The following is a 54825-nucleotide window of genomic DNA, read 5'->3' on the forward strand; positions in this document are numbered from 1 at the left end:
ATAAATTCCCTTAAGTAAGACAGCGTTGCACTCGGGACTTTAGAAAAGCAAAAACCCTTGATCACGCGAGCCATTCCGATCCAGTTATCCCCATCCCATGCTGGGTGAGCAATCGCTTGCCAAGCGGCAAGTGATCCAGAGCGACCAACCCAAAACTGCGCATCAAAGCCAAAGGTTTTAAAGGAGGAGTAAAGCACCGGATCAGTCCATGGCTGAACCCTATGACCCGATCGTGATCGGGAAAACGCATTTTGGCATAACGTTCGAGTAAAGTAAACGCCCCAGGATCGTATCCTCGAGGCAAATACTCTTCCATTAATTTAGTCAACACCACAACGTCCCGCAAACCAAGATTGAAACCCTGGCCAGCGACCGGATGGAGCTGATGAGCAGCGTTTCCCACCAAGACAACCCGTTCCGCAAACAGACACTTTGCCCGGATCAAACAGAGGGGAAAGCTGCAAAGCGGTGATACCAGCTTTAAACGCCCAAGCCTCCAGCCAAATGCTTTCTGCAAACACAGCGCAAACTGGTCTGCAGGCAAAGTTTGCACGATTTTTGCTTCTTCTAAAAAGTGACTCCAAATCAGGGCGCTGTTTCCTCCTTGCAAAGGCAGAAGCGCCAATGGCCCAGAATCTGTAAATCTTTCATAAGCGGCGTACTGATGAGGCTTTTCCGAATAAACTCTGCCAACTACGGCGGTTTGATAGTAATCATGCACCGTTTGGCCAATGCCCACCCATTGACGGATTTTAGATTTTCCCCCATCGGCCGCTACGACCAAACGCGCACGGCAACTAAATGCTCGCCTGTCTTGGAGCAAGCACACTTCCGCCGCTTTAGGTTCTATCCGAAGTCCTGTAACTTGAGCAGGGCAGAGTACGTCGATCTCTGCTTCTCCGCAAGCACTGGCTACCGCTTGTTCCAAATCCCTAGCCAGCACCACCTGACCAAAGGCATCTATGCCCATTTCCGAGGCATCAAAGCGGGTTTTGCCAAAATGCCCGCGGTCGGATACGTGGATATACCGAATCGGCGTAGCCAGCTTGGCTACTTTTGTCCAAATTCCAAGAGCATCGAAGATTTCCACTGACCCTTTAGCCAAAGCCAAAGCTCGTTCCCCAGCCGGGGAATGCCAACGCCGCTCAGGATCGACCGCTTCCACTAAAGCGATCGCAAGTCCTAAGCGCGAAAGCATCAATGCCAGACTGCTGCCGGTCAATCCCCCCCCGACGATTAGCACGTCATAGGTTTTCACGCTTGGCTCCCATCCATGCCTCAATTGCCTCAACAGTTTTAGGAACCGCCTCTGTAAGCACCTCGCAGCCAGACTCGGTCACGAGCACATCGTCCTCGATGCGCACGCCGATTCCTCGCCATTTCTTAGGAACGTGCTTGCAATTTGGTCTAATATAAAGACCGGGTTCTACCGTCAACACCATCCCTGGACGCAACTCTCGCCACTCGTCGTCAACTTTATAACTTCCTACGTCGTGAACATCCATGCCCAGCCAATGACCGGTGCGATGCATGTAAAAGTCTTTGTATGCCTCGCTTTTGATCAGACGCGCCGGGCTCCCGTCCAGCAAGCCTAGTTTCACTAACCCCTTGACCAAAACCCGAACTGCGGCTTCATGCGGCTCGTTCCACCGATTGCCGGGACGCACTTTGTCTATAGCTGCCAGCTGGGCTTCCAACACCAACTCGTAAATAGCCCGCTGGGGCGAGGTAAACCGGCCATCCACCGGAAAGGTCCGGGTAACATCAGCGGCATAATAATCGTATTCTGCGCCGGCATCGATCAACAGCAGTTCGCCGGCCGCAAGTCGTTTATTATTACTCGTGTAGTGAAGCACGCAGGCATTGGCACCGCTCGCAACGATACTGGGATAAGCCGGCGAGCGCGCACCGTTTTGCATGAACTGATGGATGATCTCCGCTTCGATCTGATATTCATACAGCCCAGGGCGACAGACTTGCATCGCCCGAAGATGGGCTTGGGCAGAAATTTCTGCGGCTCGGCGTATGGCAGCCACTTCCTCAGGGAATTTGATCAGGCGCATCTCGTGCAGCACCCGACCGATGTCGATGAATTCCTCGGGAGCTCCCACCCCAGCCCGCGCCTGGCGTTTGACCGCACCTACCCAGAGGAAAACTTTTTGCTCAAATTGCAGGTCTTTGCCCAAACTGCAATAAAGGCGCTTGCGGCCAACCAAAAGCTTAGGGATCACCGCATCGATTTCATTAATAGAGTAGGCCTCTTCGGCACCGTAAAGCTTACGGGCACCTTTTAATCCAGCATGATCCCCCTCCCAGATCGCTTTCTGCGCGTCGTATTCTTGGCAAAACAGAACATATTGACCGCGCTTGCGTCCAGGCAAAAACACAGCCACAGCGTTGGGTTCAGGGAAGCCGGTCAAATAGTAAAAATCGCTGTCCTGACGATAAGGAAATTCTACATCGCGGTTGCGCAGTCTAGGTGGTGCGGCGGCCAAAATCGCCGCCGCTTCCTCACCGAGGCGGGTCAGAAAATCTGCGCGGCGGTGGGCAAAGACTTCAGCTTTCATCGTACCTCTCTTATAACGGCGACTGCATCAGCTACCTTGCACGTAAGGAGATCGCTTATGCTACCATTTTTAATTTCTTAAATGGCTTGAGCAATATGGCCATTTCCCCGGATCTGGAACAAGAATTGAAAACACTGACCGAAAAAATCGAGCGTCTAGCAGCCTTGTGCGAGAAACTCTGCATCGAAAACCAACAGTTAAAGGAACAGCTAAGTCTTTTAACTGCCGAACGCGATCGATATTTAAGCTGTGCTCAATCCGCCCGCAAGCGAGTCAAACAAATGCTTGAACGCATGCAGTCGCTGAGCTAATGGAAGCCATCACTGTTCAGATCTTGGGACGGGAATACAAGTTGCGCTGCCGACCGGAAGAGCAGTCGCGGTTGGTTGCTGCCGCACACCGGTTAGATGCCGAGATGCGTGCAGTTCGTGCTGCAGGGATGACGAGCAGCTCCGACCGGATTGCCATCGTAGCCGCTTTAAACCTCGTTTACGAACTAATGCAATTGCAGGCGCAACACTTGGAATTACAGAGTCGGATAAGCCAACGAATTGCCAAGCTCAACGCGCTGGTGGACGAAGCCCTAACTCAAAGAAGTAGCTCCTAGATAACTTTTTAAATTGGTGATATATTTGTTTTTGGTATCCCCTGCAGCGTTCGAAACACTCTGGGTTACTTCTTGAGCCTAATTCAAAACCCAGGAGGCGGGGGTGTAGCGATGTGTGCATGTCCGCCAGCGAGCGGAAAGCCTAATTCGCTACCAGAAGCCTCCACTTGAACCGTTCGGTTCAAGAGCGAAAGGGTGTTACGGCGCAGGCGGGGGATGCTATTCTTGACCTGTCAAAGTGAACGCTTTTTTCCCAAATTACTGGCTTTTCAAATCCGAGCTTTCGGTTTTTAGTATCGACGACCTAGCCGAATGCCCCAATCAAGCTACACGCTGGGACGGGGTGCGCAATTACCAAGCTCGCAATTTCTTACGGGATCGAATCCGTAAAGGGGATCAGGCTTTTTTCTACCACTCCAGCTGCAGGCAACCCGGAATTTCAGGAATCGTTCAAATAATCCGCGGAGCTTATCCCGATCCCACCGCCTGGGATCCAGCGAGCCTTTACTTTGATCCCAAAAGCACGCCCGATCGACCGCGCTGGTTTGCAGTAGACGTCAAGCTGGTGCGCAAATTTGCTCATCCGGTCACCTTAGCCGAGCTAAAACGCCACCCTGAGCTTTCAGGACTATTACTCCTCGAGCCAGGCAATCGCTTATCGGTCATGCCGGTAAACTCAGAGCACTGGCGTCTCATTCTTTCTTTGGCCGATCCTGCTCAATAGCCGCCAAACGGCACGCACCGGATTGTCAATGGTATTAGAGGGTCGCTATTATTTAAATTTTCACTCAGCCAGGAGGAACTCGTGAGCTTACAAGATGCATTCAAGCGCAAGGCTGCTGAAGCAGCGTTAAATTATATCGATGATACCCCTATTTTAGGGATTGGCACCGGTTCCACCGTCAACCATTTCATTGAGCTTCTTGCCAACTTCAAGTCCAAGGTTGAAGGGGCCGTATCCAGCTCTGAGGGAACCACACAGCGTTTGAAAAAACTCGGTATCCCGGTGCTGGATCTGAACGCCGTAGGGGAACTGGAGATCTACATCGACGGCGCCGACGAAATTAACCCCAGACTACAACTCATCAAAGGGGGAGGCGGTGCCTTGACGCGCGAGAAGATCATCGCTGCCGCTAGCCGCAAGTTCGTCTGTATCGCCGACGAGAGCAAATACGTCGATTACTTGGGCAGGTTCCCGCTGCCTATCGAGGTTATTCCCATGGCTAGGAGTTTCGTCGCCCGCCAAATGGTGAAACTTGGGGGAAGGCCAGAGTGGCGGGAAGGCTATATCACCGACAACGGCAATCAGATTATCGACGTCCACAACTTAGAGATTCTCAATCCGATCGAGCTGGAGCAAACCATTAACGATATCCCTGGGGTAGTGACCGTAGGGATCTTTGCTTTGCGGCCGGCCGATGTTGTCCTTCTAGGAACAGAAAGCGGAGTCAAAACGCTCACTGCCCGATAGGATCGACCTACCCGAGCAGCCGTCCCTCCTGGCGGGTCTTTTCTTCCAGCAACCGGCGCAGCTTGTCAAAGCTTTCCTTTAAGGTGCGCTCCATCACTACGACTCCACCCATGGAGACGATGACGCGCATTAACTGAGGAATCTTAGTTTGCCCTGCTGAGATAAGATAAACCGGCTGAACGTACAGCACCGAGTGGCCGATCGGCAGGACGATGATCCTGCCCCGCCGCACCTCGGAACCCAGCTGGCCCCACAAAGTAAAAGAAGCAGAAATCTCTGGATTTTGGTCAATCAAGGCCGTGATCTGCGCTGGCCCTTCTACCTGAAATTCCTTGCCAAACTGGTAAACCACAAGTTCCGGGCGGTAAGGGCCTTCCTTTAAATCCCGCACTCCGGCCAGCGCCAAAGCGCTCAAATTATCTCGCCCGATTGGAGTCAGAGGGCAAATTTGCACGAAAGGCTGCAGATTGGGGTGCTCCCGTTCCACTAGCTTGACGGTCAAATAATAAGGTCTTTTGGGGGCATCCCCGGTACGGGCGAGGCTCCAGGTTTCCGATTGTTGATAAAACAATTCCGGTTGGCGCTGGTGGTATTTGGCATAGATCCGCATCTGCAGATAAAAGATATCCCTTGGGTAACGTAACTGGGCCTGCAATTCCAAAGGCATCGCGGCGATCGGCTTGAATACTCCGGGATAAGCCCGAGAATAAGCGCGGATGATGGGATCCTCGGGATCGGCGATATAAAAATCGACGTGGCCGTCGTAAGCATCCACCACGATCTTAACCGAATTGCGGATGTAATTGATCTCGCTTACTCCATCCAACCAGTCGTCGGCTAAGACCGTGGTTTTCGAAACCGGATACCAACGCGAGACAGTATAAGCATCTACCAGCCAATACAAACGCTCACGGGTTACGACGATGTAAGGATCGCTGTCCAAAATCAAATACGGGGCAAGCTCCTTGATTCGCTCGCGGATGTTACGCCGAATCCTGAGCCGGCTTTCGTCGGTGACATTGATGGAGAAGAAAATCTTGGGTTCCTGAAAATAGATCGCCGCAATCAATTTGCGAAACAAAGACTTGATTTCTATCCCTCCTCCGCCGTGGTATTTCGCCGGAGTCTGCGGAGTCCCGGCGATTTCCGCGATCTCTAGCTTATTGGGCACGATGGCGTAGGGGAGATTTTCCTGGCCGTAGTAAATGTCTGGATCGTCGATGTGGAATCCGACCGGAGACTCCAAGGTAAGATCGTAGATATACCACGTCATCGGCCGTTCTCCTTCTTGAGCGGCCGGGGTCATCACCACTCCATAACCGTGAGTGTAACGCAAGTGCTTGTTTTCCCAAGTCTCTGCCGCCTCGCGCGGGAGCTGGGCGAGGTTGACTTCACGCGCAGCTAAGTTAACCTGCTGAACTTGGCCCTGGATCGAATAGCGCGCCACGTCTACCGGGGAAAATTGATAATAAGGCCGAAGTCCCTGAAGCTGCTGGTAGACATCGGACAAAAAGGCCTCATCCCACACCGGAATATTGGCAATGTAATCCTCTATCTCTCGACCGGTGATGTCGTTTTCCGGCTGCCGGCTGAGTTTAAAATCCACCGTGGTGACCTTGGTCAGGCCATAAGCGGCCAAAGTCGCCTCGATGTTATTGCGCATGTAGCGACCTTCAGTAGTCACCGGATTGGCCCGGACGATGTACTGTTCCAGTAAAGCGGGGATCAATTCGAGTTTGCGCAGACCCAAAACTAACAACAAACAGATGCCTGACGCTACCCCGACTGCTAAACCTTGGCGGCGATGGGCATAGACGATCGCCGCGCCAGAAACACTGAGAAAAAAGAAGACCGACAACCAGATAAGGGGAAGTTGGTAGCGCATCTCCACAAAGCCTGGACCATAAAAGACCGGTTCGTGGGAGCTTACGTAGAGCAGTGAAAACCGCTCGAGCATGAATCCCCATCCTTGGATCAGGGCCACCAAAATCGCCAGCAGTGTCAGATGAATTTTGGCGCCTGTCGGAAAAGGAACTTTTTCCTCCCCGGCTACGCGATGTTCGATCCAGTATAAAACGAAGCTAGCGAGCAGCAATATCAAAAAGGTGATCAGCAGCTCGCGCTGGAGCATCAAAAAGATAGGCAGCCGAAACAGGTAGAAGCCGACGTCATTGCCATAAACGGGATCTTGAACCCCAGCGGCAGGGCCGAAGAAAAACAATAACCCGGCTTCCCACTCGCGGTAGAAGGGAAGCGCCAAAACAACGGCCAGAACCAAAGACAACGGAGTATAAACCTCCATTGCTCCGGTCTGAAAACGATGCAGCAGCCTTAACTTTCCCTTCGCTTGCGGTCGGACATAAACCCCAAGGTAGCGGGAAGCCACCCAGAAGTTGGCAAAGAACAGAACAAAAAACCCAAGCGTCACTCCCCCTGAGAGGATGTATCGATAAAGCAGGCGTAACCAGAAATAGCCGCCAAAGTCTAGAGAGAGGAACCACCACAGATCGATAAGGAAATGGCTAAGCAACGCCCCAACGATCAGCGCCAAAAGCGCCAGAAGCAAAACGCCGGCGCCAAGCATCAGCGCAAGTCGCTTCCAATTCCGCATAATTTCTCCCTGAAGGATTGCCGCTTTAAGATAATACGGCGTCGCTAGGGAAACAAGGCTAGCAAGAGAGCCGATCCTTGCTCGAAGCGAAGGATCGGCTTAAGTTCAGATCTGAGTGCTGGACAGTCGGTTAGTGGGCGTGGCCATGAGCTAGCTCTTCCTCGGTGGCCTCGCGAACTTCGGTGATTTCAACTGAGAAGTGTAAGGTTTCACCGGCCAGGGGATGGTTGCCATCGATCACTACTTCATCCTCATAAACCTCCACGACCGTTAAAATCTGTCTGCCGGCTGGCGTTTGGGCCTGAAACTGCATGCCCGGCTCAATTTCTTCTATGCCCTCAAAGGCGCTTTTCGGAACGACTTGGATCAAGGCTTCGTCGCGCTGCCCATAGGCTTCCTCTGGAGCGAGGCTAACATCGATGTGATCCCCACAAGCCTTGCCCTCTAGGGCCTTCTCCAAACCCGGAATCAGGTTGCCGGCGCCGTGTAAGTAACTCAAGGGAGCGCGCCCCACGGACGTGTCAATCACTTCGCCGGCATCGTTCGTAAGCGTGTAATGGATTGAAACAACTTTATTTTCAGAGACTTGCATGATGAATGGCTATGCTGGGGTTGGTGAACGAGGCTAAATCATAGCCTGCATGAGCACAAAGGCCAAGCTTTTTCTTCGCAAGTCCCTGTGGATAACTTTGTGGATAAGTCTGTGGAAAACCTGTGGATAAGTTGTGGATAAGTGCTCATTTTCGCTTTTATCCACAAATAATCCACAGGGTTATGCACAGACTTATCCACAGGCTTCTTCAATATAAGTAGATGAAACATAAAGGGTTTTTTCATGACTTTGGACAAAAAAGGCAAAAAAATCGGCCCTATTATTATTAATTTATTAATATTTATTAGTAGTAATAGTAATAAGCCAACGACTTTCCCAAAACTTGGCCTCGAAGCACCCGCACAGAGCCCCGATCTGTATAATATGCACGCAACCAGACACGAAGCCGACTTGAGCGATGGACTTCACCCAACCGTTTGACGTGATCGTGGTCGGTGGTGGCCACGCGGGAACCGAAGCGGCCCTAGCCGCAGCCCGCTGTGGAGCCAAGACTTTGCTTCTGACCCAGAACATCGAAACCCTAGGACAAATGAGCTGCAACCCCGCCATCGGCGGCATCGGCAAAGGGCATCTGGTCAAGGAAATCGATGCCCTAGGTGGACTTATGGCCCGTGCCGCCGATCTCGCCGGGATTCATTTTCGGATCTTGAACGCATCCAAGGGACCAGCGGTGCGGGCGACCCGTGCCCAAACTGACCGAGTTCTGTATAAACGAGTCGTGCGCCACGCATTGGAAAGCCAGCCCAACCTCTGGCTATTTCAGCAGACAGTCTCGGATCTGATCGTCGAAAACCACCGCGCCGCCGGCGTCGTCACTCAAATGGGACTGCGATTCAAAGCCCGCTGCGTGGTGCTGACGGTGGGAACTTTCCTAGGCGGGGTAATCCATATCGGCCTAACAAATTACCCAGGCGGACGCGCCGGCGACAGCCCCGCCAACGCCCTCGCTTCTAGGTTGCGAGAAATGGCGTTTTGCGTGGGCCGCCTCAAAACCGGTACGCCGCCGCGCCTAGACGGGCGGAGCCTAAACTACCAGGTGATGGAAGCCCAGCCGGGCGACACCCCAACCCCAGTGTTTTCTTTCCTCGGCAAACCCGAGGATCACCCGCCCCAGGTGCTGTGCCACATTACCCGCACGAATCCAAAAACCCACGAAATCATCCGCGCCAGCTTAGATCGCTCACCGATGTTTACAGGAGTCATCGAAGGAGTGGGTCCGCGTTACTGTCCTTCCATCGAGGACAAAGTAGTGCGTTTTGCCGAGCGCGATTCCCACCAGATTTTCGTAGAGCCGGAGGGACTCAATACCCATGAAGTCTATCCTAACGGGGTCTCGACCAGCTTGCCGTTCGACGTCCAGTTGACTTTTATCCGTTCCATTCGAGGGTTCGAGAACGCCCACATTACCCGTCCAGGGTACGCCATCGAATACGATTTTTTCGACCCGCGCGGGCTTCACCCAAGCCTAGAGACCAAAGCGATGGAAAATTTGTTCTTCGCCGGCCAGATCAACGGCACCACCGGTTACGAAGAAGCCGCCGCCCAAGGGTTAATCGCCGGCCTCAACGCTGCGCGCAAGGCGCAGGGCAAGGAACCTTGGTGGCCGCGGCGCGATGAAGCTTATATCGGCGTGCTGATCGACGATTTGATCACCCGCGGCACCGAAGAGCCTTACCGGATGTTTACCAGCCGTGCCGAATATCGGCTGCTGCTGCGCGAGGACAACGCCGACTTGCGCTTGACCGAAAAGGGCCGAGAATTGGGACTGGTGGACGATGCCCGCTGGAAAGCTTTTCAACGCAAACGCGAAGCCATTGCGCGCTTGCAAGAGGATTTGGCCAGCACCTGGGTGCAGCCCGACCAACCCGAAGCAACAAAGCTGGCTCAAATCCTGCCGACTCCCCTCCAGCGCGAGACCAATCTGCTGGAGCTTTTGCGGCGCCCAGAGGTAAGCGTTCACCGCCTTGCGGAGTTGGAATTGCTCAAGTTAGCCGATTTGGATCCCGCGGTGCTCGAGCAAGTAGAAATCCAAGCCAAATACGCGGGCTATATCGAGCGCCAACAAACCGAAATCGAACGCACTCGCCGTTACGAGGACCTGGTTTTACCAAAGACCCTGGACTATCACGCAGTGACTGGATTGTCCAACGAAGTGCGCGAGAAACTGGCGTCTCACAAGCCAGCCACCCTAGGGCAGGCAGCGCGGATCCCAGGCGTGACCCCGGCAGCGATTTCCTTGCTTTTGGTGCATCTGAAAAAGAAAAGCGCCTGATGGAAAAGCTGCTTTCAGGTTTAAACGAACTGGGGCTTGTGCCGACCCCCGAGCGAATCGGCAAAATCGCAAAACTTCATCAGGGTTTGCAGCGCTGGAACCGCGTGTTCAATCTCACCGCAGTGGACGACGAAGCCGGGTTCGTTTGCACGCATGTGCTCGATAGCCTAGCGATTTACCCGTACCTACACGGCCAAAGGATTTTGGATGTAGGGACCGGCGCCGGTTTCCCGGGCTTGCCTCTGGCAATTTTTTTTCCACAGCTTCGCTTCGTGCTGCTCGACGCAGTAGCGAAAAAGGTTCGCTTTGTGCTGCAGATGGCGCTAGAACTTGGGCTAGACAACGTGGAGGCGGTTCACGCCCGTGTCGAGCGCTATTCCAATGCCCATCGATTCGACACCATCGTTACTCGAGCGTTTGCTGAGGTTAGCCGCAGCTTTGCGCTGTGCCGCCACCTTCTGGCCCAGGGAGGAAAATTTTTGGCGATGAAAGGGCGTTATCCTGAGGCTGAACTCTCGGCAGTGGCTGTTTTTAACCCTCGGGTTTTTCCGCTGCGGGTGCCAGGCCTTAAGGCAGATCGCCACTTGATCGAAATCCGCCCGACTTAACGTCTTATGACGAGGATCATCGCAATTGCGAATCAAAAAGGCGGCGTCGGCAAAACGACCACCAGCATCAACTTAGCGGCTTCTCTGGCTTTGACCAAGCGCAAAGTGCTGTTGGTCGACATCGATCCTCAGGGCAACGCCACCATGGGGTGCGGTGTGGATAAAAACGCGTTGGAGAAAACTTGTTACGACTTGCTGCTAGGTCGATCCGATCCCAGTCAGATCATCGTAACTCTATCGAAACTGCAATTTGACCTCGTTCCCGCCAACGCGGACCTGACTGCGGCGGAAGTAGAGTTGCTTCAGGTTCCGCGCCGCGAACGCCGTCTCCGTGAAGCGCTTGCAAACTGCTTAGAGGGCTATCAATACGTCCTCATCGATTGCCCCCCTTCGCTCAACATGCTGACTTTGAACGCTATGGTGGCAGCCGATTCGGTACTAATTCCAATGCAGTGCGAATATTACGCCCTGGAAGGCCTCTCGGCACTGCTGGAAACGGTGGCCAACCTCCGCAAAACAGTCAATCCGCGTCTCGAGATCGAAGGGCTGCTGCGCACGATGTACGATCCGCGAAGCCGGCTGACCAAGGATGTCTCAGAGCAGCTTCAGGCTCATTTCGGAGTCAAGCTGCTGCGCACCTGCATCCCCCGCAACATCCGCTTGGCCGAGTCGCCAAGCCACGGTTTGCCGGTAATCCACTACGATCGCACTTCCCGCGGGGCTCTCGCGTATTTAGCGCTGGCGGGCGAAATTGTCGGCAAGCACGGCAAGGTAAGCAATGGCGGTTAAGAAGCGTGGTCTAGGACGAGGACTGGATGCGCTGCTAGGCGATGCGGTTTTTGCCAATCCAGAATCTTCACCCCAGACCTTACCCCTGGACCGAATCGAACCGAGCCGCTTTCAGCCGCGCAAGACCATCGATCTTGAACGATTGCAGGAGTTGGCCGAGTCCATCAAAACGCATGGGCTGGTGCAACCGATCGTCGTTCGGCCAAACGCCAATGACCGCTACGAACTGATCGCCGGCGAACGCCGCTGGCGGGCAGCGCGTCTTGCGGGACTGAGCGAAGTTCCTGTAGTGGTGCGCAAGCTCGATGACCGCGCCGCGTTGGCCTTGGCCCTGATCGAAAATATCCAGCGCGAAGACCTCAATCCGGTCGAGCAAGCGGAGGCCATGCAACGCTTGGCGGAAGAGTTTGCCATGACCCATCAGCAACTGGCGGAGGCAATTGGCAAATCTCGCGCCACCGTTACCAATCTGCTTCGGCTTTTGGAGCTTCATCCTGAAGTCAAAAAGCTATTAGCCGAAGGTAGGATCGAAATGGGTCATGCCCGGGCTTTGCTTGGCTTGGCAAGAGACCAGCAAATCGAAACGGCGCAGAAGGTGGCTAACAGCAAGCTGACCGTAAGAGCGACCGAGCAATTGGTAAAAAGGCTCCAAAGCGGCGTTGCTTCTTCCGGTTTCGCTCGGGTTGATCCAGACGTTAAGCGCTTACAGGACGAACTGATCGCCCGGTGGGGCATTCGGGTAACTATCCGCCATAGCAAGCAAGGTAAGGGACAGCTAATAATCCACTACAGCGACTTAGAGGAGCTGGAGGGATTCCTAGAAAGACTGCGCTGAAGCGTTTGCAAGCCGCGAAAAGCGGGAACTTTGCTTGATTTCATTTGGGTCGGCCGATAGAATTCTAGATTTGTGCGCGCATGGAGAGATACATGAGCGTGAACGTCGCTGCCGAACTTGGCAAAATTCTCTACATGCAAGCGGCGGCGCTGATTGTGGTCTGTTTGGGGGGGCTGGCAGGCTTTGGCTGGCAGGTAGCTAAGTCGGCAGGGCTTGGAGGGTTGATCGCCTTTCTGCCGAACGCCTACTTCGCCTTAAAGGTCAGCCAGAGTCAGGGTAAAACACCGCAGCAGATCGTGCGCGGATTTTACTTGGGCGAAGCGGTCAAGCTAGGGTTAGTTGGGGTTTTGTTTTTCTTGGCACTGCGTACCCCAGGAGTCCGCTTCGTAGCATTACTGATAGGATTTATAGCGGTTTTGAGCGTGTTTTGGGTAGCGCTTTTATTGAGCGAACAAACTTGAGCTGAAGGAATTAGAGCAAACATGCGGGCGACTGAGTATATCGTTCACCATCTGACGCCGTTGCATATCGGCCAAGGCTTTTGGACCTTGCATCTGGATACGTTGTTTTTCTCCGGCATTCTGGGTTTGATTTTCGCTTTGACTTTCAAATACGCTGCCGAGCGTGCGACTTCTGGCGTCCCAGGGCCAATCCAGAATTTCGCTGAGATGTTGGTCGAGTTTGTCGATGCGCAAGTCAAGGATGCTTTTCACGGTCGCAATCCGCTTATCGCTCCGCTGGCCTTGACGGTTTTTTGCTGGGTGTTCTTGATGAACGCCATGGATCTTTTGCCGGTGGATCTTTTGCCCACTATCGCCGCCTTAGAAGGGACGCCCTACCTTAGGGTGGTCCCGAGCACCGATCTCAACGCGACCTTCGCAATGTCGATCACGGTGTTCTTCCTGATCTTGTATTACAGTCTCAAAGTCAAAGGACCGGGGGAGTTCATCAAAGAGATCTTGGTTCACCCTTTTGGCGTGTGGTTTATGCCCTTTAATTTGATCCTTAGGTTGGTAGAAGAGCTTGCGCGACCGGTATCCTTGGCTTTGCGACTGTTTGGCAATATGTACGCCGGGGAGTTGATCTTCATCTTGATCGCTCTTTTGCCTTGGTATATTCAACCCGTGTTGAGTTTTCCGTGGGCGGTGTTTCATATTCTGATCATCACCTTGCAGGCGTTTATCTTCATGGTCTTGACCATCGTTTACTTGAGCATGGCGCATGCATCGCATTGAATCTAGTTAATTAACTTTTAGACGGAGGAAATGATGGAGAATCTGGCTTTGGTTGCTGATATTCAAGGGTTGACTGCGGTAGCGGTCGGTCTGGTGTTGGGCATGGGTGCCTTGGGGACGGCGATTGGCTTTGGCTTGCTCGGAGGTAAGTTCCTCGAAGGGGCCGCGCGCCAGCCGGAAATGGTGCCAATGCTGCAGGTTAAGATGTTCATCGTTGCCGGCCTTTTGGACGCAGTGACCATGATCGGCGTAGGGATGGCTTTGTTCTTCACCTTTGCTAACCCGTTCCTCGCGCCAGTGACGGGCAGCTAATCTAAACGTTTCTCAACGCTGATCCGAGGCGGAAGTTGAATCGGAAAATAACTATACGAGGCAAGGGATCGTGAGCATCAACATTACCCTCTTGGGGCAAATGATCACCTTCGCGCTCCTGGTGTGGTTCACCATGAAATATGTTTGGCCACCCTTGACGGAAGCGTTGGAAGAGCGCAAGAGGAAGATTGCAGAAGGCTTGGCGGCAGCCGAGCGCGGCAAACACGAGATGGAGCTGGCCGAGGCCAGGGCCAAAAGCGTGATCCATGAAGCCAGGGAACAGGCGAACGAGATTATCAACTTGGCGCAAAAGCGCGCGAACGAGATCCTCGATGACGCCAAAGAAGCGGCGCGCCAAGAGGGTGAACGGTTGATCGCAGCCGCTAAGGCCGAGATCGAGAAGGAACTCCAGCACGCCAAGGAGGGGTTGCGTGACCAAGTGGCGCGGCTCGTGGTGATGGCCTCGGCGCAAATCCTTAAGGCGGAAATCGATCAAGCCAAGCATCGTCAGATTTTGGAAAACGTAACTAGGCAGCTGGAACGGACGCCATGAGCGAGTTGAAGACTTTGGCCCGGCCTTACGCCGAGGCGGTGTTCGAGCTTGCTAAAGAATCCGGCACAATCGATCAATGGTCTAAGAGGCTCGAGTTTTTGGCGATCGTGATGGCGGATAGGGAAATCGCTTGGGCAGCGGTCAACCCCAAAATTCCCCGCCAAACGTTTTTGCGCTTGATTCTCGAGATAGGTAAAGGGTACTTGGATCGAGAAGGCGAGAATTTCGTCAAGCTTTTGGTTCAGAACCAGCGTATCGCTTTGGTAGGGCAGATCCGCGAGCTTTTCGAACAGTACCGCGCGGCACACGAAGGCTGTGTGGACGTAAAAGTAACCACAGCTTACCCTCTGAACGAGCAAGATCGAACCCATCTGATCGCGGCTTTGGCGAGAAAGCTCGGTAAAGAGAACATCCGCCTGAGCATAGAAGAAGACAAGGATTTGATCGGTGGAGTCGTGATTCGGGTTGGGGACAAAGTCATCGACGGTTCGGTACGCGGCCAGCTCGAGCGCTTGGCAAAAAGACTGGCGGCTTAAATCGAGTTTGAATAACACGAGCGGAAAAAACTCATGCAGCAGCTTAATCCCGCAGAAATCAGCGATCTGATCAAACAGAAAATCAAAGAATTTGAAGCCGGAGTTGAGACGCGCACCGAAGGAACGATCGTCAGCCTTACCGACGGCATCGTGCGCATTCATGGATTGGAAGACGTCATGTACGGGGAAATGCTGGAGTTTCCCGGAAACACTTTCGGCATGGCGCTCAACTTAGAACGCGATTCGGTCGGCGCGGTGGTTATGGGATCCTACCAACACCTAGCGGAAGGCGATTGGGTCAGGTGCACCGGCAAAATTTTTCAGGTCCCGGTGGGCGAGGCGCTGCTTGGGCGGGTGGTCGATGCTCTAGGGCGACCGATCGACGGCAAAGGGGCGATCGAAACCGAACATTTCTCGCCGATCGAAAAAATTGCTCCTGGCGTGATTGCCCGCCAGTCGGTGGGCCAACCGCTGCAGACCGGGATTAAAGCGATCGACGCGATGATTCCCATCGGCCGCGGTCAGCGCGAGCTGATCATCGGCGACCGTCAGACCGGCAAGACCGCGATCGCGATCGATACCATCCTCAATCAGAAAGGCACTGGGGTCAAATGCATTTACGTCGCGATCGGCCAGAAGCAGTCCACCGTGGCCAATATCGTGCGCAAGCTGGAAGAACACGGCGCGATGGAATATACCACGGTGGTGGCGGCCACCGCGGCCGAATCGGCGGCGCTGCAATTTATTGCTCCTTACGCTGGCTGCGCCATGGGCGAGTACTACCGCGACAGGGGGGAAGACGCGCTGATCGTCTACGACGACCTGACCAAGCAGGCCTGGGCTTACCGTCAGGTGTCTTTGCTGCTGCGCCGCCCTCCGGGGCGGGAAGCCTACCCTGGAGACATTTTCTACCTCCACTCGCGCCTTCTGGAGCGCGCTGCGCGTCTCAACGCGGCCGAGATAGAACGGTTGACTGGGGGCAAGGTCAAGGGCAAGACCGGCTCGCTCACTGCGTTGCCGATCATCGAGACCCAGGCCGGGGACGTATCGGCGTTCGTACCGACCAACGTGATCTCGATTACCGACGGCCAGATTTACCTGGAGACCGGTCTGTTCAACGCCGGCATCCGCCCGGCGGTGAACCCGGGGATTTCGGTCTCGCGCGTGGGGGGAGCCGCCCAGACCAAGATCATCAAAAAGCTGGGCGGGGGGATCCGCCTTGACTTGGCGCAGTACCGCGAACTGGCGGCGTTTGCCCAGTTTGCTTCGGAGCTGGATGAGGCGACGCGCAAGCAGATCGAGCGGGGCCAGCGGGTGACTGAAATCTTAAAGCAACCTCAATATAAACCCATGTCGGTGGCGGAGCAGGCGGTCTCTTTGTTTGCCGTCGGCCAGGGTTATTTGGACGACGTGCCGGTGAACAAAGTGCGGGATTTCGAGGACGCCTTGCAGGATTACATGAAGACCGAGCACGCAGAACTCTTAGAGGAGATTAACCGCACCTGCGATTACAACGACGAGATCGCCTCAAAACTCCATATGGCGATCCAAAGCTTTAAACGAACTCGGGCTTGGTAAGTTCTTATGGCGGTAAGCAAAGAAATCCGGGCCAAGATCCAAAGTATCCGCAATACCCAAAAGATCACCAAGGCCATGGAAATGGTCGCCGCCAGCAAGATGCGCAAAACCCAGGAGCGCATGCAAGCGACTCGTCCCTACGCGCGGCGGATGTATCGCATCATTCAACATTTGGCCCACGCCCATCCCGAGTATCGGCACCCTTTTCTGCTCCCCCGAGAAGGCAAACGCGTAGGAATCGTGTTGATTTCGACCGACCGGGGATTGTGCGGCGGACTCAACGCCAATCTGTTCCGCGGGCTGTTGCGCCAGATGAAAACCTGGGAGGAAGAGGGCGCGACGTTGGAGCTGAGCGTCATCGGCCAGAAAGGCGCGTCCTTCTTTGCCAGCATCGGCGCCAAGATCGTCGCTCAGGTCACCCATCTCAAGGATGAGCCACACTTGCAAGACGTCATCGGCCCGGTCAAGGTCATGCTGGACAAGTACAATCAAGGGGGGTTGGATCGGTTGTATCTGGCTTTTAACGAATTTGTCAACACCATGACCCAAAGGCCGGTGATCCAGAAGCTGCTTCCGGTTGAGGTGGAGGCGGTTGAGGACAAGTTAAAGCACTATTGGGACTACATTTACGAGCCAGACGCCAAGGAAGTCTTAGACGAGCTCATGCTGCGCTATATCGAATCGATCGTGTTCCAGGGCGTAGTAGAAAACAAAGCCTGCGAGCAGGCGGCCCGGATGGTGGCGATGAAAAGCGCCTCCGACAATGCCGGCAAGTTCATCGATGAATTGCAGCTTTTGTACAACAAGGCCAGACAGGCTGCGATCACGCAAGAAATCTCGGAAATCGTGACCGGTGCGGCAGCAGTCCAGTGATGGGTTTAAGAACTATCGGAGAAGGGCAAATGAATTCGGGTAAGATTGTGCAAATCATCGGCGCGGTCGTCGACGTGGAATTTCCGCGTCAAGCCTTGCCCAAGGTGTATGACGCCTTGAAGGTGGACGGAGTGGGGTTGACCTTGGAGGTCCAGCAACAGTTGGGCGATGGCGTGGTGCGGACGGTAGCCATGGGTTCTACCGACGGCCTGCGCCGCGGTCTCCCGGTGACCAACACCGGCGCGCCTATCTCCGTGCCGGTGGGCAAGGAAACCTTGGGTAGGATCATGAACGTGCTGGGAGAGCCCATCGACGAGAAAGGGCCGATCGGCGAGAAAGAGCGTTGGCCGATTCACCGCAAAGCGCCGAGCTACGAAGAACAGGTCCCGGCTACCGAGCTGTTGGAAACCGGAATCAAGGTGATCGATCTGATCTGTCCCTTCGCGAAAGGAGGGAAAGTTGGCTTGTTTGGAGGCGCTGGGGTGGGCAAGACGGTGAACATGATGGAGCTCATCCGCAACATCGCCATCGAGCACGCAGGGTACTCGGTGTTCGCCGGGGTAGGGGAGAGGACCCGCGAGGGCAACGACTTCTACCACGAAATGCAAGAGTCTAAGGTGCTGGACAAGGTGGCTTTGGTCTACGGGCAGATGAACGAGCCGCCTGGCAACCGCCTGCGGGTGGCGCTGACCGGGCTCACGATCGCCGAGCGCTTCCGCGATGAAGGGCGCGACGTGCTTTTGTTCATCGACAACATCTACCGCTACACCTTGGCCGGGGTGGAGGTCTCGGCATTGCTCGGCCGAATGCCTTCGGCGGTGGGCTATCAGCCGACCTTGGCGGAGGAGATGGGAATGCTGCAGGAGCGCATCACCTCCACCCGCACCGGCTCGATCACCTCGATCCAAGCGGTGTACGTTCCCGCCGACGACCTGACCGACCCGTCGCCGGCGACCACCTTTGCGCACCTGGACGCGACCGTGGTGCTGTCGCGCCAGATCGCCGAGCTCGGCATTTATCCGGCGGTGGATCCTTTGGACTCCACCAGTAGGCAGCTGGATCCTCTGATCATCGGCCACGAGCATTACGAGGTGGCGCGGCGCGTGCAGGCGACTTTGCAGCGCTACAAAGAGCTGCGCGACATCATCGCGATTTTGGGCATGGACGAGCTTTCCGAAGAGGACAAGCTGACCGTGTCGCGGGCGCGCAAGATTCAAAGATTCTTGTCGCAGCCGTTCTTCGTCGCCGAGGTGTTCACCGGCACGCCGGGCAAATACGTCCCCCTGAAGGAAACGATCCGCGGTTTTAAGGGCATCGTCGACGGCGAGTACGACGACGTCCCAGAGCAGGCCTTCTACATGGTGGGGACCATCGACGAGGCGCTGGAGAAAGCCCAAAAACTTGCAGCCTAAGGTTAGGATAGGCCATGGCGATGACCATTCACGTCGATATCGTAAGCGCGGAGGAAGAAATCTATTCTGGGCAGGCAGAGATGGTGATCGCCCAGGCCGAGCTGGGCGAAGTGGGCATCGCCCCCCGCCACGCTCCGTTTCTTGCCCGTCTGCGTCCCGGCGCGGTGCGGGTCAAATTGAGCGCGAGCGAAGAATTGCCGTTCTACGTCTCAGGCGGCTTGATCGAAGTCCAACCGCATTTGGTCACGATCCTGGCCGACACCGCGCTCCGCGCCCGCGACATCGACGAGGCGGCCGCCCTTGAGGCCAAACGGCGGGCCGAGGAGGCGCTTAAAGATCGCTCGGGCAAGATCGACTACGCCCGCGCCCAGGCGGAATTGGCCGAAGCCGTTCGACAGCTCCAGGTTCTGGAACACTATAAGAAGCACAAAGGCCAATTCGAAAAATAAGTTGACTCCGTAGTCGACTCCGGGGATAGGCTGACCCTAAATTCCTTCGAAGGAGGATTTATGTGGCAGCTTAACTCCCCGAGCAAGCTTCTTCAGATAGGCGCCGTCGGCACGGCGGTGACGGCGCTTTGTTGTTTTACCCCGATCTTAACGCTCCTGTTGGGAGCGGTCGGCCTGGCCTGGCTTTCCGGCTATCTCGATTACGTTCTGTTTCCTGCGCTGGCCGCATTTGTCGGGCTGACCGCCTATGCACTGTGGCGCCAGGAAACGGCCAAGGCTTGCTGCCCGGGCGAGGGAGGTGAGCCATGATCGTGCTAAAGATCGAAGGCATGACCTGTCCGACGTGCGCAGAGCACGTCCAAGAGGCGCTGGAGAAGCTGCCTAAGGTAAGCTCGGTAAGCGTTTCTTACCCGCAAGGGACCGCGCAGATCGAAGCCGGCCCGGAAGTCTCGGTAGATGCGCTCATCGCCGCAGTCGCTAAGCTCGGCTACCGGGCCACCCGGATCGATGTGCCTGCCCGGCCGACCCGCCTGCTCGCCCAGGTGCTAGGTAAAAAAAGCCCGAGCGACTTGCACGTCGCCGTGATCGGCAGTGGGGGGGCGGCGATGGCCGCGGCGCTCAAGGCAGTCGAGCGCGGTGCGCGCGTGACGTTGATCGAGAGCGGCACGATCGGCGGGACCTGCGTCAATGTGGGCTGCGTGCCGTCCAAAATCTTGATCCGCGCCGCCCAGATCGCCCATCTGCGCCGGTATAGCCCGTTCGACGCCGGGATCTCGCCTTGCCAGCCGAGGATAAACCGCGACCAACTTTTGGTCCAACAGCAGGGCCGCGTGGAGGAACTGCGCCACGCCAAGTACGAGCGCATCCTGGCGAACACCCCAGGCATTACCGTGCTGCGCGGCGAGGCACGCTTTTTAGATCCTAAGACACTGAAGGTGCGCCTTATCGAGGGCGGCGAGCTTAAGGTACGCTTTGACCGCTGCCTGATCGCCACCGGCGCCAGCCCGGCCGTACCGCCGATTTTGGGGCTTTCCCAAACCCCCTATTGGACCTCGACCGAGGCGCTTGCAAGCGCTGCGGTTCCCGAACGCTTGGCGGTGATCGGTTCGTCGGCGGTGGCGGTGGAGCTCGCCCAGGCGTTTGCCCGCTTGGGGAGCCGGGTGACGATCCTGGCGCGCAGCACCTTGCTTTCCCGCGAGGACCCGGCGATCGGCGAGGCGCTCACGGCGGCGTTCCGCGCCGAAGGGATCGAGGTGCTCGAGCACACCCAGGCGAGCCGGGTTGCGTACGAGCGCGGCGAGTTCGTCCTGACCCTCTCAAACGGTGAGTTGTGCGCCGATCGCCTGCTCGTCGCCACCGGGCGCGCGCCCAATACGGGCGATCTGGATCTTGAAGCGGCAGGCGTTGAAGTCAACGCCCAAGGAGCCATCGTCGTCGATGCCGCCATGCGCACCAGCGCCGAAGGTATTTACGCCGCCGGCGACTGCACTGACCTGCCGCAATTTGTCTACGTGGCGGCAGCGGCGGCCGCGCGCGCCGCGATCAACATGACCGGAGGCGAGGCCGAACTCGATCTGACCGGGCTGCCTAAAGTGATATTCACCGACCCCCAGGTCGCCACGGCTGGGCTGTCCGAAGCCGAGGCCCACTTACAGGGGATCGAGACCGTCAGCCGCATCCTCACGCTTGAGAACGTGCCGCGCGCGCAGGTCAACTTCTACACCCGCGGCTTCATCAAGCTGGTGGCCGAAGCCGGCAGCGGGCGGCTGCTCGGTGTGCAGGCGGTGGCCCCGGAGGCGGGCGAACTGATCCAGACCGCAAGCCTGGCCATCCGCCTTAGGCTGAGCGTGCACGAACTCGCCGACCAGCTGTTCCCCTACCTGACCATGGTCGAGGGCTTGAAGCTGGCCGCCCAGACCTTCACCAAGGACGTCAGGCTTTTGTCCTGCTGTGCGGCGTGATCCACAGCCTTGCGCTTTTTGAATTTCTGCTCTAACTTTAGGCAGAAATTCCAAGAAGGAGGTGGGTCATGCCGCTTGACGCTCGTTTTCCTGCCATGTTGGCGTCCTTGCTTTTGACCGCGTGCGCCTCCTCGCCGCCGTCTAGCCCAGTGCCAAGTCCGCCGGTGGTAAGCCTGAGCCAGGAGAGCGCGCCTGCGTTGACGGCGCCGAAACCTGCGCGCTCTTTAAAACGACCCAAGTCCTCCTTGGTCGCCGGGATCTTCCCTAAGCCGGCCGAACTGGAGCCGCAGGTCGCCTTTTGGCGCAAGGTGTATGCCAAATGGGGCCAGGACCAGGTCGTCATCCACGACAACCGCTATTTGAACCTCATTTATCAGGTGGTGCGCCTGCCGGAACCGGTGAGCGACGGCTATTACACCCCCGAACAGAAAGCCTTCCTCGACCGCCGGCTGGAACAATGGCGCGAGCGCCTTAAGGTCTTAGAAAGCAAGCTGGTCCGAAATGAGGCCCTGTCTCCCTGGGAAGAGAAGCTCGCCGACTATATCGCCCGCCGCGCCGGGGAAAAGGCTTTGTTTGGGGCGGCCGACAGGGTGCGTTCGCAGCGTGGCCTGCGCGAGCGCTTCCGCAAGGGCTTGGAGATCAGCCAGCAGTACGAGCCGCTGTTTCGCAACATCTTCCGCCAGTACGGCCTGCCGGAGGAGTTGGCCTATCTTCCGCACGTCGAGTCCTCGTTTCAGCTGAATGCGCGCTCCTACGCGGGCGCGGTCGGCCTGTGGCAGTTTACTCCAGGAGCGGCCAAAACCTTCATCGGCGACGACAGCCTAGAAGCCCGCCTCAACCCGGTGCTTTCCGCCCACGGCGCGGCCCGTTACTTGAAAACGGCCTACGAGCGCTTGGGCAGCTGGCCGCTGGCGATCACTTCATACAACCACGGCATCGGCGGCATGAAGCGCGCCAAGGAACAGCACGGCGACGATTTCGTCAAGATCGTGCGCGAATACGACCATCCTCTGTTCGGCTTTGCCTCGCGCAACTACTATGCGGAATTCTTGGCCGCGTGCGAGGTGGCAAGCCAGGCCGAAAGGTTTTTCCCGGATCTGGACTTGCGGTACGCCAAGCGAAATGCGCTTCCGCTCCAGCTTGCAGCGTTGACCCCGCCCCAGCCTCCGCTTTCTTCCCCGCGGCCTGAAAGATCTAAAACAAAAGCGCCACCCCGAAGGGAGAGCGCGATTAAAGCAGTGAATAAGGTGAAAACCAAATTGCCTTCAAGGCGCGCTGCTTTTGTTTCGGTAAAGGAATCTTCTCCACGCCAACGTAGGCGCTAGGCTTTAGAACGATACGATCATCTCGGCAAACCCGTAGTTCGCCTGCCTGCCAGCGAGCTGCGCGTCGATCGCTTCCTGGCCGAAGGCATGGGCGTAGAGCAGGTTGAAGGCGAGGAACGAAAAAGGCTTGAAACTAAGCATGAGGTGGGTCAGATACGCCAGTTCTCTAGAGCCGCCGCTTGGGAAACCGGAAAAGCCGAAGACTCGGTTGGAGGTGGCTCCGGCGCCGGCATAGACCAAGTCTTTGGATTCTTTGAGCTTGAGCCAGTGAAAATCGGCGCGCAATGTCACCAAAGAATGCGGCTTGAGCACCAGCTGGGCGAATACGTCCTGGTTGTTCATCATGTTGTAGAACGGAAACTGGGCGTATAGCCAGGCGGTGGGCAATATCTGGAAGAAGGTTTTGTGGCTGCCGTCGGTGGGACTGGAGTCGCCGGAGCCGACGTTGATCCCGGCCCGCAGCCACGGTGCTCCCCAAAGGTTGGGCAGCTGATACCCGGTCTCGACCCCATACGCGAAGGCGCGGTGGTCTAAATTTTGCCAATCGCCGAATTGGCCGTAAAAATACGCTACCCCATCCAAAACCCCGGGCCCCAAATCCCAAAGCCGCGCGGCCGAGACGCCTAAAGTGTGGATACGGATCGGTTGATTTTTTGTCTTCTGGCGCACCGTAAATAGCCTATTGTCGGCAGTCACCAAGCCCCGGTTGTCTTCGTAATAAGTCCAAAACACTCGGCCTAAGGCCGGGCCAAAGCGCTTGGAGTCGCGCAGGTTTAAAGTCAAGCCGGAAACGTGGACGGCAGCAATGGTGTTTTGTCCGGCGATCTCAAATCCCCCGGCGGTAGGCATGAACGCAAACCCGGCGATCTCGAAGTCTTCGGTGAGCACTCCTAAGCTTCCGCCGTCGAAGCTTCGCCCGGCGTGGGTGTATTCGAACGGGCCGATTAAGCGTTGGGCCAAGCGATAGTCTTGAATCCACTTCAGAACCGGATGGGTTGCAGCGCCTTGGGCAGAATCTGAATACAGCTGGCGACCGCCCTGGAGGTAAAACGCGCCGAATTTCAACCGCGCCCAGCCTTGGCGTAAAAAAGCGCGGTTTTGAGTGGTCTCAGGGGTGTTTTGAAAATAGTTGGCGCCTACCCCAACTCCGGTTCTGGGCAAGCCGGTCAGGAAGGTGTCTTGAAACTGGACAAAACTTTCCAAATTCGGATGCAGGACTCTTAAGCCCAACTGGAATTTATTAGCCGTGAAGTTGTAAGTACTCTCGCGCGTCTTCGAGTCGAACCAATCGACGAATTCGCCCCGAATCCGGTCGCTTACTTCCAGGCGCCATTGAGTCGCGTAAGGGCCTTGGGTTTGAAGTCTTATGAGATCTTTCGCTTCAATTATGGGAGGGAACAGCAAGGTTGCTGTTAGGAGCAAGAGAATATGTATCATTGTTTCTCAGTCGCAATTAATGTAACCCGTGCAATCGATCCAATCGTTGGCTTTTCAGGGGGGCTTTTGCGGGGGACACTGGATTCTTTAGGTCGCCTCGCAACGGGCGTTTTGGATGTGCTCTCCAGCCCCATACCGACCGAGAGTTTGATCGATCCGAAATACGTCTGGCAAGATTTCGACCGGCAGACAAGCTATCGCCTCTGGTAGATAGGGCGATCTTTCGACCAAGACCCAACTTGGGGCAATTTTAGGCCGCAAGTTGGGTCTTTATCTTAGATTTTTCCTTTCAGGTCCTGCGCCTTAAAAGGTCCGGCTTGGGCGATCAGGGCGCGGGCAGCCTCGACCTTCTCCCAGACGTTCCATAACAGCACGCCGCGCACGCGCTGGTTTTCCAAGTAATAGACCACGCCCTTGCGGTACGGCTCTTGCCAGTCCGCCACCGTCTCAAAGCGCGCGTCGGTTTTGCCGACCGCTTCGTAGCCGAGCTCGAAGAGGTCAGAATAAAAGTACGGCAAGTGATGGTAAGGTCTTTTCTCCCCGGCCATGTTGCGCCCGGCGGTTTCCCCCATGGTGCGCGCGTTGTCTTCGTGCTCGACGCGAATCTTGGCGTCGAGGTGGGGATTGTAGAACCTGGCCACATCGCCTGCGGCGTAGACGTCGGGATGGCCGGCGTTCAAATACTCGTCCACCACGATGCCGTCTTCCACCGGAAGCCCGGCCTGCTTGGCCAGCTCGGTATTGGGACGGATGCCGATCCCGGCGACGATGGCTTCGGCCTCGAGGCGCTCTTCGCCGCCGTTGCTGCTGCGCACGGTCAACACCCAACGCTCCCCGGCCCGGGTCAACCCCGTCACCTGCCGGCCGGCCAGGACCTCTACCCCTTTTTGAGTGTAATACTCGTTTAAGAACTGGCTCAAATCCTTGGGGAACAGGCGCGCGCTGATGCTTTCCTCGGGGAAGACCATAGTCACCTGTTTGCCGTTCATGGCGAGCGCAGCGGCGATCTCCGAACCGATAAATCCGCCGCCGATTACGGCAAAGCGCTGGTGTTTTTCAGCCAGGGCGCGAAGTTTCAAATAATCGGCAAAATCGCGCAAATAAACGATCTCGCCCTCGCCGAAAGGCAGGCGAACAGGTGTGCCGCCGGTGGCCAAAAGCAGCTTGTCGAAGCGGTAAACGACTCCTAGATCGTCGGTGACCGATTTTTCAGACAAGTTCAAAGTCCGGACCAAGCGCCCAAGGTGCAACGCGACCTTGCATTCTTCGGTCCGATACCAAAGTTTCTCGAAGGGTTTGCCCAGCCACAGCCCTTTGGAAAGCGGCGGGCGCTTGTAGGGCGGATACAGTTCGGAGCTGATCAGGCCGATGGAGCCTTCAGGATCGACGGCGCGGATGCCGCGCACGGCCGCATCCGCAGTCATGCCGCCGCCGACGATAAGATAATGATAGTGGATCATTTTCCCCTCCTTTCGCGGTGCAGTTTGTCTGTCTGGCCGCCCTCTGGCGGATCAGATTGATCAGGCTGCCCAAAAGGACCGCCTCCACCAAGCCTAAATAGCGAGGGGAAGCGTGCTCGCGGCTGAACCCCCATAGCCTAGTACCTTGTTTACCGAACTATATTAATTTCGACCTAGGGATCGCTTGGCGGTTCAACCTCGGCTTTGCTTAGGGCAGTAGAAAGGAGTATTTTTAACTCTGATCGTCCTAAAACGCGAGGAGGTCGCTATGAAGCTGCAAGGAAAAGTCGCCATCATCACCGGCGTCAGCCGCGACGGCCAGATCGGCCAGGTTGTAGCTCAGGAGTTTGCCCGCGAGGGCGCCAAGTTGGTCTTAGCGGCGCGCTCTGCCGCCAACCTCGAAGCGCGCGCCAAAGAGGTGCAGGCGCTTGCAGGCGAGGTGCTGACGGTAGCCGCTGACCTGACCCAGGAGGTCCAGGTCGAAAACTTGGTCCAGCAGGCTAAAGGGCGCTTTGGCCGGATCGATATTTTGATCAACTTAGCCGGGGGCTTGAGTCGGGTGAAACCTGCCGCCGAGCACACTCTGGAGGATTGGCACACTGAACTGAACAACAATCTTCTGACCGCGTTTTTGTGCTCTAGGGCGGTGTTCAAGACCATGCAGGACCAAGGCGGTGGAGTGATCGTCAACTTCGCCCGCGCCGGTCTCGCCCACGCGCGGATGGTCGCCTACAACTGCGCCAAGGCGGGCATTGAGGCGCTCACCCGCACCTTGGCCATCGAGGGGCGAAAGCACAACATTCGCGTCAACGCCGTCGCCCCGGGGTTAGTCGATACCAAGGACAACCTCGATTCGATGAAGCCCAGCGCCGAAGACTTAGCGCGCTGGGTCAAGCGCGAGGAAATCGCCAAGGTGGTGGTGTTTTTGGCTTCCGACGAGGCCAGCGGGATTCTCGGTCAGGTCGTCGAGGTGCCGGGGAGGCTGTTTTAACCGCCTGTAGGGCAGGGGGACTGCGCTGACTTAAGGTGGCCAGGGACGGAATCGAACCGCCGACACGGGGATTTTCAGTCCCCTGCTCTACCGACTGAGCTACCTGGCCGGAAGCGCTACATTAAACCCATCCCGCTAGCTTGTGTCAAGAATCTTCGGCGGCTTTAGGCGGCACGTAGCCTTCAGGCAGGGCGGTGGAGCCGCCGAACAGGAATTTTTCCCGTTCTCTGGCCAAAAACTCCTTGGCTTCCGGTTCAAACACGGTCAGGCGGTACTCGTTGATGAGCATGGTCTGGACTTTCAGCCACTCCTCCCAGGCCTGTTTGGAGATGTTCTCGTAGATCCTTTGCCCTTCCGGGCCGGGAAAGGGCGGCTTGTCCAGGCCCTCGGCTTCGATTCCAAGTCTTTTACACTGGATCTTGCGTGGCATAAAATCGCCTTTGCGTTGGGACAAACTTTGTATATTTCAGAGAATGGGGGCATTCGTCAAGTGGTTTGGGCTGATGGGGTGGCTGTTGGCTGCCGGCGTGGCGGCGGAGCAGTCTCCGCGACTGGCCGTCGCCGCCGCCGCTGACCTCAAGTACGCCTTGAGCGAGTTGGTGGCCGCGTTTGAAACGCAGCATCCCTCCGCCAAAGTGGAGGTCATCTACGGCTCTTCGGGCAAACTCTACGAACAGATCGCAAGCGGTGCGCCGTTTGATTTGTTTTTCGCGGCGGATGCGCGCTTTCCCAAGCTGCTCGAGGAACAAGGGCTGTCTTTGCCAGTGCGCCTTTATGCCCGCGGCAGAATCGTGCTGTGGAGTGCGGTGCTCGACGCCAGCCGGTTGGACTTGGAACGCCTTGCCCAGCCCGACATCGGCCACATCGCCCTCGCCAATCCCCGCCACGCACCGTATGGGCAGCGCGCCGTGCAGGCTCTTGAGCGAGCCGGCGTGTGGCCTAAGGTGAAGGCCAAGCTGGTGTTTGGCGAGAACGTCGCCCAGGCGGCCCAGTTCGCCGAAACCGGCTCGGCGGAGGTGGGGATTATCGCCTTGTCGCTGGCCTTGAGCCCAAATTTGCAGGCGAAGGGGCGCTATTGGCTCGTGCCCGAGGAGCTGCACGAGCCTTTGGAGCAGGGGTATGTGATCCTCAAACGCGCCCAAAGGTCCCCTCTTGCAAGGCGCTTTGCCGAGTTTGTGGGGTCGGACGCTGCCCGGGCGATCCTGCGCCGTTACGGGTTTGAATTGCCGTGAACTTTGACTGGCAGCCTTTGGTGCTGAGCTTTAAGCTGGCAGGGGTCACCAGCGCTGTGCTCCAGCTCTTGGGGACGCCCATCGCTTACTGGCTCGCCTCCTCGCGCGGGCGCTTAAAGCCGGTGTTGGAGGCGGCATTGGCCATGCCTTTGGTGCTGCCTCCTACGGTGTTGGGCTTTTACCTGCTGGTCGCCTTCAGCCCGCAAGGCGCTTTAGGCGCGTTTTTGGACAAGGTTTTTGGGCTTAGGCTAGTGTTCAGTTTCGAGGGGCTGGTGGTGGCATCGGTCATCGCGACTTTGCCGTTTCAGGTTCAGCCGGTGCAAGCGGGGTTTGAGAGCTTGCCGAAAAGCCTTAGGGAGGTTGCCTACACGCTTGGACTGTCGCGCTGGCAAACCTTCTGGCGCGTGTTGTTGCCGAACGTCAAACCGGCGCTATTGGCCGGGGCGGTGCTGAGCTTTGCCCATACGGTTGGGGAATTCGGGGTCGTTTTGATGATCGGCGGGAGTCTACCGGGGGTGACGCGGGTAGCATCCATCGCCATCTACGACGAGGTGGCGGCGCTCAACTACGCTGCCGCTCACGTTTATGCTTTGACGCTGGTCGCTTTCTGCTTCGCCGTCTTGCTGTTGGCCTACGCCCTTAAATTGCGGCAATGGCGGGATTGTCCCTGAGCATTCGGCAGGATCGACCTATCCCCTTGGATGCCAAGCTTACTTGCCGCCCGGGTGAAGTGCTGGCCCTGGTGGGGCCTTCCGGCAGCGGCAAGACCACTCTCTTGCGCGCGATCGCCGGCCTGTACCGGCCCGCCTGCGGGGTGATCGCCTTAGATGGCGCGATCTGGCTGGACACCGGGCGCGGCATCGACCTTCCGCCCCAGGCGCGCCGGGTGGGGATGGTGTTTCAGGATTACGCGTTGTTTCCCCATCTTACCGCTTTGGAAAACGTTATGCTGCCGCTGCGCCATCTTCCCCGCGCCGAGCGCCTGGCGCGCGCGAAGGCGTTGCTGGAACTGGTGCATCTTGCCGGCCTTGAGGAACAGCGGCCGGCGGCCCTCTCCGGCGGGCAAAAGCAGCGCGTCGCCCTGGCCCGGGCGCTGGCCCGCGATCCTTGGGTGTTGCTGCTCGATGAGCCGTTTTCCGCCCTCGATCAGGTGACCCGGCGCCGCCTCCGGCTGGAGATGGCCGAGCTCAAGCGCCGCCTGGAGCTTCCCATCCTGCTGGTGACGCACGACCTGGAAGAGGCGGAGATGCTTGCCGATCGCATGGCGGTGATCCATCGCGGCCGCATCCTGCAACAAGGCCCGCCCGCAGAGGTCATGCGGCGGCCGGTCAGCGCCGAGGTGGGTAGATTGGTGGACATCCGCAATCTGTTCGAGGGGACCCTCACCGCGCTCGATGCGAGGACGCAGACGGCCTGGCTGCATTGGGCCGGGGGGCGGCTTGAGATCGACTGCCCAGAAGGCTTCAGCGTAGGAGAACGGGTCGATTGGTGCATTCCACCCGCAGGCGTCGTCCTCCACTCGCGCCTTCGCCCTTCGCGCGGGGTAAGCGAGAACCCGGTGAGCGGGCAGATCGTCGAACTGGTTCAAAACAGCGGCCGCGTCCACGTGATCTTGGCGCCGGATGCCGCCCCGGATCTGCGCCTGTATCTGGACCTGCCGCCGCACGTGGCCGAACGCAACCGGTTGCGCCTAGGAGAGCCGATCGGCGTGTCGCTCCTTAAAAAATACCTGCACCTGATGCCCAAGCCTGGATAACCCTGCCATCCGCGTTTTAGGTCAGAGAAAGGGACTAAAAGCCGTGTTCTTGGCCGCTTTTGTGCTAAAGTTGAGTAAAGTTTTAAGGCTGTAAATTCAGTCGTTCGCCATGCCTCTCACCTCCGCCCAAATCGAAACGATCCGCACCGCGGTCAAAGCGGAAATTTTGGATTGGTTCGGCTACGTCAATCCGACGTTGATTTATCGGCTGGAAAAACGGACATGACCCAGAACCAACCGGCGGTCTGGTTCCCTGCCGTACGCGCCGGAAGCGGCGCCGACGTGTTCACCGAGCGCCTCTGCGCCGGACTCAACGAACGCGGCTTCCGCGCCGAAATCACCTGGCTGCCGCTGCGCGCCGAATACGCGCCCTGGAGCGTGCCAGTGCCCAAGCCGCCAAGATGGGCGAACATCGTCCACGTCAACTCTTGGCTGCATCCGCATTTCGTACCGCGCCATTTACCGGTGGTGAGCACGCTCCATTCGTGTGTGCACGATCCGGCGCTCACCCCCTACAAAAAACCTGCGCAGCGGTTCTACCACGCCGCTTGGATCAAGCGAGTCGAGGCCGCCAACCTGCGCCGCGCAACGCGGATTGTCGCCGTGAGCCGCTACACCGCCCGCGCAGCCGAAGCGGCGTTTGGCTTGCAAGGCATCGAGACCATCTACAACGGCGTGAACACCGCCTGCTTTCACCCTACCGAGCGCGCAACCCCCCACCGCCCGTTTCGGCTGCTTTACGTGGGGAATTGGAATGCGCGGAAGGGCGTTGACCTCTTGGCTCCCATCATGCAGGCGCTTGGCAAAGACTTTGAGCTTGCATACACCGCCGACCGCAACGGCGCGCACGAACGCTACCCACTGCCGCCGAACTGCCGCAATCTCGGGCGGCTCTCCGGTTCGGCGCTGGTCGCTGCTTACCAGCAGGCCGACGCGCTGCTGTTTCCCAGCCGTTTGGAGGGGCTACCGCTTACGGTGCTGGAAGCGATGGCCTGCGGTCTGCCGGTGATCGCTGCCGATACGGCTTCGCTGCCGGAGGTGGTCGAAGACGGCGTGACCGGCCTGCTGTGCCCAGTGGATGGTATCGAGGCATTTGTCCAGGCGGCGCGCGCGCTGGCAACCGATATTACCCGGTGGCGGATGATGCGGCGAGCAGCGAGGCAGCGCGTCACTGCGTGGTTCGACGCGAGCAAGCAGATTGACCGCTGGATCGAGTCTTATCAGAAAATCACCGCCATCGAGAAATAACGCCATGCCACCTGTCATCGGCCTCACCCTCAACTACCGTGATCCCGAACTTACCCGTAGGTGTGTCGAGAGCTTATTGAGTGAGGAAATCGAGCAGGTGCTCATCTGGGACAATTCGTCAGACGATGGAATCTCCGCATCCACACTGCGCAAGATGTTGGAAGATCAACCGAGGATCACGATCCACGAAAGTCCCGTCAACCTGGGCTTCGCCGCCGGGGTCAACCGCGGCCTGGCGCAAATTCAAGAACGATATCCCAGCGCCTGGGTGCTGCTCATCAACAACGACGCCGTGCTGCTCCCTGGCAGTCTGAAACGTCTGACTGAAGCGCTTGTTTCCCATCCCGACGCCGTGCTCGCCTATCCGACCATCGACCACGGCGGCCGCGCCTTTGGCACGGTTTATTACCACCGCATCTTGGCGTTGATCACTACCCAGGCCCTGCCGGGTAGTTTTCCCTACGCCAGCGGTTGCTGCCAACTCATCGCGCCGGAACGCTACCCAGGCGAGCTTTATGACGAGGACTTCTTTATGTACGGCGAGGATGTCGAGCTGGGGTGGCGTTTAGGATCATCACGAATGATCTATGTTCCATCTGCCAAGGTCCGGCACGAAGGCAGCGCCACCAGCCGGATGGGAACATCTTTTTATGAGACCCGGTTGGTGGAAAGTCATCTCCGCCTGATCGGCAAATTGGCAAGCAACCGCCTAGATCGCGGCCTATTGTTTTTAGGGCGCTTGCTGACTTTGCCGGTCCGCACGTTGGTGCGGACGTTGCGCTACCGCAGTCTGGTGCCGCTCAAGGCGTTGGTCGCAGGTTGCCGCCTGGCGAATATCGCTTCTTTATCGCCCTGAGCTTGCCACCTGCGCAAGCAACGCCTCCCACTTGGGAATGATCCGCTCCGGTGAATAGTATTTCGCCCGTTCTAAGCCGCGTTCGGCGTAAGTCCTGCGCAGCTCCGGCGAAGTCAAAAGCTTTTCCAGCGCCGCCTGAAAAGCTACCTCGTCGCCATCGGGCGTGAGCAGGCTCGCCCAACCTTCCTGCAAAATCTCCCCTGGTCCGCTCGGACAATCCATCGCCACCGCCGGCACGCCACAGCTCAGCGCTTCCAACAGAACCAATCCAAAACCTTCGTAACGCGAGCACATCGCAAACACTGTCGCGTGGGCAAGCCAGTCTTGCACGTTCGTCACGTGACCGAGCAAGAAAGCCGTTGCGGCCACTCCGAGACGCTGAATTTCCGCTTCTAGCTTCGAGCGCTCCGGTCCTTCGCCCAGGATCACCAGGTGATGGTCCAGCCCTTTGGCCCGCAAAGCGGCGTGAGCACGGATCAGGCGGTCGAAGGCTTTTTGGCCGACTAGGCGACCAATGCCCAAAACCACGGGCTTGGCGAACAGCTCCGCGTCGGGAGGACAGGGCCTCGGGCTGGGCGAGGGATCGAGGAAATTTTCGATCACCATCCAATTAGCACCTTGAGGTTGTTTGCCTAGTAGCCGGCGCAAAGAACTCAAAGCGCCGCGCGAAGGAAACACTGTCCATCGAACCCGCCGACGCACGGTATAGGTCAGCCAGCGGTCTACCGGTCCAAGCCCTTTGATATGCTCATGAAACGCGATATGGGTCCAGGCGATAAACGGCTTTCCCGCCACTCTCGCCGCCAGCCAGCCGTAATTGGTAGCGGCATCCTCCACACCGCCGATGACGACGTCAGCTTGTCTTGCCAGGGGGACCAGCCGCAAAGCGACTAGAGGTTTTCCTACCCCTTGGGCATCCAGACGCATCAATTCTAGACCGGCGGCATCGAGCGGTTCGAACCAAGGCCGTTTAAACAAGGTGACCAAGCGCACCGGCCAGCCCCGGTTTTGCAGCTGCCGCGCCAGGCGCACGTTCATCGGCTGCGCCCCGCCGGGGCCGAGATCGGAAAGGATGAACAGCAGGCGGGGTTTCATTTGCGGGCCACAGCGATGAGATTGGGATCGAACTGAGTTGGCGCGAGAAAGTCCACCAGCAAATACAGCGCCTGATGCGCTAGGCGATTGAGATGCCACCTCCCGCGATTGAGCAGTCGAAAAACCGCCCGATGAGGTCTGCGCCAGGACCAAAACAGCCGAGGCGCTTGGGATTCGAATTCGATCCTATCGGGATCGAAACCGGCTGCCTCCAAGACCTGAAGCAACGAGAACTCGGTAAAGTGGGTGATATGGGTAAAGTCGATAGCCATATGAAAAGATGCTGTCAAACAACCCATATTTGGTACCCGCACGCTGAGCCGACCACCCGGCGCGAGCAAACGGTAAAACCCGCGCAGCACCTCGATGGTGTTCTCGCGCGGCAGATGTTCGAGCACGTCGTGGAAAAACACGACGTCAAAGGACTCCGCCGGCGCTTGCGGCAACCACTCCCGGATGTCGGCCTGAATCAATTGCGCCTGCGGCAGTCTCTGCCTGGCCACGCTGAGAAGCTGTTCGGAAAGTTCCACGCCGGTCAGGTTGGTAAATCCCACCCGCCGCAAGGCTTCCAAATGATGGCCCTGGGCGCAGCCGGCATCCAGAATCCGTGCCTCTTTTGGAATCTCGTCGATCCAGCGCGGCAAACGATCGCGTTTGAGCCGTTCCAAATCATCCGGCAATCGCTGCCTTCCTCCCCGTCCTTCTCCCATAGCAGCATAATGGCGGGCATAGTTTTGAAACAATTCATGGGACGGATCGCGACGACTATTCATTTTTTCTCACTCCAAATCATCAAGCCCAAAAGTAAAACTGCCATTGCCCCCTCGGCCACAAAGGTCGCTAAAGCCGCTCCCTGCCAACCCCATAGCGGAATCCACCAGACGTTCAATCCGGCGTTCAACAGCGCCCCCCCAAGAAGCGCCGCCATACACCGCATCTGCGCATCGCTGGTCGCCAAAGCATAATGAAGCAGCAACTTAGGCAGACTCGCCAGCGGCAACCACGCCAACCACCGCACCACCGTCATTGCATCCTCGTAGTCACGCCCCAACAGCCAGGGCAGATACGGCGCCAGCAGGGTGAGGCCGACAGCGACCGTAAGGCAGTAACCGAGCGCCGGCAGCGCCAGGGACGTGACGCCCTTGAGCGCCCCGGCAGTCCCCCCGGCGCCAGCGCGGAACAGGCGGGGCGCAGCCGCGCTCAGCAGCGAATACAGCGGCAGAAACGCCAGATCCACGAACCGGTAGCCGGCCGAGTACATCCCCGCCGTCTCCAGGGTCGAAAGGTTGGCGAGCAAAAACTTGTCGGCGTCCACGTAGAGCTTGTGGGCGCTGCCCAGAAAGGCGAACGGCACGCCGGCGCGCAGGTGTTCGCGCAAGGACCGCCACCCCGCCCATACCGGCCCGCCCAGGTCGCGGCGCGCCACCGCGATCACGTACCACGCCGCCAGCCCGGAAGCCGCCGCATAAAGCCCAGCCCACCCCAGCAGCAGATCGTCTGTACCCCCAAACCGGAACGCCGCAGCCACCAGCAACCCGGCTCCCGCCAACCGGGTCAGAACCGGTGCCAGCTGAATCCGCGCCGAGCGCCCCATGCGTTCAAAGCCCTGATAAGCGCAGGCCACCAGGTTGACGAGCGGGAGGAAGACCAGCTCCCCCAATCCCACCCCGGCCAGCAGCGGCCAGGGGAGTTCGGGAAGCAGCCAATGGGCGCTGAGAACATAAAACCCGCCGATGGGGGGAAGGCTCAGCCCCAGGATTGCCAGACTCGCCGCAAAACTCTGGGCGAAGCGGGCCGGATCGCGGGCCACGTCGCGGATCAGGATCGCCTGCCCCCCAAGGCCAACGAAACAGCCCCAAGCGCCGGCAAGCGCCAGCGCCGCCGAGAATGCCCCGTACCCCTCGCTTCCCAGCAGCCGGGCGATGATGAGGAACACCCCGGCCTGGGCGACAGCGCGAAGCCCCAAGCCCACGCTCAACACCACGGTGTCACGCGCCAGCTTGCCGGGCCGGTAGTTTTTCAGAGCAGCGACGGCCACCTGAGGCTATTCTCCGATGCTTGTTTCCAACCGGGTCAGAAAGGCCTCTCCGCTATCCTCCTCGATGATCCACTCGCCGATCTCGGCCAGCCGCTCCAAGTCATCGATCCGTTCCAACAACGCCTGGGCTTTTACCGCATAGCCCTCACCATAGCGCCGTCTGATCAGGCGCAGCAGCAAGCGCCGCTCGGCGGCTATGCCTTGCTGTATGCCCTTCTGCATCCCTTGCTCCATCCCTTGCTCCCTGCCTTTCTGCAAGGCCTGTTGATACCATTGCTCCACACGTGTCGCTAGCATGTCCAAATCTCCTATGTCGTCGTTTTGTTCACCAAAACCGGGAAAGCGTTTGTCAAACAAAACCAGCATCAGCTCGGTCAGCTCCCGTTGCAACGCGGCGCTCTCCCGGTAATGGGCCTTGAGCGTCCGCGCCAGTTTGCGCATCAACACCCGCGCCTGTTCGAAATCGCCTTTCTGCTCGATGGCGAACAGGAGCGCGGTCAGATAATCCCGGTCCAGCGCCTCCGGCGGTAGCCGGGTCTCGTCGATCAGGTAAAAACGCAGCTGCGGCTGATAGGCCAGCACCGCCTCCGGGATCCCGTCCACCCGCATCCCCGCCACCGAGTCCGCCGCCCGCCAGGGCACATCGCCATTGTAGAGCACCACCGGCAACACCGGCGGCAGCTTTCCCTCCACCAGCCGGTTCTGTTCCACCAGCGATTGGAGAAACGCGGCCACGTACTGCAGCATCCGCACCGGCATGGCCGTATCCACATTGGACTGGAATTCCAGCAGCACGTACAGATACAGCCGCCCGCATCCACCCTTGAGCGCCACCGACCAGATCAGGTCCGACTCCCGCCGCGACAGCGCCGGGGTGACGAAGGATCCTTCCTCCCGCACCAGACTCTCCCGCTCGCACAACGCCGCCAGCCCGGAAGGCAGAAACCCTTCGATCAGTTCCCCCATCACCTCGGGGTGGGCGAAAAGGCGTTTGTAGAGTTCGTCGTAGCCCGCCGGCACCTTCATGGCTGCAGCGCCTCGAACACCGCCTGCCCGAACCGGGGCCAGGTGAAACGGGCCGCAAATTCCCGGATGCCCTCGGCAGCCGGCGGCCGCTTCAGCACCTCGATGACCGCCCGGGCGAACCCCGCCCCATCCCCCGGCGGCACCAGGCGCCCGGAGATTCCCTCCGCCACAGCATCCACCACCCCGCCGGTGGCATAAGCCACCGTAGGCAAACCGTGCGCCGCGGCCTCGACCGCGACCATGCCAAAGCCTTCCGGGTCGTCCGGAAGATGGCGGACCGGGAAGACGTGCACATCGGCGGCAAAAAACGCCGCCTTTAGTACAGCCTCTGGCACGAAGCCAAGGATGCGCACGTTCTCCGCCACCCCCGCCGCTTTGGCCGCCTCCAAGATCATGGCCGGGGTTTCCGTACGGGCGGCAAGCGCCTCTTTGGGGACATCGCCGACGATGACCAAACCAACCTCGGGTATCTCCCGCGCGATGGCCTGCAGCACCTCCCGCACGAAGCGGCCCACCCCCTTGCGGGCGGTGAGCCGTCCCACCGACAAGAGCAGCGGCCGCTCCCCCAGGTCGTGTTCGGCGCGAAAGCGTTGGCGCAGCGCGCGCCGCTCTGTTTCATCCCATGCGGGGAGGGCGACGCCCGGGTAGACGATCGTCAGGCGCGGTTCGGCAACTCCGATCGCAAGGGCCAAATTTGCGGTGGCGTGGCTGTTGGCGATCACCCGGTCCAAGCGGCGGATGGCAGGCAGCCACAGCGCCCGGTAGACAAGATGGCGTACGGTCAGATCCAGGCCGTGGACGTAGGCGGCCGCCAGCGCGCCACCGCTTCGAGCGGCGGCCAGCGTCATGGGCGCGGTCAGGCCGCTGCCGGCCAGGACGACATCGGGACGGAAGCGCCTGGCCTCCCGCATCCCCACCCGCAAGGCAGCGCTCAGGAACCGCCACAAGGGCTTGCCGGGCACCTCGGCGACTTCCACCCCCGCAGGCGCATGTGCCGCAGCGCCGCTCGGGGCAACGACCCGCACCGGACCGCGCCGGGCCAGCTCCGCTGCCAGATGCCAATTGAGCCGCTCCATGCCGCCCCAAAGGGGAGGAAAGTTGCGGGTCAGCAGCAGGGTTCGCATGGGCTATTTGAGGTAGTTGACGATGAAAAACACCGCCGTGGCCGTCAGCCCCAGGGACCAGAACATGAAACGGTCCAGCCGCCGGACGATCGCGTGCAGTTCCCGCTCCATCGCCTCGAAGCGTTTGTCCACCTGCTCGAAACGCTTGTCGATCTGCTCGATCAGCAGTTCGAAACGCTTATCCATCTGTTCAAAACGCTTGTCAACTTGCTCGAAGCGCTTTTCCACCTGTTCGAAGCGCTTTTCCATCAGGCGGAAACCCTGCTCCATCAGCTCTCGCTGGTGCTTCAGCTCCTCCTCGACCCGCACGATGCGCTCGCGCAGGTCCATCTCCCATTCCCGGCGGGCCTGAGCGAGCTTCTCCTCCACCAAGCGTTCCACCCGTTCCAAAAGCCGACGAGTATCCTCTTCAGTCAAACTCATCGCTGCCTCTCTTGTCGATGCGACCTCCCACTTTGCTGGGACCGCGGCGCGGCTGTCAAGTGCCGGCCGTAGCGGGCCGCGGTGAAGCGCTCGGTCACCGCCGCGATCCGTTCGGCCGCCTCCGGACATTGAAGGGTCGCCCGGCGGGCGAAGGCGGAAGGCGTCTCCCAAGGGGCCTTCGTCAGTCCCCGGCGCGCCATTTGCCGGAGAAATTTCCGGTATTCTCGCAAAAGCGGGTCGGTCTCACCGCCGCGCCGGGCCCATCCTGCCGCCGGCACCAGTACCGCCGCCAACAGCAACGCCCCATACGGCCAGCGTTCCCCGAGCGCCGCCAGCAGCCGGGCCTGGGCGGTGCGGTCGTAGCCGAGCACCCACACGTGCCAGCGGTGGTCGAGGGTGGACCAGAAAATGCGCAGCGAGCGCGCCACTCCGCCGTGGGCGACCGCCGTCGGCGCCGCTTCGGTCTGCGGCGCCGCCAGCAGCTGGGCGGTGACCGCCTCGGTCAGCGGGTCGGCCAGATTCCGCACCTGTTCCACGTAACGCGGCGCCACCGCCTCGGTGGGATCGACCCGCACCCAGCCTTTGCCTTCTACCCAGATCTCGACCCAGGCGTGCGCGTTGGCCTGGTAGACCTCGAGGAACTTGCCGCGGGGATTGACGAAGCCTCCAAGGTAGCCGCCGACGATGCGCGCCGGGAACCCGGCGGCGCGCATCAGATACGCCAAAGCGCTGGCGTAGTGCTCGCAGAAACCGGCGCGGGTGGAGAACAAAAACTCCTCCACCGGGTGGGCGCCCAAGGCCCCAGGTCGCAAAGTGTAGCGAAATCCTTGCGTGTGGAAATAGTCCAGCACGGCCCGGGCAAACTCCTCCGCTCCGCCGGAGGGCGGGCGCAGGCGATCCACCAAATCCTGTACCCGGGCGCTTGGGGCGGCAGGCAGTTGCAGGGCCAATTCGCGCTCGAAAGGGGACAAGGGCGGAAAGCGATAAGCGCGAAAAGAGACCAGCCGGTAGCGCCGGCGCGCGTCCACCGGAAAATACGCCTCCAGCACCCCCTCGCGGGTCAGATACGCCTCCTCGGGCGCCGCGGCGGGAAACCCTAAGGCGAACAACCAGCGGCGATAGTGAGGCTCGACGGTCACGTGGTAAACGTAGCTTTCGCCCACCCCGGGCCACGCCTGCGGCAGCGGCTGGCGCATGGCCGGATGGGGGTGCCAGCGGCGGCCGTCGAAGCGCCAAAACACCTGGGCGCGAAAATAGCGCGCTTCGGGCGGCGGAATCTCGCCCTCAAAGTCCACCCGGAAGGCCACGTCCATGGAAGTGGCCAGACTGGCTACCGCTCCGGGTTCGAGGATGTCTGCAAGCCCGGTCTTGGCGCGGCGATCCAAGGAGAGATGAATAAATCCGCTCAAAGGGCGGGGAAAGAACAGGAACAGGAGCGCCATCAGGGGCAGGGCAGGCAGCAACAGCTCAGCCAAAGTGCGGGCCAGGGCGCGTCCAGAAACAAGACCTGGAGCGTTGAACTGCACCAGCGCCGCCGTCAGCAACGCGACCGCCGCGAAGGCGTAGGCGGCCATGAGCAGCGACTGGTCGTAGAGGAACTGGGTCAGGGCCACGAACCAGCCTAAGAAGATCGCAAAATACAGGTCCCGCTCGCTTTGGAGCTCCATCAGCTTCAGCCCCAGCCCAGCGACGAACAGCCCCGTGCTGGTCTCAAGATCGATAGCCCCGCCGCAGGAGGCGATCACCACCCCCGCCGCCGCCAGGGTCAAGATGGGCAATAACTGCCCCTTAGGCAGCAAGGAGGGGCGGATCGTACCTAGGAAGCGCCAACTCCAGAAGCTAAGAAACAGCAGGGTGTGGCTTGAAGGGAGATGGAAAAAGTGCGGCGCGACCAACAGCAACAGCACCAGCAGCAGAAAACGGAGCTTGGCGACGTCAGTCACGACCGTCTCCCCCAAATGCCGCCAGCGCCTTCAGGCAAGCGTGCAGGTGATCCTGCCCGCAAGCCGGCGGCAGCGTGCGTTCGGGCAGCTTGAGGCCGTAGGTCAGGCCGGCTTTTTCCGCATCCAGCACCAGGCGGCACAGCCAAGCCAGGCGCTGTTCCGCATCCGCCGGCGGCAACCCCTCCCAGGTAAACACCGCCGCCTTCTCCTCGAATTCCTCGGCAAATTCCTTGACCCACAGCCCCTGTCCCTTGGCCAAGCCCTTCCAGTGAATCTGACGCACGGAATCGCCCAGGCGGTAGCTCCGTAGCCCTTGGAAATCCGGCGCGCCCTGGTTTGGCAGGCGTGACCCGAACGGCCAAGGCGCCTGCTCGGCCGGTTTAGGATAGATCCAAAGCTCCCACGCCTCGGGAAGGACCAGCCGAGCCTCGAACAAGCCGAGGGGAAACGTGGATTTAAGGACGATGGGGCCGATCCGCCGCCGTCCCCGTCGCGCCGTAGGGCAGGAGAGGATGACCTGCTTTGCCCCGTCGAGCCAAACGGTGGCGGCGCTTGCTCCCGGCGCGCTCACTTGCACCTGCCGGCCAAGGGAAGTTAAGCTTTCCAGCCACCCGCAAAGCTCGGCCGTCTCCCCGGCGAACACCGGTCTTGGGACGAGCAATCGCCAGCGTAGATTTAAGAGCTGACGGCGGGTAAGGAAAGGGCTGACTAAGCCCACCCCCGCCAGCAGATAGGTGAGCAGGTAGCCGAGGTTGTTGCCGTAGTTGGCCGACACCAGCCACAAAAGCGCAAGCAGCAGCGCAAAGCCGCCCAGCCGCCGGGTGGGGCGGAGCTGGATCCGGTTCATGGCACCGCCACCGCCTCGAGCAAGCGGCGCACGCCGCTCTCGTCTCCCAGGCGGTGGCCGGCGACCGGCTCGAACACCGCCTGCACGTCGTCCGGCAGGACGAAATCGCGCCCCTCCAGAAACGCCCAGGCCCGCGCCGCCCGCAGCAAGGCCAGCCCAGCCCGGGGCGACAGCCCCAAGGGAAAATCGGCCAGCGCTCGGCTTTGTCCGAGCAGTTCGAGCACGTAGTCGAGAATGGGAGAGGAAACGTAAACCTGCTCGACCTGCGCTTGCATGGTCAAAAGCTCCTTGGCCTCCAGACAAGGCGCAAGCGCCCGGGCTTTCTGGGAGCGTCCGCCGCTTTGGAGCAGTTCCCGCTCGGCGCGCGGGTCCGGATACCCTAGGCGGATGCGCATGAGGAAGCGGTCGAGCTGCGATTCGGGCAAGGGGAAGGTGCCGTGCTGGTGGAAGGGGTTTTGCGTGGCGATGACGAAAAAAGGTTGAGGCAGAGCGTAGGTTTGCCCCTCGATGCTCACCTGTTCCTCCTCCATCGCCTCGAGCAAGGCGCTTTGCGTTTTTGGGGAGGCGCGGTTGATTTCGTCTGCCAGCACCACCTGGTGAAAGATGGGGCCTGGATGGAAACGAAATTCCCGCAGCTTTTGGTCGTAGATCGCCGCGCCCAGGATGTCCGCCGGCAACAGGTCGCTGGTGAACTGGATGCGCTGACAGCTTAGCCCGAGAAGCCGGGCCAGCGCGTGGGCCAGCGTGGTTTTGCCGACCCCGGGGATGTCTTCGATGAGCAAATGGCCGCGGGCGAGAAGGCAAGCAAGCGCCAGGCGGATCTGGCGTTCTTTGCCGAGGAGGACTTCCGACAGGGCATCGAACAGGGGTTGGACTTTGGGATTCATAAAGCTCGTCGGGCGCTTTGTCATCTTTAAAATGTAGCCGAATCCGGCCGCTGGCGAAAACCTCAATTGGCCGAGGTTCGTGCCGGGTTGGAGCAAAAGATCGTTCAAGCCCAAGCCGGGCTCAAAACCGAGATCGCCCAAGTCCGTGCCGAACTTAAAACCGACATCGCTGGGCTGAAAGGCGAGCTGGGCCGCTTGGAGGCCGCCCTTGCCCGGATGGACCGCAAGTTCACCTTGTACTTTGCTCTCATCCTGTTTGCGATCGTTTTCCTCAACCAGGACGCCCTCGCCTTCCTCGCCCGCCTGTTGGGCCGGGTGCGCTGATGTTAAACAGTTCGCGTGAGAAGGCGGCCGCCGTTGCAAGGGCAGCGCCGCCGGCTGGATGGGGGTGGGAAGCGGCAGACCCCCCGATTAACCTTGCAACAGGCGAATTAATAAGAGCCCCAAGATGAGGTTCAGGACCCACCCCAGCGCTGCAGCCAGTCGCCAGAATCGGACCGGATGGCGTTCGATCAGCGGCTCCTGGCGGCGCAGAAAGCTGGGGTTGGGGTGATTGAGATCGTAGACGAATTCCGACAAGGTCTTATAGCGGTGTTCGGGATTGAGGCTAAGGGCCTTGGCCAGCGCCTTGTCCATCCAGATCGGCAGCTCGGGGTTGAAGCGGCGCGCCGACGTGTACTTCAGCCGGGTGAGGCTGCCTTCGCCGTAGCTTTCCCCATAGGGCAGGCGATTGGTCAAAAGTTCATAGGCGATGACCGCGAGCGAGAACTGGTCCGAGCTTTGGGTTCCGGCGTAACCCAAGAAATATTCCGGCGCGGCGTAGTGGCGGGTACCCAAGAGGTGGATGCGCGAAAGGGGCGAGGCGATCTCTTCCACTCCGGCGATCTTGGTCGAGCCAAAGTCGATCAGTTTCACGATCCCGTCGCGGTCGATCATCACGTTGGTGGGATTTAAGTCCTGATGGAGCATGTCCAGCCGGTGGAAAGCCAAAAGCCCTTTGGCGATTTGGGAGACAAGCACACGCACCTCCTGGATCGAGCGCCGGGGATGGTCGTCCATCCATTGGCGCAGAGTCTGGCCGGGGATGTATTCGGCGACCAAATACAGGCACGAGCGCACTTTAGGTTTTTTGATCTGCATCACGTGGGGGCTTTTGAGGCGGCTGCCGACCCACTCCTCGTGGGCGAACAGGTCGATATAGATGGGGTCGTCTGCAAAGTTGGGGGAGGGGGTCTTGAGCACTACCATCTCCCCGGTCTGCTCATCGACTGCCTGATAGATCTGGACCCGAGGGCTGGCGCAAATCTCGCGCACGATTCGATAGCCGTCCAGCCGCATTTCCGGCTCCAAAAGCGGCGGGAAGGGGAGCGCGGTGAGTTTCCTAAGCGCTTCCTGTTCGTCGGGCAGCGGTAGCTTATCGAAGCGGACGATCTGGCACGTTAGGTCATCCGCGCTGCCGGCTGCTCGGGCTCTACGGACGATTTCGCAGGCGGCGTGGTCCAGGTCGGGGCAGTTTTGCACGATGGCCAGCAAGTCGTCCGCGGCCAGCCAATCGTGGACGCCGTCGGTAGTAAAGAGAAAGACATCGCCTTGGGCGATGGGAAAGGTTTTATGGTCGATGTCTAGGTTTAGGTCGATCCCCAATGCCCGTGCTAGATAACGAGACGCACCCGGTCCCCAGCGGTGGTCCTGGGTGAGCTGTTCCAGAGTGCCACCGCGCAGCCTGAAGATCCGGCTGTCGCCGATGTGGAATAGGTAGCCGGTGGTGGACTTGGCGATCAGCACGCTTAAAGTACTGGCTAGACCATGGCTGTAGAGCCAGCGGTTGGTGGCCGACAGCACCTTTTCCACCGCGTGCTTGACGCTCCAAGAGTCGGGAGTGGCGTAATAGTCCCAAAGCAGGCTTTTGACGCAGGTCTCGCTGGCTACTTTGCCGTCCTCGCAGGCGCTGACCCCGTCGGCGATGACCGCCGCGATCCCTTTATAGGTCAGCTCCGGCTCGGCGGGGATGAGCACCCCGAAAGAATCTTGGTTTGTCACTTTTTTCCCGGCCTGCGAGCACTGGCCGATGCTCAGCTGAAAAGAAGGCGCAGCTGAAGCTGCGCCGAGGGGAGGAGGATCAGCCGACATCGATCATCTGCACCGTGCCGTCGGGCAGGACTTCGGCCATCTGGCCTTTGGGGTCGTCCAAGAACAGACAGGCAGCCATGCCCAGCAAGGCGAAGCTCGCGATCACCGAGAAAAAGACTTCCGGGCTGGCGAACGAAAACACGGTCAAAAACACCACTCCCCCCACGTTGCCGTAGGCCCCCACCATGCCGGCGATCTGCCCGGTGAGGCGGCGCTTGACCAAGGGCACCATGGCAAATACCGCTCCTTCAGTTGCCTGGACGAAGAACGAGCACGCCATGGTGGCGGCGACCGCCAGATACAGCGGCCAGGCGGCGGTGATCCGGGACATGGCAAAGTAGCCGAGTCCAAGGCCGGCCAGTAGAATCAGCAGGGTCTTTTTGCGGCTGAACTTGTCGCTGATGAGCCCCCCGCCGGGGCGGGCCAGCAGGTTCATAAACGCAAATCCCGAGGCCAGCATCCCGGCAAAGACCTGGCTGATGCCGAAAGTGTCCTGGAAAAACAAAGGCAGCATCGAGACCACCGCGAGCTCCGAGCCGAAGGCGATGAAATAGGCCAAGCTCAAGATCGCCACCTGCTTGAACTTATAGCGGTCGAACGCCGGCACCGATTGCCCCATAAGCACGCCGTGGTTGACCCGGGCGGCGTGGTAGACCTGGAAAGCGTAAAGCAGGCTCAGTGCAAGATAGAGGGCGTTGGCCAGGATCACGTCGAACATCCCCAATTGCACCAGTTTCCAGGTCAAAAGCCCAAGCGCCAGGTAGAGCGGCAGATTGAGGGCCAGATAGAAAAAGAAATCCCCGATCGAGCTTACCTCCATGGCGCCATTTTTCTTGGGTTTAAAGTAAGTGGAACCTTTGGGGGTATCGGAGACGGAGAAGAAATAGACCAGCGCATAGACCAGGGCGATGGTGCCGGTGGTGGCGATAGCGTAACGCCAGCCGTCCTCGCCTCCGTACCACAGCGCCAGGGTCGGTAAGGTCATGGCGGCCGCGGCCGAGCCGAAGTTCCCGAAGCCGCCGTAGATTCCTTCCGCCAGCCCCACTTCCCGGGCGGGAAACCATTCCCCGATCATGCGGATGCCGATCACAAAGCCTGCTCCCACGAAGCCGAGCAGAAACCGGGTCAAGGCCAGCGTGGTGTAATCGTCGGCCAGCGCGAACGCCAAGCACACCCAGCTGGCGAGGAAGAGCAGGCCGGAATACACGCGTTTGGGGCCGAATTTATCCACCAGCATCCCGATCGCGATGCGCGCCGGGATAGTCAGGGCCACGTTTAGGATCAACAAGGTTTTCACCTGCTGTTCGGTGAGGTCCAAAGCCTTGCGGATCGAGGCCAGCAGGGGGGCGTGGTTGAACCAGAGCACGAAGCTTAAGAAAAAAGCCAGCCAGGTCAAATGAAGGATGCGCATCTTGCCGTGGAAGGAAACCAAAGAGAATTGCTGCGACATACGGTGCTCCTTAAGTTGCAATAGCGGGGATTCGGTGAATCTTTAGCAGGTTTGATGCCAATGGCCGTGGCTGCTGTTTGCTAGGCGGGCGCTAGCCATTTGCCCTGTTTTGGGGCGGAGGCGGAGTTGGCTCGCCGTAGTTGTTCCGGTTTGGTGCTAAACGGCAGAGATCGGCGCGAGGTTCCAGATCTTCTCTGCGTACTCGCGGATTGCCCGATCCGAGGAGAAGCGGCCGGCATAGGCGAGGTTGAGTATGGCCTTGGCCGTCCACGCCGCCGGATCGAGATAAAGCCGGTCGATGCGCTCTTGGCAGGCTATATAATCTTCGTAATCGGCCAGCACCGCAAACCGGTCGCCGCCGAGCAGGGCATCGACCAGCGGCCGAAAGCGGCTCGGATCGTCGGGCGAGAAGAAGCCGCCGGCGATCATGTCGATGGCCTGCTTGAGTTCCGGATTGCGTTGATAATAGTCCCTAGGGTTGTAGCCGCGCCGGCGCAGCGCCTGGATTTCTTCGGCGGTGTGGCCGAAGTGGAAAAAGTTCTCCTCCCCGACCGCCTCGCGCAGCTCGATATTGGCCCCGTCCAAGGTGCCGATGGTGAGCGCGCCGTTCAAAGCCATCTTCATGTTGCTGGTGCCCGAGGCTTCGGTGCCGGCCATCGAGATCTGCTCGGAGAGCTCGGTCGCGGGGATCAGGGTCATCGCACACGTAACCCCGTAATTGGGGACGAATATGAGCTTTAGCCGGTCGCCGACCGCAGGGTCCCGGTTGATGACTTCGGCCACATCGCAAATCAGCTTGATGATCAGCTTGGCCATAAAATAGCCGGGGGCGGCTTTGCCGCCTAGGATCACGGTGCGGGGGAGCAGATCCAAGCCTGCGCGCAGGCGGTTGTAGCGCGTGATGACGTGGAGGACGTTCAACACCTGGCGCTTGTATTCGTGGATGCGCTTGATCTGGACGTCGAACAAGGTGTCCGGGTCGATCGCCTGCCCCAGCTCCGCGTGCAGGCGTTCGGCCAGGCGCGTCTTGGCGGCTCGCTTGGCGGCCCCAAACGCCTCTCTAAAAGCCGCGTCTTCGGCAAATCGCGCGATTTGCTTTAGCTGCTCGGCGTTGGTGATCCAGCCCGGCCCGAGCCGAACGGTGATCAGTTCGGCCAGCGGCGGATTGGCCTGATGCAGCCAGCGCCTCTGCGTGACGCCGTTGGTGACGTTGAGAAAGCGATCCGGGTAGAGCCCGGCGAAGTCCTGAAAAATCGTCTCCTGCATCAGCCGGCTGTGGAGCTTGGAGACGCCGTTGACCTTGTGGCTGCCGACCACCGCCAAATGGGCCATGCGCACGCGCTTTTCCTCCCCCTCTTCGATCAGCGACAGGCGGCGCACCCGTTCGACGTCGCCGGGGTAGCGCTGATGGACTTCATGGAGGAAGCGGGCGTTGATCTCATAGAGGATCTCCAGATGGCGCGGAAGCAGCCGCTCGAACAGGGAGACCGGCCAGGTCTCGAGCGCCTCGGGCAGCAGCGTGTGGTTGGTGTAGGCGAACGTCCTGTGCGTGATCTCCCAAGCGGCGCCCCAATCTAGGCCGTGTTGGTCTAACAACAGGCGCATCAGCTCGGCGATGGCCAACGCCGGGTGGGTGTCGTTGAGCTGGATCGCGACCCGGTTGGGAAACTCCTCAAGGTCGGTGTGGTCCTGAAGATAGGTAGCGAGAATGTCCTGCACCGAGGCGCTGGCGAAGAAATACTCTTGTCTAAAGCGCAGCTCGCGGCCCATTTGCGTGGTGTCGTCGGGATAAAGCACTTTGGACAAATTCTCAGACTGGATTTTTTCCGCCACCGCCTGGATGTAGTTGCCTTCATTGAAGTATCTCAGGTCGAATTCGCGCGAGGCCTTGGCCGCCCACAGGCGCAGGTTGTTGACGGTCTGCCCGCCGTAGCCAGGGATGGGGACATCGTACGCCAAGGCCAGCACGTCCTCGCTTGCCAACCAGCGATGGCGCCGCTTGCCCGCGCCGTCGTAGTAGGTTTCGGTACGCCCGCCGAACTGAACCAGGTAGCGGATTTCGGGGCGCACGATTTCCCAGGGGTGGGCATAACGCAGCCAGTGGTCGGGGTGTTCGACTTGCCAGCCGTTCTCGATCGCCTGGCGGAAGATCCCGTATTCGTAGCGGATGCCGTAGCCGAAGCCGGGAAGTCCTAGGGTCGCCAGCGAATCGAGAAAACACGCGGCCAGCCGCCCCAGTCCGCCGTTCCCGAGGGCGGCCTCGTCTTCGATCTCCGCCAGCCGGTTAAGATCCTGCCCCATTTCCTCCAGAGCCTGGCGGAATTCCTCGTAGCGGCCCAGATGGATTAGGTTGTTGAGCAGGGAGCGGCCGAGCAGGTACTCCATCGACAAGTAATACACGCGCTTGGCGCTCCTTACGTAATAACGGCGCCGGGTCTCCATCCAGCGCAGCGTCAGCAGGTCGCGCACGCTATAGGCCAGGGCGAGGAACCAGTCGCGCTCTTTGGCCTCGACCGGATCCTTGCCCAGCGAGTAGATCAAATGATTGATCAGGGCTTGCTTGATAGTGCGGATTTCCTTAGCGATAAAACCTACCTCGGCCAAGGTTCGAAACGAATAAAGCGTAACAAAAATTAGGGAAAAGGGACAAAAGCTTGCCCCGTGACCCAAGTTCGTGCAGAAGCTGACTCGCGCTTTGACCTTTTTGCCGCCGCTTACTCGAGCCGCTCGAAGAGCTCGCTTCGCAGCGGCACCCGCGTCAGGAAAGCAACCCCACGCGGGCCAAGATCTCGCGTTCTGCCGCCAACCAGTCTTCCAGTTCGAACCCAGGGACAAAACCGCGCTTTTCCGCCCGATAATAGGCCGCCTCGGCGATCATCTGGCCGAGCTGCTCGGCATCGAAAGTAGAAGCGGACGGCCCTAGTCGGAACAATTCGAGCAGGGTTTGCGGTGGCACGCCACGTAGCCCAACCCGCGCCGGTTCGCCCTCGGTCAGGGTGCCCAGCAGCCGGTCCCAGAGCGAAAACAACAGGCCGAAGTTGCGGTCGTGTTCAGAGCGATGCACCGAATGGTGCAGGCGGTGCAGGGAAGGGGTAGTAAACAGCGTGGCCAGCCAGCGTTCGCCAGGCAAGCGCAAGTTGGCGTGATGGAGCATCACCGCGAGGGCGATTGCCGTCTCGGCCAAAAGCACCGATCCTACGTCCACTCCGGTGACCAGGATGAAGCCGGCTTTCACCAGGGTGGTGAGCAGCACCTCGCAAAAATGCAACCTAAAGGCGGTGGAGACGTTTACGAACGGGTCGCTGTGGTGAACCTGGTGCAGGCACCACAGCCAGGGGAAAGCGTGGCAGGCGCGGTGCCAGAAGTACAAGGTCAAATCCAGGAGGATAAACGCGGCCAGGTCCTGCCAGGGATGGGCGATCCGATCCAGTAGGCCGCGTTGAGAGAAGCTATTGGCCCAAACCAACAAGGAAGACAAAGACAGCAGGGAGAACAAGGCGTCGTTTACCAACAAGGTGCCGAAGTTGAGCCGGTAAGACTTGCGGGCCAGCGGGGTCCGGTTGCTCTGGCGGCCAAAGCCGGTTTCTAGGGCCAGGAGAGCCGCCATCCCGACCAGTATCAGGCCCACCCGTCCGATTCCTTCCGGCAGCTGGAAAAGCTCAGGAGGCAGGGGGACGGCGGCCTGCAGGAAAAATAGGGCGATACCGTCAAACATTGCTGTTCCCTCCCTATCCAGTCGATTTGCGATTTCTGGTAGGCGAAATCACACTCTACACCTGCAGGATTAATTTTTCATGACGTTCAATTGTGGAATATGCGAAATGATAGTTTCTTTATTTGATTCAATCTCTAGAATGCTCCGTAGGCGAGAGGCGATAAGCGCGCTCTGATCCGCGATGTGGATGCGCTTACAAAAGCGCGGCGGGAATGCCCACCCCCTTTAGGGGGTTGGGAGGATGTCAAGAGGCTTTGAAGCGTTTGGCTAAGTTCTCAAGTGCAGCAAGTAGCCGGCTTCGGATAAAGAGGACGCGCTCGCTTGCGTCCGACCCTTCAGCGGCGGTGCTTGAGCGCTGCCGCGAATAGGAAAGCCAGCGCCAGCCCATAGGCGGCCCATTCGCTCAAGGGCCAGGCGGCCGGCGCCTTGAGGGTGGCCAGCCAGTAGGCAAAATCCCCGCCCGCGTCCTTAAGGCGCAGTCCTAAGCCGACCAAGAGCGAAACCGCCGCCAGCCAAAGCCACACTGCCCGCCCTGGGAAAGGCTTGAGCGCGTGAACCGGATGAACCTCGGCGCCTGGAGGATGGCCGCAAGCGCCTTGCGGCTCGTGGGCTTCGATCAGGCAGGCAAGCCCCCCGTCTGGGCTTTGGAACTCGAATTCCAGCGTCGAGTGGCGGATGTCGTAGCGCCGCGCGAGGGTGCGCTTTAGCCGCTGCTTGATCGCCTCGATCTGAGCGGCGTCGTTTAGGTCGATCACCACGTGGCCTTCGAGCGAGCGGCGGTGTTCGTCGATCTCCCAGACGTGGACGTGGTGCAAGCCCTTGACGCCGGGCTCGCGCTCCAAAGTGTGGACCAGCTCGGCCAGGTCGATGTCGAGCGGGGTGCTCTGCATCAGGATGCGGATGGTTTGGGACATCTCGCCAAGGCCGTGGTAGAGCACGTAGGCGGCGATCAATACCGTGCAGATCGGGTCGGCTAGAGTCCAGCCGTAAAGCAAGATCAAGCTGCCGGAGGCGATCACCGCCACCGATCCCAAAGCGTCGGCGAGGTTATGCAGAAAGGCGGCGCGGATGTTGAGGCTGTGCTTGGCGTCGGCATAGGTCAGCATGGCCGTGAGCGCATCCACCGCGAGCGCAAATCCCCCCACGTAGACTACGATCCAGCCGGCGATGGGTTGGGGGTTGAAATAGCGCACCGCGGCCTCGTAGATCAAGTACAGGCCGATCAGGATCAAGGCGGTCAGGTTGATCAGCGCGCCGATCAGTTCGGCGCGCTGGTAGCCGAAAGTGCGTAGGGCATCGGCCGGGCGTTTGGCGATCCGGCGGGCGATCAGGGCCACTCCTAAAGAGCCGGCGTCGCTCAAGTTGTGGAGGGCGTCGGCGACCAGCGCGAGGCTGCCGGAAATGATTCCGCCGCCGATCTGGACCCCGGTCAGCAGGAGGTTGACCCACAGCGCAAGAAGCAGGCGGGTCTCGCCCAGATCGGCCGGGGGGTGAGCGTGATCGTGGGACATACCGCTGAAGCTTATCTTTTTTCCACCGCCTCGAATACGCAGGAATAATCCTCGCGCCGGTGACCGGCGGAGGCGCGCGCGTACAGATTCTGCACCGCCTCGATCAGACTCACGTCGAGGGTCTTTGTGGCTTGCCGGAACAGGTGGATATCTTTAATGAGATGTTCGATGGGAAAATTGGGGTTTTGGTAATCGTGCGCCCGCATCCGCCCCAGCTTCTTGTCGAAGGTAGGAGCGTAGAGAGCGCTTTGGCGCAGGATTTCCATAAAAACCTCGACTTCCACCTGATGCTCCTGCACGAACGCCAGGCTAATGGCGAACGCCGCAGTCAGCGTAGCGATGAGCTGGTTCAAAGCGAGTTTCAAGGCCGAGGCTTTGCCTACCTCGCCGATCCGCCTTGGCTTTGGTCCCAGATTCGCCAAAATGGGGTACAACTTGAGGAACCGGTCTTCTTGGCCGCCGACCATAACGATGAGCGCGCCTGCGCGGGCTTCGGGAGTGCTGCCCAAAACCGGCGCCTCCAGATAGGCTCCGCCGGCCCGCTCGACCCGATTGGCCAGTTCCTGGCTCTGATCCGGGGCGATGGTGGCCATCTGTACGAGGGTTTTGCCACTCAGGTCGATTTCCTGCAAGACGGCGGCGGTGGCGGCAAAATCAGCCAGCATAGTGAAAACGAGTTGGCTGTTTGCCACCGCTTCGGCCGGGGTGGCGGCCACCTTTGCCCCGTGCGCGGCGAGCGCTTGGGCCTTAGCTCGGGTGCGGTTCCAGACCCAGAGAGAATAGCCTTGGGCGAGAAGACGCTCGGCCATAGACCTGCCCATCAGCCCGGTGCCGAGCCAGGCAAGAGTCGGTTTTGTCTCGGTCATGACTTCTTCCCAAAGTGCGTTTTTGGGGAATTTAATCCCAAAGCGCGGCCAGAGCAAGGCCAAAGGCTTTCAAACGGCGGCAAAACCGCTAAAATCATCTGCCCGGTGAACAGAAACCAATGCGATGCCTTCCCGTTCCTTGGATCCCATCGACGTGCAAATTCTGTTGGAGCTGTATCGGCAGGCGTGCAGCAACGCCCGCGCGTACATCGAGCTGCGCTATAAGCGGTTCGCTCTGTTCATCGCTATCAACGCGCTCATCGGCGCGGCAGCGCTGGCCGTTGCCGCCTTGCGTCCCTATCCTCGCTACGTGGCGGCGTTTGGCCTCCTGATGACCGTGTTATTCTGGATTTTGGACTCCCGCAGCCAGGCGTTTTACGAGCTCAAGTGCCAAAGAATCTTGGCCTGTGAAAAGCTCCTTGGGGTGGCCGATTACTTCGTGCCGCCTACCGAAGGGGTGCCACCGGGGATTCCGGTCCGGGTCCTGATGCACTTGATTTTCGCCGTGATTTTCTTAGCTTGGCTGACGCTCGAGGCGTTGTTTCTCTTCCAGGCTTAAGCCTTTACAACTCGACGACGTCTTTGGGCCGCTTCCTCTCAGGCGGCGGCTTTTCCAGTTCCTTTTGCAGGCGTTCCATTTCCTCCCGCAGCTTGGGAAGGACGTCTTGTTGGAATTTGGTTTCGGCCTCGCGCAGCGTTTTCGCCAATTCTTCCAGGCGCCGCTCGAGCTCGCGAAACTGCGGCGACCTGGGCAGCCGATCCAGTTCCTCGGTAAGATCTTGCAGTTGACGGCTGAAGGTTTGCAGGTCCTCCTCCAGCCCTTTAAGCACAGGCCCCAACCACCCCGTCTCGGCTGGAAGCTCTTTGGCACCGTTTTCTAAGGATTGGCGCTCTGGATTGGGCGCAAGGTAAGCGCTTTGGCAGGCGCCCAGCAGGACGATAGCCAGCAACGCTCGCAAACAGTTCATCAGGTGACTCCGTCGGTTAACAGCGCTTGAAATTCTGCCACCGATTGAGGGCGTAAGGCAGGGTCGAGTTGCAAAGCTTGGTCGATCGCCTTGAGCAGGCCGAAAGGATAGCGGTCGCGGTACTGGTGCGCGGCGGGTTTGAGCAAATCGCGCCGGAGGCGGTCAGGGGCCGGGGGAGGAGGCTTGAGATCGAGGCAGGCCCGCAAGGTGGCCGCGAGGGAGTACAAATCGCTCCAAGGACCCAAGGGGAGGTGGCGGCGGTATTGCTCCGGCGGGGAAAATCCGGGGGTGCGGACTTGGCCGGGGCGATTTGAGGCGAAGGCGCCGCCATAGCGCTGGGCGGCGCCGAAATCTAGGAGGAGCGGATCCACGTCGGGGCGGATCAGGACGTTTTCCGGTTTCAGATCTAAGTGCAAGAGGCTGCGCCGGTGGATGGCTTGAAGTCCTTGCAGCAGCCCCATGGCCACTTTGTGCAGAAACGGAGCGTCCAACCGCTTTGGGTGATGCTTGAGGTACCATCCTAAGTCTTTGCCGTAGTCGTAAGTCATCACCATATAGACGGTGGCGTTGGCGTGAAAGAAGTTGATCACTTCGACGATGTTGGGATGCTTGATCTCGGCCAGCGTGCGGGCCTCTTCCACGAACAGGCGGCGGCCGCGCAGAAACAGCGGCTCGGCTTTCTCTGACCGTGGCGCCACCTGGCCTTCCTGATCGCGGTAAGCGAGCCGAAGCGGCAGGTACTCCTTGATCGCTACCTGGGTTTGGTCCTTGAGCTCGCGCGCGAGGTAAACGACGCTAAAGCCGCCGTCGGCCAGGGGCCGTTCGATGACGTAGCGATCGATCACGGTTCCTGAGGGCAGATAGACCCAATTTTCCGCCGCAGGTGGCACGGGGGGTTTCATCCGCAGGCGTTTGCGCTTACTATGCTTTTATGTTCAAAGCTTAGTTGAAGGTTGGCCTGCATGGTCCAGAGCATGACCGGTTTTGTCGCCCACGAGGACCGAATCCAGCAATGCGCGGTGCGCTGGGAAATCCGCGCGCTCAACTCCCGCTATCTGGATCTGAGCCTGCGCCTTCCGGACAGCCTGCGTTTTGTGGAGCCGGAGCTGCGCGCCTTGACGCATCAACGCCTCAAGCGGGGCAAGGTCGAGTGCTCCCTGAGGTTGGAACCCTTGCCCGAGGCTTCCCTGGTTTTGGAGATCAACCGGCCGATGGCCAATGCAGTGATCCGGGCGCTGCTGGAGCTCGAATCTTTGCTTAGGATTCCGGCCACGGTGTCGCTGCTCGACCTGGCGCGCTGGCCGGGCGTATTGCAGGAACCCAAACTCGACGAAGACAGCCTCATTCAAACGGTTTTGGCCGGATTCCAGGCGGCGCTCGAGGAACTGACGGCCGTGCGCCGGCGCGAGGGGCAAAAATTGGCCGAGGTGTTGCGCGCGCAGTGCGCCGAGCTCCGCGCCCAGGTGGGAAAAGCCCGCCAGGCGCTGCCTAAAGCTTTAGAGGCGGTGCGCGCCAAACTCCTCGCCCGCATCGAGGAACTGAACTTGAAGCCCGATTTCGACCGCTTGGAGCAAGAACTGGTCTACCTGGCCCAAAGGCTGGATGTGAATGAGGAACTCGATCGCCTCGACGCCCACCTGGATGAGATCGAGCGCTTGTTAGGTCAAGACCAGCCCGTCGGTCGCCGCCTGGATTTTTTGTGCCAGGAGATGAATCGCGAGGCCAATACGCTGGCCGCGAAGGCCGCTTCAGGCGAGCTGACCCAATGCGCGATCGAGTGCAAGGTGTGGATCGAGCAAATGCGCGAACAAGTACAAAATCTCGAATAAATAACGATGGCCAAAGGCAGTTTGTTCATCGTCTCGGCCCCCTCGGGGGCCGGCAAGACCAGCCTGTTGAAGCGGCTGGTGCAGGAATTGGACGAGGTGGTGATTTCTGTTTCCCATACCACGCGTCCCAAGCGGCCCGGCGAGGTCGACGGGCGGGATTACTTTTTCGTCAGCCAGGAAACGTTTGCCAAGATGCTCGCCGAAGACGCTTTTTTGGAGTACGCGCAAGTCTTCGGCCACTATTATGGAACCTCGCGCCGGCAGGTGATGGAGAGCCTAGAGCAAGGCCTAGACGTTATTTTAGAAATCGACTGGCAGGGGGCGCGTCAGGTGCGCGCCAAGCTTCCCGAAAGCCGTTCCATTTTCATCCTGCCGCAAGCGCTTGAGGTTTTGGAGGAGCGCCTGCGCCGGCGCGGCCAGGACAGCCCAGAGACCATCGTTAGGCGCCTGGCGGGGGCGCGCGCCGAGATCTCCCACTACGCCGAATACGATTACTTGGTGGTCAACGCCGATTTCGAACAGGCGCTTTTCCAGCTCAAGAGCATCCTCGTCGCCGACCGCCTGCGGCTTCCAAGACAGCAGGAAAGGCTCGAAGGCCTCCTGCGGCGCCTGCTCGATCGCCTTTAGCGGAGCAGGTTGAGGACTTCCTGGATTTGGGCTTTGGCCTCGTAGAGCACTTGCAAGGAATATTCGGGCGACAGGCGGCTGTCGCGCAGCTTGCGGCAAGCGGGAAGCGAATGGATGGGCGGCGCTTCGGTCGTGCGCCCGGTTTCTAGGTAACGGTGCAGCTTAGCCAACAGGATAAGGTCGCTTAATGCCAGCTCGGGGCCGGAATCGTGATGCCAGGCGGTGGCAAGCAGCGGGATGGATACCAATTCTTTGGCAAAGCCCCAGCGTTTGAGCACGTAATAGCCTATGGGTCCGCGCACGGCGGGCAGGGCTTGATCGATTTCCGCGGGTTGATAATGGGCTTTAGGAAATTCCTCGGCGAAGGCCAAAAACGGGATGCACCCGAGGTCGCAGAGCAAGCCGCCTAAAAGCGCCTGTTCCGGATCGTGCCAGCGATTGTCCTTGGCCAACGCATAGGCCAAAGCCGAAACGTGGATCGCTTCGTGCCAGAGAGCGCGCAGTTTCTGGCGCAAGAATTCGTCCCTGGATTGGAAAACGCTGCCCAGGCACAGGGAAAGAACTAGGCTGCACGTGGCTTTGAGGCCGAGCCGGTTGATCGCCTCCAGGCAATTGCGCGCCGGTTGCATCGCCAGATACAAAGGGCTGTTGGCCACGCGCATCAATTTGGCGGCGATGGCAGCGTCCGTTTGGACGATTTTAGCCACTTCGGCGACGCCGAGGTCGTCGCGGGCGATCGCGTTGCGCAGCTTCACGGCG

At 59.2% G+C, this 54825-nt stretch carries 55 protein-coding genes, 1 tRNA gene and 1 other RNA gene (1 of these 57 only partly in view); 31 read left to right on the top strand and 26 right to left on the bottom strand.

Annotated features, from left to right (window positions below; all coding sequences use genetic code 11):
• Positions 1-61: 61 nt before the first annotated feature.
• Together ubiH and pepP are read right to left on the bottom strand one after the other, a co-directional pair.
• Entirely contained in the window at positions 62-1258 is a 1197-nt protein-coding gene (ubiH, locus tag ACYQ3M_RS10025; protein WP_460035944.1) for a 2-octaprenyl-6-methoxyphenyl hydroxylase, read from the bottom strand.
• Entirely contained in the window at positions 1245-2567 is a 1323-nt protein-coding gene (gene pepP / locus ACYQ3M_RS10030; protein WP_460035945.1) for a Xaa-Pro aminopeptidase, read from the bottom strand. Before pepP ends, ubiH begins: the two co-directional genes overlap by 14 nt.
• Before the next feature lie 95 nt (positions 2568-2662).
• On the opposite strand from pepP, the gene ACYQ3M_RS10035 reads away from it, so the two are divergent.
• The 5 genes from ACYQ3M_RS10035 to rpiA all read left to right on the top strand — a co-directional run bounded on the left by ACYQ3M_RS10035 (position 2663) and on the right by rpiA (position 4645).
• Positions 2663-2878 carry a hypothetical protein gene (locus ACYQ3M_RS10035; RefSeq protein WP_460035946.1) on the top strand — a complete coding sequence of 72 codons (216 nt, stop codon included), beginning with the start codon at positions 2663-2665 and terminating at the stop codon, positions 2876-2878.
• Positions 2878-3174, top strand: coding sequence for a cell division protein ZapA (locus tag ACYQ3M_RS10040; RefSeq protein ID WP_460035947.1), 297 nt, complete (start codon positions 2878-2880; stop codon positions 3172-3174). The genes ACYQ3M_RS10035 and ACYQ3M_RS10040 overlap by 1 nt, the downstream gene beginning before the upstream one ends.
• 35 nt (positions 3175-3209) lie before the next feature.
• Positions 3210-3394, top strand: a non-coding RNA gene (gene ssrS / locus ACYQ3M_RS10045) — 6S RNA.
• An 18-nt stretch (positions 3395-3412) separates the two neighbouring features.
• Positions 3413-3898, top strand: coding sequence for an EVE domain-containing protein (locus ACYQ3M_RS10050; RefSeq protein ID WP_460035948.1), 486 nt, complete (start codon positions 3413-3415; stop codon positions 3896-3898).
• An 81-nt stretch (positions 3899-3979) separates the two neighbouring features.
• Positions 3980-4645 (top strand): ribose-5-phosphate isomerase RpiA, encoded by a 666-nt coding sequence (gene rpiA / locus ACYQ3M_RS10055; RefSeq protein WP_460035949.1) that lies wholly within the window; start codon positions 3980-3982, stop codon positions 4643-4645.
• A gap of 7 nt (positions 4646-4652) precedes the next feature.
• On the opposite strand, the gene ACYQ3M_RS10060 is transcribed toward rpiA, so the two are convergent.
• Together ACYQ3M_RS10060 and ACYQ3M_RS10065 are read right to left on the bottom strand one after the other, a co-directional pair.
• Complete coding sequence (locus ACYQ3M_RS10060; RefSeq protein WP_460035950.1) at positions 4653-7256, bottom strand: UPF0182 family protein; 2604 nt, start codon at positions 7254-7256, stop codon at positions 4653-4655.
• A gap of 130 nt (positions 7257-7386) precedes the next feature.
• Positions 7387-7848 (bottom strand): FKBP-type peptidyl-prolyl cis-trans isomerase, encoded by a 462-nt coding sequence (locus ACYQ3M_RS10065; RefSeq protein WP_460035951.1) that lies wholly within the window; start codon positions 7846-7848, stop codon positions 7387-7389.
• A 418-nt stretch (positions 7849-8266) separates the two neighbouring features.
• Here ACYQ3M_RS10065 and mnmG point away from each other — a divergent pair, with 418 nt between their 5' ends.
• The 16 genes from mnmG to ACYQ3M_RS10145 all read left to right on the top strand — a co-directional run bounded on the left by mnmG (position 8267) and on the right by ACYQ3M_RS10145 (position 22607).
• Positions 8267-10141 carry a tRNA uridine-5-carboxymethylaminomethyl(34) synthesis enzyme MnmG gene (gene mnmG, locus ACYQ3M_RS10070; RefSeq protein WP_460035952.1) on the top strand — a complete coding sequence of 625 codons (1875 nt, stop codon included), beginning with the start codon at positions 8267-8269 and terminating at the stop codon, positions 10139-10141.
• The gene (gene rsmG / locus ACYQ3M_RS10075; protein ID WP_460035953.1) at positions 10141-10749 is read left to right on the top strand and encodes a 16S rRNA (guanine(527)-N(7))-methyltransferase RsmG; all 609 of its coding nucleotides are present in this window, start codon (positions 10141-10143) and stop codon (positions 10747-10749) included. Before mnmG ends, rsmG begins: the two co-directional genes overlap by 1 nt.
• Before the next feature lie 6 nt (positions 10750-10755).
• Complete coding sequence (locus ACYQ3M_RS10080; protein ID WP_460035954.1) at positions 10756-11538, top strand: ParA family protein; 783 nt, start codon at positions 10756-10758, stop codon at positions 11536-11538.
• Positions 11528-12373 carry a ParB/RepB/Spo0J family partition protein gene (locus tag ACYQ3M_RS10085; protein ID WP_460035955.1) on the top strand — a complete coding sequence of 282 codons (846 nt, stop codon included), beginning with the start codon at positions 11528-11530 and terminating at the stop codon, positions 12371-12373. The genes ACYQ3M_RS10080 and ACYQ3M_RS10085 overlap by 11 nt, the downstream gene beginning before the upstream one ends.
• Positions 12374-12465: 92 nt before the next feature.
• Complete coding sequence (locus tag ACYQ3M_RS10090; protein ID WP_460035956.1) at positions 12466-12834, top strand: ATP synthase subunit I; 369 nt, start codon at positions 12466-12468, stop codon at positions 12832-12834.
• Between the two features lie 21 nt (positions 12835-12855).
• Entirely contained in the window at positions 12856-13608 is a 753-nt protein-coding gene (atpB, locus tag ACYQ3M_RS10095) for a F0F1 ATP synthase subunit A (RefSeq protein ID WP_460035957.1), read from the top strand.
• Between the two features lie 33 nt (positions 13609-13641).
• Complete coding sequence (atpE, locus tag ACYQ3M_RS10100) at positions 13642-13920, top strand: F0F1 ATP synthase subunit C (RefSeq protein WP_460036002.1); 279 nt, start codon at positions 13642-13644, stop codon at positions 13918-13920.
• A 70-nt stretch (positions 13921-13990) separates the two neighbouring features.
• The gene (locus ACYQ3M_RS10105) at positions 13991-14473 is read left to right on the top strand and encodes a F0F1 ATP synthase subunit B (protein WP_460035958.1); all 483 of its coding nucleotides are present in this window, start codon (positions 13991-13993) and stop codon (positions 14471-14473) included.
• A complete protein-coding gene (locus ACYQ3M_RS10110; RefSeq protein ID WP_460035959.1) occupies positions 14470-15009 on the top strand; it encodes a F0F1 ATP synthase subunit delta in 540 nt (179 codons plus the stop codon). Before ACYQ3M_RS10105 ends, ACYQ3M_RS10110 begins: the two co-directional genes overlap by 4 nt.
• Positions 15010-15042: 33 nt before the next feature.
• The gene (gene atpA / locus ACYQ3M_RS10115) at positions 15043-16587 is read left to right on the top strand and encodes a F0F1 ATP synthase subunit alpha (protein WP_460035960.1); all 1545 of its coding nucleotides are present in this window, start codon (positions 15043-15045) and stop codon (positions 16585-16587) included.
• A gap of 6 nt (positions 16588-16593) precedes the next feature.
• On the top strand, positions 16594-17460 hold the full coding sequence (gene atpG, locus ACYQ3M_RS10120; protein WP_460035961.1) for a F0F1 ATP synthase subunit gamma: 867 nt from the start codon (positions 16594-16596) through the stop codon (positions 17458-17460).
• Positions 17461-17489: 29 nt separating this feature from the next.
• The gene (gene atpD / locus ACYQ3M_RS10125; protein ID WP_460035962.1) at positions 17490-18872 is read left to right on the top strand and encodes a F0F1 ATP synthase subunit beta; all 1383 of its coding nucleotides are present in this window, start codon (positions 17490-17492) and stop codon (positions 18870-18872) included.
• A 14-nt stretch (positions 18873-18886) separates the two neighbouring features.
• The gene (locus tag ACYQ3M_RS10130; RefSeq protein ID WP_460035963.1) at positions 18887-19321 is read left to right on the top strand and encodes a F0F1 ATP synthase subunit epsilon; all 435 of its coding nucleotides are present in this window, start codon (positions 18887-18889) and stop codon (positions 19319-19321) included.
• 60 nt (positions 19322-19381) lie between these two features.
• Positions 19382-19630: a mercury resistance system transport protein MerF gene (merF, locus tag ACYQ3M_RS10135; RefSeq protein WP_460035964.1), complete on the top strand. Its 249-nt coding sequence runs from the start codon at positions 19382-19384 to the stop codon at positions 19628-19630.
• Complete coding sequence (gene merA / locus ACYQ3M_RS10140; protein ID WP_460035965.1) at positions 19627-21282, top strand: mercury(II) reductase; 1656 nt, start codon at positions 19627-19629, stop codon at positions 21280-21282. The genes merF and merA overlap by 4 nt, the downstream gene beginning before the upstream one ends.
• 68 nt (positions 21283-21350) lie before the next feature.
• Positions 21351-22607 carry a lytic transglycosylase domain-containing protein gene (locus ACYQ3M_RS10145; protein WP_460035966.1) on the top strand — a complete coding sequence of 419 codons (1257 nt, stop codon included), beginning with the start codon at positions 21351-21353 and terminating at the stop codon, positions 22605-22607.
• A gap of 3 nt (positions 22608-22610) precedes the next feature.
• On the opposite strand, the gene ACYQ3M_RS10150 is transcribed toward ACYQ3M_RS10145, so the two are convergent.
• Both ACYQ3M_RS10150 and ACYQ3M_RS10155 read right to left on the bottom strand, forming a co-directional pair.
• The gene (locus ACYQ3M_RS10150; protein WP_460035967.1) at positions 22611-24029 is read right to left on the bottom strand and encodes an alginate export family protein; all 1419 of its coding nucleotides are present in this window, start codon (positions 24027-24029) and stop codon (positions 22611-22613) included.
• Between the two features lie 290 nt (positions 24030-24319).
• Positions 24320-25504: an NAD(P)/FAD-dependent oxidoreductase gene (locus ACYQ3M_RS10155; protein ID WP_460035968.1), complete on the bottom strand. Its 1185-nt coding sequence runs from the start codon at positions 25502-25504 to the stop codon at positions 24320-24322.
• Positions 25505-25772: 268 nt separating this feature from the next.
• On the opposite strand from ACYQ3M_RS10155, the gene ACYQ3M_RS10160 reads away from it, so the two are divergent.
• Entirely contained in the window at positions 25773-26495 is a 723-nt protein-coding gene (locus tag ACYQ3M_RS10160) for an SDR family NAD(P)-dependent oxidoreductase (RefSeq protein ID WP_460035969.1), read from the top strand.
• Positions 26496-26531: 36 nt separating this feature from the next.
• Here ACYQ3M_RS10160 and ACYQ3M_RS10165 read toward each other — a convergent pair.
• Positions 26532-26604: transfer RNA gene (locus tag ACYQ3M_RS10165), tRNA-Phe, on the bottom strand.
• Between the two features lie 36 nt (positions 26605-26640).
• On the bottom strand, positions 26641-26925 hold the full coding sequence (locus tag ACYQ3M_RS10170; RefSeq protein ID WP_460035970.1) for an oxidative damage protection protein: 285 nt from the start codon (positions 26923-26925) through the stop codon (positions 26641-26643).
• A 43-nt stretch (positions 26926-26968) separates the two neighbouring features.
• Here ACYQ3M_RS10170 and modA point away from each other — a divergent pair, with 43 nt between their 5' ends.
• The 5 genes from modA (at position 26969) to ACYQ3M_RS10195 (ending at position 31587) form a co-directional block, all read left to right on the top strand.
• Positions 26969-27727, top strand: a complete 759-nt coding sequence (gene modA, locus ACYQ3M_RS10175) for a molybdate ABC transporter substrate-binding protein (protein WP_460035971.1) — start codon at positions 26969-26971, stop codon at positions 27725-27727.
• Positions 27724-28398 (top strand): molybdate ABC transporter permease subunit, encoded by a 675-nt coding sequence (gene modB, locus ACYQ3M_RS10180; RefSeq protein ID WP_460035972.1) that lies wholly within the window; start codon positions 27724-27726, stop codon positions 28396-28398. The genes modA and modB overlap by 4 nt, the downstream gene beginning before the upstream one ends.
• On the top strand, positions 28380-29483 hold the full coding sequence (locus tag ACYQ3M_RS10185) for an ABC transporter ATP-binding protein (protein ID WP_460035973.1): 1104 nt from the start codon (positions 28380-28382) through the stop codon (positions 29481-29483). Before modB ends, ACYQ3M_RS10185 begins: the two co-directional genes overlap by 19 nt.
• 222 nt (positions 29484-29705) lie before the next feature.
• Positions 29706-30731: a glycosyltransferase family 4 protein gene (locus ACYQ3M_RS10190; RefSeq protein WP_460035974.1), complete on the top strand. Its 1026-nt coding sequence runs from the start codon at positions 29706-29708 to the stop codon at positions 30729-30731.
• 4 nt (positions 30732-30735) lie between these two features.
• Positions 30736-31587: a glycosyltransferase family 2 protein gene (locus ACYQ3M_RS10195; protein ID WP_460035975.1), complete on the top strand. Its 852-nt coding sequence runs from the start codon at positions 30736-30738 to the stop codon at positions 31585-31587.
• Here the strand turns inward: ACYQ3M_RS10195 and ACYQ3M_RS10200 are convergent.
• Genes ACYQ3M_RS10200 through ACYQ3M_RS10240 form a run of 9 tightly spaced genes read right to left on the bottom strand, consistent with a single transcriptional unit; the run spans position 31576 to position 40970 of the window.
• On the bottom strand, positions 31576-32682 hold the full coding sequence (locus tag ACYQ3M_RS10200; protein WP_460035976.1) for a glycosyltransferase: 1107 nt from the start codon (positions 32680-32682) through the stop codon (positions 31576-31578). The two genes, ACYQ3M_RS10195 and ACYQ3M_RS10200, sit on opposite strands and share 12 nt — an antisense overlap.
• Complete coding sequence (locus ACYQ3M_RS10205; RefSeq protein ID WP_460035977.1) at positions 32679-33455, bottom strand: class I SAM-dependent methyltransferase; 777 nt, start codon at positions 33453-33455, stop codon at positions 32679-32681. Before ACYQ3M_RS10205 ends, ACYQ3M_RS10200 begins: the two co-directional genes overlap by 4 nt.
• Positions 33452-34720: an oligosaccharide flippase family protein gene (locus tag ACYQ3M_RS10210; protein ID WP_460035978.1), complete on the bottom strand. Its 1269-nt coding sequence runs from the start codon at positions 34718-34720 to the stop codon at positions 33452-33454. Before ACYQ3M_RS10210 ends, ACYQ3M_RS10205 begins: the two co-directional genes overlap by 4 nt.
• A gap of 6 nt (positions 34721-34726) precedes the next feature.
• Positions 34727-35746 carry an Rpn family recombination-promoting nuclease/putative transposase gene (locus ACYQ3M_RS10215; protein WP_460035979.1) on the bottom strand — a complete coding sequence of 340 codons (1020 nt, stop codon included), beginning with the start codon at positions 35744-35746 and terminating at the stop codon, positions 34727-34729.
• Positions 35743-36870 (bottom strand): glycosyltransferase family 4 protein, encoded by a 1128-nt coding sequence (locus tag ACYQ3M_RS10220; protein ID WP_460035980.1) that lies wholly within the window; start codon positions 36868-36870, stop codon positions 35743-35745. The genes ACYQ3M_RS10215 and ACYQ3M_RS10220 overlap by 4 nt, the downstream gene beginning before the upstream one ends.
• Positions 36871-36873: 3 nt before the next feature.
• Positions 36874-37293, bottom strand: a complete 420-nt coding sequence (locus ACYQ3M_RS10225) for a hypothetical protein (RefSeq protein ID WP_460035981.1) — start codon at positions 37291-37293, stop codon at positions 36874-36876.
• Positions 37290-39236 (bottom strand): transglutaminase TgpA family protein, encoded by a 1947-nt coding sequence (locus ACYQ3M_RS10230; RefSeq protein WP_460035982.1) that lies wholly within the window; start codon positions 39234-39236, stop codon positions 37290-37292. The genes ACYQ3M_RS10225 and ACYQ3M_RS10230 overlap by 4 nt, the downstream gene beginning before the upstream one ends.
• Positions 39229-40083 carry a DUF58 domain-containing protein gene (locus ACYQ3M_RS10235; RefSeq protein ID WP_460035983.1) on the bottom strand — a complete coding sequence of 285 codons (855 nt, stop codon included), beginning with the start codon at positions 40081-40083 and terminating at the stop codon, positions 39229-39231. The genes ACYQ3M_RS10230 and ACYQ3M_RS10235 overlap by 8 nt, the downstream gene beginning before the upstream one ends.
• Positions 40080-40970, bottom strand: a complete 891-nt coding sequence (locus ACYQ3M_RS10240; RefSeq protein WP_460035984.1) for an AAA family ATPase — start codon at positions 40968-40970, stop codon at positions 40080-40082. Before ACYQ3M_RS10240 ends, ACYQ3M_RS10235 begins: the two co-directional genes overlap by 4 nt.
• 66 nt (positions 40971-41036) lie before the next feature.
• On the opposite strand from ACYQ3M_RS10240, the gene ACYQ3M_RS10245 reads away from it, so the two are divergent.
• Complete coding sequence (locus ACYQ3M_RS10245; RefSeq protein ID WP_460035985.1) at positions 41037-41294, top strand: hypothetical protein; 258 nt, start codon at positions 41037-41039, stop codon at positions 41292-41294.
• Positions 41295-41381: 87 nt separating this feature from the next.
• Here ACYQ3M_RS10245 and ACYQ3M_RS10250 read toward each other — a convergent pair whose 3' ends face one another.
• From ACYQ3M_RS10250 to ACYQ3M_RS10275, 6 genes are all read right to left on the bottom strand, one after another.
• Positions 41382-43100, bottom strand: a complete 1719-nt coding sequence (locus ACYQ3M_RS10250) for a bifunctional protein-serine/threonine kinase/phosphatase (protein WP_460035986.1) — start codon at positions 43098-43100, stop codon at positions 41382-41384.
• Complete coding sequence (locus ACYQ3M_RS10255; protein WP_460035987.1) at positions 43090-44550, bottom strand: NarK family nitrate/nitrite MFS transporter; 1461 nt, start codon at positions 44548-44550, stop codon at positions 43090-43092. Before ACYQ3M_RS10255 ends, ACYQ3M_RS10250 begins: the two co-directional genes overlap by 11 nt.
• A 156-nt stretch (positions 44551-44706) precedes the next feature.
• The gene (locus tag ACYQ3M_RS10260) at positions 44707-47154 is read right to left on the bottom strand and encodes a glycogen/starch/alpha-glucan phosphorylase (protein WP_460035988.1); all 2448 of its coding nucleotides are present in this window, start codon (positions 47152-47154) and stop codon (positions 44707-44709) included.
• Between the two features lie 154 nt (positions 47155-47308).
• Positions 47309-48265: a sterol desaturase family protein gene (locus tag ACYQ3M_RS10265; RefSeq protein WP_460035989.1), complete on the bottom strand. Its 957-nt coding sequence runs from the start codon at positions 48263-48265 to the stop codon at positions 47309-47311.
• A gap of 335 nt (positions 48266-48600) precedes the next feature.
• Positions 48601-49776 (bottom strand): cation diffusion facilitator family transporter, encoded by a 1176-nt coding sequence (locus ACYQ3M_RS10270; protein ID WP_460035990.1) that lies wholly within the window; start codon positions 49774-49776, stop codon positions 48601-48603.
• 11 nt (positions 49777-49787) lie between these two features.
• Positions 49788-50642: an NAD(P)-dependent oxidoreductase gene (locus ACYQ3M_RS10275; protein WP_460035991.1), complete on the bottom strand. Its 855-nt coding sequence runs from the start codon at positions 50640-50642 to the stop codon at positions 49788-49790.
• A 124-nt stretch (positions 50643-50766) separates the two neighbouring features.
• Here ACYQ3M_RS10275 and ACYQ3M_RS10280 point away from each other — a divergent pair, with 124 nt between their 5' ends.
• Positions 50767-51201 (top strand): RipA family octameric membrane protein, encoded by a 435-nt coding sequence (locus ACYQ3M_RS10280; protein WP_460035992.1) that lies wholly within the window; start codon positions 50767-50769, stop codon positions 51199-51201.
• Between the two features lie 4 nt (positions 51202-51205).
• Here ACYQ3M_RS10280 and ACYQ3M_RS10285 read toward each other — a convergent pair whose 3' ends face one another.
• Both ACYQ3M_RS10285 and ACYQ3M_RS10290 read right to left on the bottom strand, forming a co-directional pair.
• On the bottom strand, positions 51206-51610 hold the full coding sequence (locus ACYQ3M_RS10285; RefSeq protein WP_460035993.1) for a hypothetical protein: 405 nt from the start codon (positions 51608-51610) through the stop codon (positions 51206-51208).
• Positions 51610-52512, bottom strand: coding sequence for a serine/threonine protein kinase (locus ACYQ3M_RS10290; protein WP_460035994.1), 903 nt, complete (start codon positions 52510-52512; stop codon positions 51610-51612). Before ACYQ3M_RS10290 ends, ACYQ3M_RS10285 begins: the two co-directional genes overlap by 1 nt.
• Positions 52513-52572: 60 nt before the next feature.
• Between ACYQ3M_RS10290 and ACYQ3M_RS10295 the strand changes: the two genes are divergently transcribed.
• Complete coding sequence (locus ACYQ3M_RS10295) at positions 52573-53439, top strand: YicC/YloC family endoribonuclease (RefSeq protein WP_460035995.1); 867 nt, start codon at positions 52573-52575, stop codon at positions 53437-53439.
• Positions 53440-53445: 6 nt separating this feature from the next.
• Positions 53446-54066: a guanylate kinase gene (gmk, locus tag ACYQ3M_RS10300; RefSeq protein ID WP_460035996.1), complete on the top strand. Its 621-nt coding sequence runs from the start codon at positions 53446-53448 to the stop codon at positions 54064-54066.
• Here the strand turns inward: gmk and ACYQ3M_RS10305 are convergent.
• A protein-coding gene (locus ACYQ3M_RS10305; protein ID WP_460035997.1) for an HDOD domain-containing protein crosses the window boundary here: on the bottom strand, positions 54063-54825 show its 3' portion. It continues 545 nt past the right edge of the window; only the last 763 of its 1308 coding nucleotides appear in the window; the start codon falls outside the window, past its right edge; its stop codon occupies positions 54063-54065. The genes gmk and ACYQ3M_RS10305 overlap by 4 nt on opposite strands.

The organism is Methylothermus subterraneus (assembly GCF_054656915.1).

Excerpts from the sequence above, each read along its gene's own strand:
- ACYQ3M_RS10295 (WP_460035995.1), top strand. The coding sequence starts at position 52,573 with ATGGTCCAGAGCATGACCGGTTTTGTCGCCCACGAGGACCGAATCCAG.
- ACYQ3M_RS10155 (WP_460035968.1), bottom strand. The coding sequence starts at position 25,504 with ATGATCCACTATCATTATCTTATCGTCGGCGGCGGCATGACTGCGGAT.
- atpB (WP_460035957.1), top strand. The coding sequence starts at position 12,856 with ATGCGGGCGACTGAGTATATCGTTCACCATCTGACGCCGTTGCATATC.
- atpG (WP_460035961.1), top strand. The coding sequence starts at position 16,594 with ATGGCGGTAAGCAAAGAAATCCGGGCCAAGATCCAAAGTATCCGCAAT.
- gmk (WP_460035996.1), top strand. The coding sequence starts at position 53,446 with ATGGCCAAAGGCAGTTTGTTCATCGTCTCGGCCCCCTCGGGGGCCGGC.
- ACYQ3M_RS10285 (WP_460035993.1), bottom strand. The coding sequence starts at position 51,610 with ATGAACTGTTTGCGAGCGTTGCTGGCTATCGTCCTGCTGGGCGCCTGC.
- ACYQ3M_RS10265 (WP_460035989.1), bottom strand. The coding sequence starts at position 48,265 with ATGTTTGACGGTATCGCCCTATTTTTCCTGCAGGCCGCCGTCCCCCTG.
- ACYQ3M_RS10200 (WP_460035976.1), bottom strand. The coding sequence starts at position 32,682 with ATGAAACCCCGCCTGCTGTTCATCCTTTCCGATCTCGGCCCCGGCGGG.
- ACYQ3M_RS10110 (WP_460035959.1), top strand. The coding sequence starts at position 14,470 with ATGAGCGAGTTGAAGACTTTGGCCCGGCCTTACGCCGAGGCGGTGTTC.
- ACYQ3M_RS10065 (WP_460035951.1), bottom strand. The coding sequence starts at position 7,848 with ATGCAAGTCTCTGAAAATAAAGTTGTTTCAATCCATTACACGCTTACG.
- pepP (WP_460035945.1), bottom strand. The coding sequence starts at position 2,567 with ATGAAAGCTGAAGTCTTTGCCCACCGCCGCGCAGATTTTCTGACCCGC.
- ACYQ3M_RS10185 (WP_460035973.1), top strand. The coding sequence starts at position 28,380 with ATGGCGGGATTGTCCCTGAGCATTCGGCAGGATCGACCTATCCCCTTG.
- ACYQ3M_RS10270 (WP_460035990.1), bottom strand. The coding sequence starts at position 49,776 with ATGTCCCACGATCACGCTCACCCCCCGGCCGATCTGGGCGAGACCCGC.
- ACYQ3M_RS10060 (WP_460035950.1), bottom strand. The coding sequence starts at position 7,256 with ATGCGGAATTGGAAGCGACTTGCGCTGATGCTTGGCGCCGGCGTTTTG.
- ACYQ3M_RS10275 (WP_460035991.1), bottom strand. The coding sequence starts at position 50,642 with ATGACCGAGACAAAACCGACTCTTGCCTGGCTCGGCACCGGGCTGATG.
- ACYQ3M_RS10250 (WP_460035986.1), bottom strand. The coding sequence starts at position 43,100 with ATGTCGGCTGATCCTCCTCCCCTCGGCGCAGCTTCAGCTGCGCCTTCT.
- rsmG (WP_460035953.1), top strand. The coding sequence starts at position 10,141 with ATGGAAAAGCTGCTTTCAGGTTTAAACGAACTGGGGCTTGTGCCGACC.
- modA (WP_460035971.1), top strand. The coding sequence starts at position 26,969 with ATGGGGGCATTCGTCAAGTGGTTTGGGCTGATGGGGTGGCTGTTGGCT.
- ACYQ3M_RS10145 (WP_460035966.1), top strand. The coding sequence starts at position 21,351 with ATGCCGCTTGACGCTCGTTTTCCTGCCATGTTGGCGTCCTTGCTTTTG.
- ACYQ3M_RS10215 (WP_460035979.1), bottom strand. The coding sequence starts at position 35,746 with ATGAAGGTGCCGGCGGGCTACGACGAACTCTACAAACGCCTTTTCGCC.
- mnmG (WP_460035952.1), top strand. The coding sequence starts at position 8,267 with ATGGACTTCACCCAACCGTTTGACGTGATCGTGGTCGGTGGTGGCCAC.
- ACYQ3M_RS10040 (WP_460035947.1), top strand. The coding sequence starts at position 2,878 with ATGGAAGCCATCACTGTTCAGATCTTGGGACGGGAATACAAGTTGCGC.
- atpE (WP_460036002.1), top strand. The coding sequence starts at position 13,642 with ATGGAGAATCTGGCTTTGGTTGCTGATATTCAAGGGTTGACTGCGGTA.
- ACYQ3M_RS10080 (WP_460035954.1), top strand. The coding sequence starts at position 10,756 with ATGACGAGGATCATCGCAATTGCGAATCAAAAAGGCGGCGTCGGCAAA.
- ACYQ3M_RS10205 (WP_460035977.1), bottom strand. The coding sequence starts at position 33,455 with ATGAATAGTCGTCGCGATCCGTCCCATGAATTGTTTCAAAACTATGCC.
- ACYQ3M_RS10190 (WP_460035974.1), top strand. The coding sequence starts at position 29,706 with ATGACCCAGAACCAACCGGCGGTCTGGTTCCCTGCCGTACGCGCCGGA.
- ACYQ3M_RS10255 (WP_460035987.1), bottom strand. The coding sequence starts at position 44,550 with ATGTCGCAGCAATTCTCTTTGGTTTCCTTCCACGGCAAGATGCGCATC.
- ACYQ3M_RS10220 (WP_460035980.1), bottom strand. The coding sequence starts at position 36,870 with ATGCGAACCCTGCTGCTGACCCGCAACTTTCCTCCCCTTTGGGGCGGC.
- ACYQ3M_RS10225 (WP_460035981.1), bottom strand. The coding sequence starts at position 37,293 with ATGAGTTTGACTGAAGAGGATACTCGTCGGCTTTTGGAACGGGTGGAA.
- ACYQ3M_RS10280 (WP_460035992.1), top strand. The coding sequence starts at position 50,767 with ATGCCTTCCCGTTCCTTGGATCCCATCGACGTGCAAATTCTGTTGGAG.
- ACYQ3M_RS10090 (WP_460035956.1), top strand. The coding sequence starts at position 12,466 with ATGAGCGTGAACGTCGCTGCCGAACTTGGCAAAATTCTCTACATGCAA.
- ACYQ3M_RS10035 (WP_460035946.1), top strand. The coding sequence starts at position 2,663 with ATGGCCATTTCCCCGGATCTGGAACAAGAATTGAAAACACTGACCGAA.
- ACYQ3M_RS10240 (WP_460035984.1), bottom strand. The coding sequence starts at position 40,970 with ATGAATCCCAAAGTCCAACCCCTGTTCGATGCCCTGTCGGAAGTCCTC.
- ACYQ3M_RS10160 (WP_460035969.1), top strand. The coding sequence starts at position 25,773 with ATGAAGCTGCAAGGAAAAGTCGCCATCATCACCGGCGTCAGCCGCGAC.
- ACYQ3M_RS10085 (WP_460035955.1), top strand. The coding sequence starts at position 11,528 with ATGGCGGTTAAGAAGCGTGGTCTAGGACGAGGACTGGATGCGCTGCTA.
- atpD (WP_460035962.1), top strand. The coding sequence starts at position 17,490 with ATGAATTCGGGTAAGATTGTGCAAATCATCGGCGCGGTCGTCGACGTG.
- ACYQ3M_RS10170 (WP_460035970.1), bottom strand. The coding sequence starts at position 26,925 with ATGCCACGCAAGATCCAGTGTAAAAGACTTGGAATCGAAGCCGAGGGC.
- ACYQ3M_RS10235 (WP_460035983.1), bottom strand. The coding sequence starts at position 40,083 with ATGAACCGGATCCAGCTCCGCCCCACCCGGCGGCTGGGCGGCTTTGCG.
- ACYQ3M_RS10195 (WP_460035975.1), top strand. The coding sequence starts at position 30,736 with ATGCCACCTGTCATCGGCCTCACCCTCAACTACCGTGATCCCGAACTT.
- merA (WP_460035965.1), top strand. The coding sequence starts at position 19,627 with ATGATCGTGCTAAAGATCGAAGGCATGACCTGTCCGACGTGCGCAGAG.
- ACYQ3M_RS10130 (WP_460035963.1), top strand. The coding sequence starts at position 18,887 with ATGGCGATGACCATTCACGTCGATATCGTAAGCGCGGAGGAAGAAATC.
- atpA (WP_460035960.1), top strand. The coding sequence starts at position 15,043 with ATGCAGCAGCTTAATCCCGCAGAAATCAGCGATCTGATCAAACAGAAA.
- merF (WP_460035964.1), top strand. The coding sequence starts at position 19,382 with ATGTGGCAGCTTAACTCCCCGAGCAAGCTTCTTCAGATAGGCGCCGTC.
- ACYQ3M_RS10290 (WP_460035994.1), bottom strand. The coding sequence starts at position 52,512 with ATGAAACCCCCCGTGCCACCTGCGGCGGAAAATTGGGTCTATCTGCCC.